The organism is Aestuariimicrobium sp. T2.26MG-19.2B (assembly GCF_950101875.1).
GTDB classification, from domain to species: Bacteria; Actinomycetota; Actinomycetes; order Propionibacteriales; family Propionibacteriaceae; genus Aestuariimicrobium; species Aestuariimicrobium kwangyangense.
Genome location: NZ_CATNLW010000002.1, coordinates 393,219 through 450,889, shown reverse-complemented (window position 1 = coordinate 450,889; position 57,671 = coordinate 393,219). Strand labels below are relative to the sequence as shown.

Below are 57,671 nucleotides of genomic sequence, written 5' to 3'. Positions count from 1 at the left end.
CCTCGTCGGCGATCACCGTGACGTCGGCGTGGGCGCCGCGGCCGTAGCCGGCCAGCAGCAGTTCGCTGGCGCGTCCCTGCAGGGTGACGGTGTGGGTGCCGGGGCGGACCCGCAGCGACTCGCCGGGGGTGCCGTCGGCGCCGACGCGTTCGAGCACCAGCCCGGCGTCCACCTTGCGGAAGATGGCGCGGGCCAGCAACTTCAGCCGCTTCCAGCAGAACTCCTCGACCTCCTCGGGCAGTTCACGCGGCGGCAGTGGCGGTGTCTGGGCCCGACGGACGTCCTCGCAGTGGATGAAGAACTCCATGGCGTTGGCGCCCTCATCGACCCCGGGCACCCGGAACGGGCTCCATTGCCCGGGCCCACGCCGCAGCCTCTCCACCACCTGCGTCCACGGTTCGGCCGCCAGCACCTCGGTCATCCGACGTTCGGTGTGCGCGGCCAGCGGTTTGAGCACGATCCCGCCCGCTGCGATGGGGTCGTTCTCGCGGACGATCAGGTGCGCGGCCAGGTCGCCGGTCGTCCAGCCCTCGCACAGCGTCGGCTGGTCGGGGCCCAACTGGTCGAACAGGTCACAGATCAGGGAACGTTCCTCGGAGGCGATGGTCACCTGCCCCACCTTAGGCCCGGGCGAGCAAGCCGGGCCATAATGGGCGCCATGCCTTCTGCCGACCCCCGGTCCGGACTGGACCCCGCCCTCGCTGGCCGCCTCAAGCGCAACGAGGCAGGACTGGTGGCCGTGGTCACCCAGGACGCGACCTCCGGCGAGGTGCTGATGCAGGCCTGGATGAACGACGAGGCCCTGGCGGCGACGCTCGCCACCCGCCGGGCGACGTACTGGTCGCGCTCGCGCGACGAGCTGTGGGTCAAGGGACTGACCAGTGGTCACACCCAAGTCGTGCGCGAGGTGCGACTCGACTGCGACGGCGACACGGTGCTGCTGAAGGTCGACCAGACCGGCGTAGCCTGCCACACCGGCGACCGCACCTGCTTCGACTCCGATCTGCTGCTGGCCGACCCCTCGCCCGCCACCCACGTGCACCACCTGTCCGATCAGCAAGCCATGGAGCGCCCGTGACCATCACCCCCTCGCTGCACGAGTTCCGGCGGCTGGCCAGCCAGCGCCGGGTGATCAGCGTGCACCGACGCGTCCTGGTCGACGACCTGACGCCCATCGGCATCCACCAGACCCTGTGCGGTGACCGCGTCAACACCTTCCTGCTGGAATCAGCCGATGCCGGGGTCTGGTCGCGGTGGTCGTTCATCGGGGTGAACTGTTCGACCACCCTCACCGAGACCGACGGACAGGCCGTCTGGCTGGGTCGTCCCATCGCGGGGTTGCCGACCGAAGGTGACGTGCTCGAGGTGCTGGGCGCCACCATCGACGCGCTGCACACCGAACCTGCTCCCGACCTGCCCCCGTTCACCTCGGGTCTGGTGGGTTACCTCGGCTACGACTGCGTGCGCCATCTCGAGAAGCTGCCCGAGACGACGGTGGACGACCTGGGGATCCCCGAGCTGATGATGCTGGTGACCACCGACCTCGCCGCCTATGACCACCACACCGGTGAGTTGTGGCTGATCGCCAACGCCATCAACTTCGACGACTCGGATGCCGGCGTCGACGAGGCCTGGCGTGACGCGGTCAGCCGGGTCGACGCCATGGCCGACGTTCTCGCGCGTCCCCGTGGACGACGCCTGCGCGAACGCTCCAGCCAGCCCGACCTGCCGATCCACTGGCAGCGTGGCGCGGGGGAGTACCAGCAGATGGTGCGCGACGCGGTCGAGGAGATCCGGGCTGGTGAGGCCTTCCAGGTCGTGCCTTCCCAGAGGTTCGAGTTGGCCACCAACGTTCCCGGCATCGACGTGTACCGCGAGCTGCGGCTGATGAACCCCAGTCCCTACATGTACCTGCTGACGTTGCCCGGTTTCGAGATCGTTGGCGCCTCACCGGAGGCCCTGGTCACCGTGGTCGACGGGCGGGCCGCCACCAACCCGATCGCGGGCACCCGCCCGCGTGGCGCGACCATGGCCGACGACCAGCGCAACGAGGAGGAGTTGCTCGCCGACCCCAAGGAGCGCGCCGAGCACATCATGCTGGTCGACCTGGGTCGCAATGACCTGGGCCGGGTCTGCAGCCCCGGCACCGTCGAGGTCACCGAGTTCATGAAGGTGGCCCGCTACTCCCACGTCATGCACCTGGAGGCACGGGTCGAGGGAGAGGTGGCCGAGGGGCGCAACGCACTCGACGTCACCCTGGCCTGTTTCCCCGCCGGCACCCTGTCGGGTGCACCCAAGGTGCGCGCCATGGAGATCATCGACCGGCTCGAACTGACCAGGCGCGGCGTGTACGGGGGCGTGGTGGGCTACTTCGACTTCGCCGGCAATGCCGACACCGCCATCGGCATCCGCACCGCACTGTTGAAGGACGGGCGGGCCTATGTGCAGGCCGGTGCCGGGATCGTGGCCGACTCCGTGCCCGACACCGAGAACGACGAGACCCAGCACAAGGCCCGGTCGGTGGTGAACGCGGTGCGCCGCGCTGCCGGGGTGAGCCGGTGAGGCGCTGGTACGCCGCCGTGTCGTGGGCCGTCGCCGCGGGGCTCTCGGCCGTCGCGGGTCAGCGCACCTGGGCCCATGACGGGGTGCTGTCGGTGTCGGGTGCCGACGCCACCGGGGGCCTGGTGACCACCCTGGCTTGGGCCAGCGCCGCACTGGCCCTGTTGCTGCTCGTGGTGCGACGACGGGGTAGCAGGGTGGTGGGCGCGCTCGCCCTGGTGCTGGGCATCGGCGCGCTGCTGTCGGGACTGACCGCCTCCTTCCCCGCCCAGGACCTGCCCGCCGCCGTCGCCGCCCAGGCCAACCGGGATCCGTGGCGCTTCGCGTTCGCGGGGGCCGGGCTGCTGTTGGCACTCGGTGGCGTGGTCGCCCTGGTCACCGCGGGGCAGGCGGGTCGTCGTCCCGATCGGTACAGCCGACGCGCCGAGGCGACCGATGCCGACCTGTGGAAGGCCATGGACGCGGGACACGACCCCACCGAGGACCCGCGATAGGCTGCGCTCACGCTCACATCCCAGGGGCACGACCACGAGAGGACGACCATGGCTGACACCACCGAGGCCATCACCACCGCCACCGCGGGTCGCCGCAGCAAGCCGGTGCGTCACTACCACCATGGCCGCAGCCCGGCTGCCTGGACCGGCGTCGTGCTGGCCAGCGTCGGATTCCTGCTGGCGGCCATCGCCGCCGTCACCGGACCCAACTGGGTGCTGGCCATCGTCGGTGGGGTGCTGATCGTGCTGAGCCTGGTCATCAGCGGCATCCTGAAGGCCGCTGGCTTCGGCAACGGCTGATGAGTGTCCTCGACAGCATCGTCGCCGGTGTGCGGGAAGACCTGGCCGTTCGTGAGCAGCTGACCCCCCGGCGCGACCTCGAGGCCCTGCTCGACCGGGCGTCTGCCCCCCGGGACCCACGACCCGCGTTCCGACGGGCGGGTGTCCAGGTGATCGCAGAGGTGAAGAGGTCGAGCCCCTCGAAGGGCGCCCTCGCCGACATCCCCGATCCCGCCAGCCTCGCCGCCCTGTACGAGGCAGGCGGCGCCGCCGCCATCAGCGTGCTCACCGAGAAGCGGCGCTTCGGTGGCAGCCTCGCCGACCTCGACGCCGTCCGTGACCGGGTCGACCTGCCGGTGTTGCGCAAGGACTTCATGGTCACCGAGTACCAGCTGGTCGAGGCGCGGGTGCACGGTGCCGACCTGGCGCTGCTGATCGTCGCCTCGCTGGACGACGCCGAACTGCGTCGCCTGCACCGGCTCGCCCTCGACCTGGGACTCACCCCCCTGGTCGAGGTGCACACCCCGGACGAGGCGAAGCGGGCAGCCGACCTGGTGTCCGAGGACCCGGCCGGGGCCGTGATCGGCGTCAACAACCGCAACCTGGTCACCCTCGAGGTCGACATCTTCCAGTTCGGCTCCTTGGTCGCCGAACTCCCGGCCACTGCCATCAAGGTCGCCGAGAGCGGCCTGACCGGGCCACAGGACGTCGCCCTGGTCGCCCAGCAGGGGGCCGACGTCGTCCTGGTGGGAGAGGCGCTCGTGCGCCATCACGATCCCGCCCACGCCATCGAGGCGATGCTCGCCACGTCAACCCCCACCACGGGAGGAAACCTGTGACCGAACCGCGCGCCACCCATCCGTCCGGAGCCCCGCTGCCCGACACGGGCGGCCACTTCGAGGAGTTCGGGGGCAAGTTCGTCCCCGAGGCCCTCTATGCCGCCCTGGCCCAGCTCGAGGATGCCTTCGACGCCGCCCAGCAGGACCCCGACTTCGCGGCCGAACTGAGCCGTCTCCAGCGTGACTACGCCGGCCGTCCCACCCCCATCACCGAGGCCACCCGGTTCTCGGAACACTGCGGTGGTGCGCGCATGCTGCTCAAGCGCGAGGACCTCAACCACACCGGCAGCCACAAGATCAACAATGTGCTGGGCCAGGCCCTGCTCACCCGCCGGATGGGCAAGCGCAGGGTGATCGCCGAGACCGGCGCCGGGCAGCATGGCGTGGCCAGCGCCACCGCCGCGGCGCTGCTCGGGCTCGAGTGCCGCGTATACATGGGCAAGGTCGACACCGACCGGCAGGCCCTCAACGTGGCCCGCATGCAGATGCTCGGCGCCGAGGTGGTGGCGGTCAAGGCCGGTTCGCAGACCCTCAAGGATGCGATGAACGAGGCCATGCGCGACTGGGTCACCCATGTCGACGACACCCACTACCTGATCGGCACCGTCGGTGGCCCGCACCCGTTCCCGAGGATCGTGCGCGAGTTCCAGCGGATCATCTCGACCGAGTCGAGGGCGCAGGTGCTGGAGAAGTACGGACAACTGCCCGACGCCGTCTGCGCCTGCATCGGTGGGGGTTCCAACGCCATGGGCATCTTCGCCGACTTCATCCCCGACGAGGGTGTGGGCCTGTACGGCTTCGAGGCCGGGGGAGACGGGGTCGACACCGGACGCCACGCCGCCAGCATCACCGCGGGTTCGCTCGGCGTGCTGCACGGGGCCCGCACCTACGTGCTGCAGGACGAGGACGGGCAGACCGTCGAGTCGCACTCCATCTCGGCCGGGCTCGACTACCCGGGGGTGGGTCCCGAGCATGCCTGGCTGGCCCGTACCGGACGGGCCACCTACCGTCCCATCACCGACACCGAGGCCATGGACGCCCTGATGCTGCTCACCCGGACCGAGGGCATCCTGCCGGCGATCGAGTCCGCCCACGCCGTCGCGGGTGCCCAGAAGTTGGCGTTGGAGTTGGTCGAGCGTCCCGAGTTCAGGACGAAGCCACCGACCATCCTGGTCAACATCTCCGGACGCGGTGACAAGGACGTGTCAACCGCGCTCGAGTGGTTCGGCATCGACGGTTCCGTCGACCGAGAGACCGAGGAGGTCAGGTGAGCAGCAGTGCCCAGGCGCTCCTCACCGCCCGGACGCAGAACCGGGCGGCGCTGGTGGGCTACCTCCCCGTCGGGTACCCCGACGTGGCCGGGTCCATCGATGCGCTGCGCGCGATCACCGAGGGATCCGACGGTACCGGCGTCGACCTCGTCGAGATCGGCGCACCGTACTCCGACCCGGTGATGGACGGACTGGCGATCCAGCACGCCGCCACCCGGGCTCTCGAGCGTGGGGTGAGGACCGCGGACGTCTTCCGCGCCGTCGAGGCCGTCACCGCCACCGGTACGCCGGCCGTCGTGATGACCTACTGGAACCTGGTGGAGCACTACGGGGTCGAGCGCTACGCCCGCGACCTCGCCTCGGCCGGGGGATCGGGACTGATCACCCCCGACCTCACCCCCGACGATGCCGAGCCGTGGATCGCTGCCAGCGAGCAGCACGACCTCGACCGCATCTTCCTGATCGCACCGTCGTCGACCGACGAGCGGATCGCGCTCACCACCCGCGCCTGCCGGGGATGGGTCTACGCCACCGCCGTCATGGGTGTCACCGGTGCCCGGCAGCAGACGTCCACGGCCGCTCCCGACCTGGTGTCGCGCATCCGAGCCCAGTCCGACCTCCCCGTCGGAGTGGGACTGGGGGTCTCCAACGGTGACCAGGCCGCCGAGATCGGGGCCTATGCCGATGCCGTGATCGTCGGTTCGGCGCTGGTGAAGGAACTGATCGACAACGAGCGCACCGGATCGTCCGACCTGTCTGGTCTGCGCGCGGTGGTGGACGACCTGGCCGCCGGCGTGCGCCGCGCGCGATGAAGCTCTCCAGACGCGCGCTGCTGGGTTCGGTGACCGCTGCCGGGGCTGCCGTGGCCGTGTCGGGTTGCTCGTCATCGGCGCCAGCCACCACCGGTGGTCGTCCGGGCGGTTATGCGGCCGGTACCGAGATCACCTCGACGGGCTGGAAGCTGCCCACGGCCGAGCTCACCGACACCACGGGTGCGGTGGCACCCCTGAACTCACACCACGGGTCGGCGGCCACCCTGGTCTTCTTCGGCTACACGAACTGCCCCGACGTCTGCCCCGGCATCATGGCCGACCTGGCCAGCGCCCTGCAGCGGGTCGACGCGCGGGTGCGTGAGCAGGTCAAGGTCGTGATCGTGACCACCGACCCGGCCCGGGACACCCCAGCGGTGCTGAAGGCCTACCTCGACCGGATCGATCCCGGTTTCGTGGGCCTGACCGGGAAGCTGTCGGTGATCGTCAAGGCGGCCTCCCAGATCGGTCTCAGCATCGATGACGCCAGGAAACTGCCCTCGGGCGGTTACGAGGTCACCCACTCCACCCAGGTGATCGGATTCGGCAGGGACGAGACCGCGGCCGTGCTGTGGTCGACCGGTACCAGCGTCGCCGACTACGTCACCGACATCACCCGTCTCGTCAACCAACAGAAGTGAGCCACCCGATGCCCGAACTGGTCTGGCTGTCGATCCCGAGCCCTTCCTGGAACGGCTTCAACCTGGGGCCGCTGCGGGTGCACGCCTACGCCCTGTGCATCCTGGCGGGGGTGGTGGTCGCCTGGCTGCTGGTCCGGCACCGCTACCGCGTCCGGGGAGGAAATCCCGAACAGGTCGAGTCGCTCACCCTGTGGGCGGTGCTGGCAGGCATCATCGGCGCGCGGATCTACCACGTCATCACCGACCCGGAACTCTACTTCGGGCCGGGCCGGGACTGGTACCGAGCCTTCTTCATCTGGGAGGGGGGGCTCGGCATCTGGGGTGGTGTCGCCGCGGGTGCCCTGGTGGTGTGGTGGCTCTGTCGCCGCTGGCAGGTCAACTTCGGTGCCGTCGCCGACGTGATGGCACCAGCCCTGCTGATCGCCCAGGCCATCGGACGACTGGGGAACTGGTTCAACCAGGAACTCTTCGGAGGGCCGACCACCCTGCCCTGGGGACTCGAGATCGCCCCCCAGTACCGTCCCGTCGGATATGAGCAGTTCGCGACCTTCCACCCCACCTTCCTCTACGAACTGCTGTGGTGCCTGCTCGGTGCCGCGCTGTTGCTGGTGCTGGAGAGGCCGTTGCGGCTGGGTCGAGGCAAACTGATGACCGGCTACGTCATCTGGTACACCCTGGGTCGCTTCTTCATCGAGGGCGTGCGGATCGACAAGGCCAATCAGTTCGGGGGACTGCGCGTCAACGAGTACGTCTCGCTGGTGGTCTTCCTGGCGGCGGTCGCACTGCTGGTCGTCCAGTTCGTGAGGTACCCCGGGCGCGACCCGCAGCCCTTCGTCCAGATCCCGGACGAGGCAGAGGCAGCCAGTCCTGCTGTGTGAGATTGAACCGCTTGCCACCCGGGCACGCGTGAGCCGATTGGAGTCAACGATGGTCTTTGGCCACCACCCCAAGCAGGGTCTCTACCGTCCGGATTTCGAGCACGACGCCTGTGGTGTCGCCTTCGTGGCGCAGCTGAACGGTGTGCCCAGCCACGCCATCGTCGAGCAGGGACTCGAGGCCCTGCGCAACCTTGACCACCGTGGTGCCACCGGCGCCGACGAGGCAGCAGGGGACGGTGCCGGCATCCTGGTGCAGGTTCCCGATGCCTTCCTGCGCGCCGCGGTCGACTTCGACCTGCCGGCCGCCGGCGCCTACGCCGTCGGCATGGCCCACCTTCCCGTGGACGAGGCCGAACTCGCGAACGCCCGCACCTCGATCGAGCGGATCGCCGCCGACGAGAACCTGACCGTGCTGGGCTGGCGAGAGGTGCCGGTGGTCACTGACTCCTTGAGCCCCGTGTCGCTCGCCGTGATGCCGCACTTCGCGCAGTTGTTCGTCAGCGCACCCCCGCCCAAGTCGGGCGAGCCGGTGACCGGACTCGCCCTCGACCGGCTCGTCTACGGCCTGCGTCGCCGTGCCCAGCACGAGGTCGACGTCTACTTCTCGTCGCTGTCGTCACGCACGCTGGTCTACAAGGGCATGCTCACCACCGACCAGCTGGAGCAGGTGTACCCCGAGCTGCACGAGGAGTCGTTCACCTCGGCGCTCGCGCTGGTGCACTCCCGCTTCTCGACGAACACCTTCCCCGCCTGGGAGCTGGCCCACCCGTACCGGTTGATGGCCCACAACGGCGAGATCAACACCGTGCGCGGCAACCGCAACTGGATGCGTGCGCGTGAGGCCCTGCTGACCAGCGACCTGCTGCCCGGCGACCTCGAGCGGCTGTTCCCGATCTGCACCCCCGAGGCCTCCGACTCGGCCAGCTTCGACGAGGTGCTCGAACTGCTGCACCTGGGCGGTCGCAGCCTGCCGCACGCGGTGCTGATGATGATCCCGGAGGCGTGGGAGAACCACACCGAGATGGATCCCGCCCGTCGCGCCTTCTACGAGTTCCACTCCTCGATGATGGAGCCCTGGGACGGCCCCGCCTGCGTCACCTTCACCGACGGCACCGTGATCGGCGGGGTGCTCGACCGCAACGGGCTTCGTCCGGCGCGCTACTGGGTGACCACCGACGGACGGGTGATCTTCGCATCCGAGGCTGGTGTGCTGCCCGTCGAGCCCGACCAGGTGGTGCAGAAGGGACGCCTGCAGCCGGGCCGTATGTTCCTGGTCGACCTCGACCAGCACCGCATCATCGGCGACGACGAGGTGAAGTCGGCGCTGGCCGCCGAACACCCCTACCAGGAGTGGTTGCAGAACAAGCTCCGCTTCGACGACCTGCCCGAGCGCACCCACATCGTGCACTCCCACGCCTCGGTCACCCGGCGCCAGCAGTTGTTCGGCTACACCCACGAGGAACTGCGTCACCTGATCGCGCCGATGGCCAACGACGGTGCCGAGGCGATCGGCTCGATGGGTACCGACACCCCCATCGCCGTGCTGTCGGAGCGGCCACGGCTGATCTTCGACTACTTCGCGCAACTGTTCGCGCAGGTGACGAACCCGCCGCTCGACGCCATCCGTGAGGAACTGGTCACGTCGCTGGCCAGCACCATCGGGCCCGAGGGCAACCTGCTCAGCCCCAGCGAGGAGTCCTGTCGACAACTGGTGATCCCCTTCCCGATCCTCGACTCCGAGCAGTTGTCGAAGCTCATCCACATCTCCGACGGCGGGGTGCACCCCCACCTGGCGGCCCATGTCGTGCGGGGCCTCTACTCGGTCGACGGGGGCGGCGACGCGCTGCGCGCCCGGCTGGACGAGATCCGCGCCGAGGTCAGCACCGCCATCGCCGGGGGAGCCCGGGTGATCGTGCTCTCCGACCGCCACTCCACCCGCGAGTTGGCCCCCATCCCCTCCCTCCTGCTCACCTCCGCCATCCACCACCACCTGGTCAGCGAGAAGACCCGCACCCAGGTGGGCCTGATCGTCGAGGCCGGTGACGTGCGCGAGGTGCACCACGTCGCGCTGCTGATCGGCTACGGCGCGGCAGCCGTCAACCCCTACCTCGTGCTCGAGTCGGCCGAGGACATGGCCCGCAACGAGCTCTACGTGGGCGTCGACCCGCAGAAGGCGATCAAGAACGTCTACAAGGCCCTCGGCAAGGGCGTGCTCAAGGTGATGAGCAAGATGGGCGTCTCGACCCTGGCCAGCTACACCGGTGCCCAGATCTTCGAGGCCGTCGGACTGCGCAGCGACTTCGTGGACGAGTTCTTCACCGGCACCACCAGCCGGATCGAGGGGATCGGTCTCGACGAGATCGCCGAGGAGGTCAACCTTCGCCACCAGCAGGCCTACCCCCTGTCGGGGGTGCCGAACGCCCACCGCACGCTGCCCGTCGGCGGCGAGTACCAGTGGCGTCGCGAGGGCGAACAGCACCTGTTCGACCCCGAGTCGGTGTTCCGGCTGCAGCACTCCACCCAGACCGGCCGCTACGACATCTTCAAGCGGTACACCAAGCTGGTCGACGACAACTCGGCGCGGCTGATGACGCTGCGCTCGTTGCTGACCTTCAACTCCGACCGCGAACCGATCGACATCGACGAGGTGGAACCCGTCTCGGAGATCGTCAAGCGGTTCTCGACGGGAGCCATGAGCTACGGCTCCATCTCGATGGAGGCCCACCAGACCTTGGCCATCGCCATGAACCGGTTGGGTGGCAAGTCGAACACGGGCGAGGGCGGTGAGGACGCCGACCGACTGCACGACCCGGAGCGTCGCTCCGCGATCAAGCAGGTCGCCTCGGGACGGTTCGGGGTCACCTCCGACTACCTGACCAATGCCACCGACATCCAGATCAAGATGGCCCAGGGCGCCAAGCCCGGCGAGGGCGGGCAGCTGCCGGGGGCCAAGGTGTACCCGTGGGTCGCGAAGACCCGCCACTCCACCCCAGGAGTCGGTCTGATCTCGCCACCGCCGCACCACGACATCTACTCGATCGAAGACCTCAAGCAGCTGATCCACGACCTCAAGTGCGCCAACCCCTCGGCGCGGGTGCACGTCAAGCTCGTCGCCGAGATCGGCGTGGGCACGGTGGCCGCGGGTGTCTCGAAGGCCAAGGCCGACGTGGTGCTGATCTCCGGACATGACGGTGGCACCGGGGCGGCACCTCTGACCTCGCTCAAGCACGCCGGCGGCCCCTGGGAGCTGGGGCTCGCCGAGACCCAGCAGACCCTGCTGATCAACGGTCTGCGTGACCGGATCGTCGTGCAGTGCGACGGGCAGCTCAAGACGGGACGCGACGTCATCATCGCCGCCCTGCTGGGTGCCGAGGAGTTCGGTTTCGCCACGGCGCCGCTGGTGGTCTCGGGATGCATCATGATGCGCGTCTGCCACAAGGACACCTGCCCGGTCGGCATCGCCACGCAGAACCCGGAACTGCGCGAGCACTACCACGGCAAGGCCGAGCACGTCGTCAACTTCTTCACCTTCATCGCCGAGGAGGTGCGCGAGTACCTGGCCCAGCTGGGCTTCCGGTCGATCGAGGAAGCCGTGGGCCACGTCGAGGCGCTCGACTCGTCCTCGGCCGTCGACCACTGGAAGGCACGGGGGCTCGACCTGTCGCCGGTGCTGCACCAGGTCGGGCTCGCCGCCGGCTCGTCCCTCCACCACACCACCGGTCAGGACCACGGCCTCGACACCAAGCTCGACGTGCAGTTGATCGAGGCCGCCCGTCCCGCCCTCGACCGGGGGGAGCGGGTCGAGGCCAGCTTCGGCATCCGCAACATCGACCGCACCGTCGGGACGGTGCTGGGCCACGAGGTCACCAAGGCGACCGAGGGTCGCGGGCTGCCCGAGGGCACCATCTCGCTGACCTTCACCGGCACGGCCGGGCAGAGCTTCGGCGCCTTCCTCCCCGCGGGGGTCGATCTCACCCTGATCGGTGACTCCAACGACTACGTCGGCAAGGGACTGTCGGGTGGCACCGTGGTGGTGACCCCGGCCGACGAGGTCAGTTTCGATCCGCACGACCAGATCGTCGCCGGCAACGTGATCGGCTACGGCGCCACCTCGGGCAAGCTGTTCCTGCGCGGAGTGGTGGGGGAGCGGTTCTGCGTGCGCAACTCCGGGGCCTCGGCGGTCGTCGAGGGTGTGGGCGACCACGGTTGTGAGTACATGACCGGGGGTGAGGTGCTGATCATCGGTCCCACCGGGCGCAACTTCGCCGCCGGGATGTCGGGTGGCCACGCCTGGGTGCTCGACCTCAACCGTGACCGGCTCAACACCGAACTGGTCGACGCGGTCGAACTCACCGCGGACGATCTCGACCGCGTGACCGAGTTGCTGACCGAACACCGCGACCGCACCGGCTCGACCAAGGCCGCGGAACTGCTCGAGGCCGGTCGCGACCACCTCGCGCAGGTGTTCACGAAGGTGGAGCCGCGCGATTTCGCCAAGGTGATGCGTGCTCGCGCCGAGGCCATGCAGAAGGGCCTCGACGAGGCCGCCACGACCGCACTGATGATGGAGGCCGCTCATGGCTGATCCCAAGGGATTCATGACCACCGACCGTGAGGTTGCACCCCGCCGGCCCGTGCAGGAGCGCCTGCACGACTGGAAGGAGGTCTACCCCGGCGGACCGGGGCGGGCGCTGCTGCCGATCATCACCCAGCAGGCCGGCCGATGCATGGACTGCGGTATCCCGTTCTGCCACACCGGTTGTCCCCTGGGGAACCTCATCCCCGAATGGAACGACCTGGTCTGGCGCGACGAATGGGTGAACGCGCTGGAGCGGCTGCACGCCACCAACAACTTCCCCGAGTTCACAGGCCGGCTGTGCCCGGCACCGTGTGAGACCGCCTGCGTGGTGGGCATCACCCGTGAGCCGGTGACCATCAAGAACGTCGAGGTCGCCATCATCGACAAGGCGTGGGACGACCTCCGGGTCACCCCCCAGCAGCCCGAGTGGCACTCGTTGAAGACCGTCGCCGTGGTCGGGTCGGGTCCCGCCGGTCTGGCGGTCGCCCAGCAGTTGACCCGCACCGGCCACACCGTGGTCGTCTACGAGCGTGCCGACGCCATCGGCGGGCTGCTGCGCTACGGCATCCCTGAGTTCAAGATGGAGAAGGCGGTGCTCGACCGCCGACTCAAGCAGATGAAGCTCGAGGGCACCGTCTTCAAGCCCGACACCAACGTCGGCGTCGACATCACCGGCGAGCAGTTGCTCGAACGGTTCGATGCCGTGGTGCTGGCCACGGGTGCCACCAAGGCCCGTGACCTGCCCGTCCCCGGGCGCGAACTCGCGGGGATCCACCAGGCCATGGAGTTCCTTCCCCAGGCCAACCGCGTCGCGTTGGGTCAGACCGTCGACAACCAGATCACGGCCACCGGCAAGCACGTGGTCATCATCGGTGGCGGCGACACCGGGGCCGACTGCCTGGGTACGTCGCTGCGCCAAGGGGCTGCCTCGGTCACCCAGCTCGAGATCATGCCGATGCCTCCGGAGGCCCGTCCGGCCCATCAGCCGTGGCCCACCTACCCGATGATCTTCCGGGTGAGTTCGGCCCACGAGGAGGGCGGTGACCGCGTCTACGCCAGCTCGACCTCGCAGTTCCTCGGCGATGACGAGGGCAACCTGCGGGCCCTGCAGCTGTCGGAGGTCGAGTTCGTCGACGGCAGGTTCCAGCCCGTGCCCGGCACCGAGCGCGAGATCGAGGCCGACCTGGTGCTGTTGGCGATGGGCTTCACCGGTCCCGAGACCGACACCGTGGTCAGCCAGTTGGGCTGCGAGATCGACGAGCGCGGCAACATCAAGCGCGACGAGTCGTACCAGACCACCGTGCCGGGCGTGTTCGCCTGTGGGGACGCCGGACGTGGCCAGTCACTGATCGTGTGGGCCATCGCCGAGGGTCGTTCGGCTGCCCAGGGTGTCGACTCGTTCCTGTCGGGCACCGCATCGGCGCTCCCGCGGCCGATCGGGCCGCAGGTGCGCCAGATGCTGGCCTGAGTCCACACCAGGGTGGTGTGGGGCTGGCTTAGCCGCCCCACACCATCCGGGCCCCGGAGTCCCCGGTGAGCACGATGGTCACGAGTACCGCCAGCCCACCGAGCACCATCAGCACGTGACCCAACAGGGCCACCCAGCCCGGCTTCAACCGCGGGCCGAAGCCGGTACCCGGGCGGGTGAGCAGCGCCAGCAGGATGCCGAGTCCGAAGACGGAGCCGGCGGCCACCAGCAGACTGGAGTACTGCTCGTGCACCGCCACCTGGGCGGCCTCGCCGGGGAACCTCTGGGCCAGGTCCTCGCCGGTCGTCCGGGCGACCAGGGTGGCGAGGAAGGCCACCAGGGCAGCGACAGCGGTCGGCCACAGCAGGTGACCACGCCAGCGCTTGACCACCACGTGGACGATGCCGGCGATCGCGGCGAGCGGGAAGAGGACGACCGGCAGGTGGACGAACAGCGGGTGCAGCGGAAGGTTCATGGGCGAAAGCATGTCAGGTGATCACCAGGAATGACCGGCCATCCACCAACCCAGGTGTCGATCATCGGGGGAGCGCCGGCGTCGATAATGTGCTGACGGTGTCCGAACCCACGCCCGTCGCCCGGCTGCCCTACCACGCCCTGATCTGGCTCGCGGTGGCCGGATTCTCCACCGGCATCGACGGGTACGTGCTCGCGGGGCTGTTGCCCACCATCTCGACCGACCTCGGCGTCAGCAACGCCCTCGCCGGGCAACTCGTCAGCGTGTTCGCGCTCACCTCCGCCTTCGCCGGACCCCTGCTCGGCACCTTCACCAGCGGATGGGAGCGACGGCGCACCATCACGGTCGCGTTGGCGGTGTTCGTGGTCGGCAATGTCATCGTGGCGCTCGCGCCCGATTTCTCGGTGGCGCTGGCCGGCCGGGTGGTGTCGGCCCTGGGTGGCAGCCTGCTCAGCGCCGCCATCACCAGCTACGTCATCCACCTCGCCCCGCCCGACCAGCGCGGCCGGGCGCTGTCGTTCGTGCTCGGGGGCTGGATGACGGCAACCGCCCTCGGGGTGCCCGTGGGACTGCTGCTGGGTCAGTCGAACTGGCGGTTCCCGCTGGTGATGGTGGCCGCTGTGGGAACCGTCGCCCTGCTGGGGATTCTGGCCCGACTACCCCACCTGCACCTGCCCAGCACCACCCTGGCCGAGCGCCTCGCCCCGCTCCGGCAGCCGCGCCTGGTGGTGGCGCTCCTGGTCACCATCGGGATCCTGTCGTCCAGCTACGCGTGCTTCACCTTCGCCGCGCTGATCCTTCGTCCGTACTTCCCGTTGGGCTGGGCGATCATCCTGATCATGTTCGGCTACGGCGCGGCCAGCATGCTGGGCAACGCCTTCACCGGACGTCTGGCCGACCGTCACACCCCGGTGCGGGTGCTGACGGTGGTGCTCACCGGTCTGCTCGTGAACGCGGTGTTCGGTTCGGTGGTGTTCCTGCTGGGAGCCCGGCTGGGGGCGGGACTGGGGTTGGGGGTGCTGGGGTTGGTCTGGTTCTTCGTGTGCGGCATCGGCAATGGGGGAGCCGCGGTTCCCCAGCAGGCCAGGCTGGCGGCGATGGCGCCCCAGTCGGCCCCCATCGTGATGGCCCTCAATGCCAGCGCCATCTCGCTCGGCAACGCCCTGGGAGGGGGTCTCGGAGGCCTCACCCTGGCGGCCGGGGCCGGACCCGAGCACCTCCCGGTCGTGTCCGCGGTGATCCTGGTCGGGGCGTTGGTCGTCCATCGGGTTGTCAGCGGTCGGCACTACAGTGGGTCTCTCACCCTTCGCCGCCCCTCTGACCGGAAGGCCGCCATCGATGGCTGACAACTTCGTCCACCTGCACGTGCACACAGAGTACTCGACGCTCGACGGGCTGGCGAAGAACAAGCAGCTGTTCGCCGAGGTCGAACGACTCGGGATGCCTGCGGTCGCGATGAGCGACCACGGCAACATGTTCGGCGCCTACGAGTTCTTCCAGACCTCGAAGAACCATGCGGTCAAGCCGATCATCGGCATCGAGGCCTACGTGGCACCCTCGTCCCGCTTCTCCCGGGTGCAGGAGTACTGGGCCGACGGCGGACGCCGCGATCCCTCCGATCCTGACGCCGAGGGCGGCAAGGACGTCTCCGGTGGCGGCCGCTACACCCACATGACGATGTGGGCGAAGAACGCCTCTGGGCTGCACAACCTGTTCCGGTTGTCGTCCTTGGCCAGCTTCGAGGGCTACTACATGAAGCCCCGCATGGACCGGGAACTGATCGACACCCACCACGAGGGCATCATCGCCACCACCGGCTGTCCCTCCGGTGAGGTGCAGACCAGACTCCGGCTGGGTCAGTACGACAAGGCCCGCCAGGCCGCCGCCGACTACCGCGACATCTTCGGCGCCGAGAACTACTTCATAGAACTGATGGAGCACGGGGTCCCGATCGAGCGCGAGGTGCGCGAAGACCTGATGCGCCTGCACCGCGACCTCGGCATCCCGTTGTTGCTCACCAACGACTCCCACTACGTCACCGAGGAGCAGGCCAACGCCCACGACGACCTGCTGTGCGTGGGGGTGGGCCGCAACAAGGACGACGAGAAGCGCTTCCGCTTCAACGGTTCGGGCTACTACATCAAGTCCTCCCAGCAGATGCGCGACCTCTTCCGGGAACTGCCCGAGGCCGCCGACAACACCCTGCTGGTCGCCGAGATGATCGAGCCCTACGACGAGGTCTTCGCCCACGTCGACCGCATGCCCCAGTTCAAGGTTCCCGAGGGCGAGACCCAGAACTCGTGGCTGCGCAAGAAGGTCGACGAGGGTGTGAAGCTGAGGTTCGGCGACAACCCGTCACCCGAGGTGCTGGAGCGCATCGAGACCGAGTTGGCCGTGATCGAGCCGCTCGGCTTCTCGGCCTACTTCCTGGTGGTCTCCGACATCTGTCAGGCCGCCCGTGACATGGGCGTGGCGGTGGGCCCCGGACGAGGGTCCGCGACCGGTTCGATGATCGCCTACCTGACCCGCATCACCGAACTCGACCCGATCGAGCACGCCCTGCTGTTCGAACGCTTCCTCAACCCCGAACGCATCAACCCCCCCGACGTCGACCTCGACTTCGACGACCGCCAGCGCGACAAGATCATCGACTACGTCACCACCAAGTACGGCGCCGAGTTCACCAGCCAGGTCAACACCTTCTCGACCATCAAGGCCAAGGCAGCCATCAAGGACGCCAACCGCATCCTGGGCCACCCGTTCTCGCTGGGCGAGAAGATCACCAAGGCCATGCCGCCCGCGGTGATGGGCAAGGACGTGCCCCTGAAGGACCTGTTCAACGAGAAGCACGAGCGCTACGCCGAGGGTGCGGAGTTCAGGGCCCTGTTCGACACCGACCCCGACGTGCGGCAGGTGGTCGAGACCGGGCTGGGGCTCGAGGGCGCCATGCGCGGCACCGGCGTGCACGCCTGCGCGTTCATCCTCTCGTCGGCGCCGCTGCTCGACCTGATCCCGCTGCACCGCCGCGACAAGGACGGCACCATCATCGCGGGCTTCGCCTATCCCCAGCTCGAGGAGATGGGGCTGATGAAGATGGACTTCCTCGGCCTGCGCAACCTCGGCATCATCGACCACGCCCTGTCGATCATCCGCGCCAACCGGGGCATCGACCTCGCCTGCGAGAACATCCCGCTGGAGGACGAGAAGACCTTCGAACTGCTGGCCCGCGGTGACACCCTCGGAGTCTTCCAGCTCGACGGTGGGCCCATGCGCAGCCTGTTGCGGCTGATGGCGCCCACCCGATTCGAGGACATTGCCGCCGTGTTGGCGCTGTACCGGCCGGGTCCGATGGCCGCCAACGCACACATCAACTACGCGGCCCGCAAGAACGGGCGCCAACCGATCACTCCGATCCACCCGGAGTTGAAGGATGCGCTGGAGCCCATCCTGGGCACGACCTACCACCTGATGGTCTACCAGGAGCAGATCATGGCCGTGGCCCGTGACCTCGCCGGGTACACCCTCGGCGGCGCCGACCTGCTGCGGCGGGCGATGGGCAAGAAGAAGCCCGAGATCCTCGCCAAGGAATTCGACAACTTCAAGGCCGGGATGAGCGCCAACGGATGGTCGCCCGCCGCCACCCAGGCCCTCTGGGACGTGATGCTTCCCTTCTCGGGCTACGCGTTCAACAAGTCGCACACCGCCGGTTACGGGCTGGTCTCGTACTGGACCGCCTACCTGAAGGCCAACTACCCGGCCGAGTTCGGCGCCGCTCTGTTGACCAGCGTCGGCGACGACAAGGACAAGATGGCCATCTACCTGGCCGACACCCGTTCGATGGGCATCAAGGTGTTGCCGCCCGACGTGAACAGCTCCGAGGCCGAGTTCTCCGCCGTCGGCGACGACATCCGCTTCGGGCTGGCCGCCATCCGCAACGTGGGTGAGAACGTGGTCGCCTCCATCGTCGAGGCCCGGACCGAGCACGGTGAACCGTCCGACTTCAACGCCTTCCTCGACCAGGTGCCGCTCAGTGTCTGCAACAAGCGCACCGTCGAGTCCCTGATCAAGGCGGGTGCCTTCGACTCGATGGGCCACCCGCGACGCGCCCTGATGGAGATCTTCGAGGGTGCGATCGACGAGGTCACCGACCTCAAGCGCAACGAGGCCAACGGCCAGGACTCCTTCGACTTCGGCTTCGGGCTGGACGAGGCGACCGACACCCCCAGCGGGTTCTCGGGACGTGCCATCCCCGAGGTCGAGGACTGGGACAAGCGCACCAAACTGGCGTTCGAGCGCGAGATGTTGGGCCTCTACGTCTCCGACCACCCGCTGCAGGGCCTCGAGCACGTGCTGGCCGCGAACCGGGACACCACCATCGCCAGGGCGCTGGACGAGGACGGTCCCGCAGACGGCTCGACCCTCACCGTCTGCGGACTGGTCACCTCCGTGACCCGACGGCAGAACAAGCGCGGCGAACTGTGGGCGGCGGTCACCCTCGAGGACCTGGAGTCGGGACTCGAGGTGCTGGTGTTCAACAAGGCCTTCCAGCAGTACGCCCTGCTGCTGGCACCCGACACCGTGCTGCGGGTCAAGGGACGCATCCGTCGCGGTGAGGATCGTGTCTCGTTGTCGGCCATCGAGATCTCGGCTCCCGACGTCGACCAGCAGGCCCACAACGGACCCCTGACCGTGCAACTGCCCACCGTGCGCTGCACTCCCGAGGTGGTGGGCCGTCTGCGTGAGGTGCTGGGTCGCCACCCGGGCATGTCGGAGGTGCGGCTGCGGCTGGTCTCCCGCGAGAAGGTCACCACCTTCAGGCTGGACGAACGACTGCGCGTGCATGCCTCGCCGCCCCTGGTGGCCGACCTGAAGGCCCTGCTCGGTCCTTCGTGCGTGGCCTAGGGTGACCGGTGTGAGCGAGTCCGACCTGCCCCCGCGCAGCCTGCTGACCGAGCAGGCCGAGGCGCCGCGAGCCTTCGTCGACCCGCAGGGCCAAGTCTCGCGGGTGGCCCGCGGGTTGGGACTGTTCGCACTGGTCTGCCTGGTGGGCGGGTTGCTGGCCGGGTTCGTCTGGAATGTGGTGGTGGTCCGACCCGTCTACGTGATGGGCAACGACTCGGTGGCCACCACCACCGAACGGGGGCTCGCGCAGTTCTTCGGCGCCGACGCCTGGTTCTCGGTGATCGGTCTGGTCGGTGGTGCCCTGATCGGCTGGTTGGCCTGGATCCGACACGGACGACAGGGCTGGCCGGTCGTGCCCCTGGCCGTGGTGGGGTCCTGTCTGGCCGGCCTGTTGGCGTGGGGGTTCGGGATCTTCCTCGACTCCGGTGACTTCGCCTCGCGGATCGCCGCCGCCAAGGCCGGCGACCAGATCCCGATCGAGTTGGCCCTGAGGGCCAAGGCTGCGCTGGCCGTGTGGCCCTTCGGCGCGGTGCTGCCGGTGCTGGCTGCGTCCTCGCTGACCGATGACGAGTCCGGGCCGGGACCGCTCACCCGACTCCGCCTGCGCCGGGCCCACCGGCGGATGACGGAGGCGCTGATCGTCCAGCAGCAACGGGCGAACCAACGACGCCAGGTCGAGGCCCCCGGTTCAGAGCAGGCGCGCGAGGCTGAACAGCAGCGGCGCCATCACCAGGCCGGGGGTCAGGTCGGCAACCCGTACCTGCCGGATGTCGAGCAGCCGTAGCCCAAGTCCCAGCAGGATGACCCCTCCGGCGATCGACAGGGAGTCGATCTGCGCGGCATCCAGCAGACGACCCAGCCACCATCCGCCAGCAGTGAGCAGTCCCTGCACGACGAGCACCCCCGCGGCCGAGAGGTACACCCCGGCACCCATCGCCGAGGCCAGCGCGATGGAGGCGACACCGTCCATCAGCGCCTTGGTGAGCAGGACCTGCTGACCCGTGCCCAGCCCGTCCGACAGGGAACCCAGCACGGTCATCGGGCCGACGCAGAACAGCAGGGTCGAGGTCAGGAAGGCCTGCACGAACCGGTGCCGCTCGACCACGTCCTGGTCCCCGGCGGCGCCACCGCGCGCCAGCAGCCCGCGAGCCCACACGCCCAGTTGCTCGATCCGCTCCTCGATGCCGACCAGCGATCCGATCACGGCACCGACCGCAAGCCCGATCAGGACGACGATCAGGGCGAGTTGACCCGGCACCGCCCGCGAGAACCGGTCCCCGGCGGCCGGCAGCAGGGAGAGCACGGCGGTCATCAACGTGAACAGGCCCAGCAGGTCGATCAGCGTCGACCGCGTGCGCTCGTCCAGCCGATGTCCGATGACCAGGCCCACCGTCGTGCCCAGCATGATCGTGCCCACATTGGCGACCGTCCCGAAGCCCACGAACGCTTGCAGGGGCACGGGCACGAAGGAGTCCAGCACGCCGCCCACCGTAGTGGTGCCGACGGAGTCCGTCCTAGACTCGTGGCTGTGATGAGAACCCTTGACCTGCGTGATCGACCGGCCGACCTGACTGCGGTGCTGCCCCGCGCCGAGTTCGACGTCGAGCATGCCGTCGAGCAGGTCCGTCCGATCATCGATGCCGTGCGCGACGAGGGCCGGACGGCCCTGATCCGCTTCTCGGAGCAGTTCGACGGCATCCGGCCGCCCTCCCTGCGGGTACCTGCCGAGGTCCTGGAGCGGTGCGCCGCCGAACTGGACGACGACCTGCGCGCCGCCTTCGACGAGTCCATCGCTCGCCGCCGGGCCGTCTGCGAACTGGGGGAGCGGGAGCGCTCGTCCGAGACCGTGGAGGTCGCCCCCGGCGCCAAGGTGACCCAGCGGATCATCCCCGTCGACCGGGTCGGGCTCTACGTCCCGGGCGGACTGGCTCCACTGGCCTCGTCGGTGATCATGAACGTGGTCCCCGCCCAGGTGGCCAAGGTGCGCTCGATCGCCGTGGCCTCACCGCCCCAGAAGGACTTCGGCGGACTCCCGCACCCCAACATCCTGGGACTGTGCCACCTGCTGGGCGTCGACGAGGTCTACGCGGTCGGCGGCGCGCAGGCCATCGCCATGTTCGCGCTGGGGGTGGAGGGTCTGTGTGACCGCGTCGACATGGTGACGGGCCCCGGCAACATCTACGTCGCGGCAGCCAAGCGACTGCTGCGCGGGGCGGTGGGCATCGACGCCGAGGCCGGCCCCACCGAGATCGCCATCCTCGCCGACCACACGGCCAACCCGGTGCACGTCGCAGCCGACCTGATCAGCCAGGCCGAGCACGACCCGATGGCGGCCTCGGTGCTGGTCACCGACTCGGAAGACCTGGCCCGGGCCGTCGAGGCCGAGACCACCCGCCAGGTGGCGCTCACCCCGCAACGGGAGCGGGTGACGACAGCCCTGACGGGACAGCAGTCGGCCATCGTGCTGGTCGCCGACCTCGACCAGGGTCTCGACGTGGTCAACGCCTACGCCGCCGAGCACCTCGAGATCCAGACCGAGGCTCCCGAGTCCTGGTCCGCCCGGGTGCGCAACGCCGGGGCCATCTTCGTCGGCGCGTGGTCGCCGGTCTCACTGGGCGACTACTCGGCGGGCTCGACCCACGTGCTGCCCACTGCCGGGTGTGCCTGCCACTCCTCGGGACTGGGGGTCCGCAGTTTCATGAAGGCCGTGCAGGTCATCCAGTACAACGCCCAGGCGTTGGCCGACGTCGCCGACCGGGTCGAGACCTTCGCCCGCGCTGAGAACCTGCACGCCCACGCCGCTGCCATCACCGTGCGCCGGGAGCAGACCCGATGAGCCCCGACTCGGACTTCGGTCTGGCCGCGCTGCCACTGCGCCCCGAACTGGTGGGGGAGGAGCCCTACGGCGCCCCCCAGCTCGACGTACCCGTGCGGCTCAACGTCAACGAGAACCCCTACCCGCCCTCGGACGACGTGGTGCACGAGATGGGCCGGGTCGTCCAGCGGCTGGCCCGCGAGGTCAACCGCTACCCCGACCGGGAGGCGACCGAGCTGCGCACCGCGCTGGCCGGTTACCTCGGCTTCGGGCTGACGGCGGCCAACATCTGGGTCGCCAACGGCTCCAACGAGGTGATGACCCACCTGATGGGTGCGTTCGGTGGTCCCGGGCGCAGGGTGCTGTCGTTCTCACCCACCTACTCGATGTACCCCGAGTACGCCCGCAACACCCACACCGACTACGTCACCCGTCCCCGGGACGCCGACTTCAGGGTCAGCACCGCCCTGGTGCTCGAAGCGATCGCCGAGACCGAGGCCGACGTGGTGGTGATCACCACCCCCAACAACCCGACCGGCACCACCACCCCCGTGCAGGTGATCGACGAGATCTGTGCCGCCACCCGGGCCATCGTCGTGGTCGATGAGGCCTACCAGGAGTTCACGGCCGTGCCCGAGGACTCGGCCATCGCGCTGCTGCCGAAGTACCCGCGCCTCGTGGTCACCCGCACCATGAGCAAGGCCTTCGCCTTCGCGGGTGGACGTCTCGGTTACCTGGTCGCCAACCCGGCTGTGGTCGACGCCTGTCGGATCGTCCGGTTGCCGTACCACCTGTCGGCGCAGTCCCAGGCGTTGGCCCTGGTGGCGCTGCGGCACTCGACCCAGATGCTGGCCCGCGTGGAGTCGCTGCGGGACGGGTTGCAGCGCCTGCAACACGACCTGCGCCGCCGTGGCTACGAGGTGGTGCCCAGTGATGCGAACTTCTGCCTGTTCGGACGCTTCGCAGACCGCCACGCCGTCTTCTCCGCACTGCTGGACCGTGGCGTCCTCGTCCGCGAGACTGGCCCCGCAGGGTTCCTGCGGGTCTCGGCTGGAACCCCTGACGAGCTGGCTGCCTTCCTGACTGCCCTCGACGACGTCCGTCCCCCCATCCAGGAGCTGCCCACATGAGTGAGTCCAGTACGCCCTCGTCCAGAACCGCCTCCGTCACCCGCGTGACCAGTGAGTCCGAGGTGCGGGTCAGCCTGGACCTCGACGGCACGGGTGCCTCGTCCATCTCGACGGGGGTCGGCTTCTACGACCACATGCTGACCGCGCTGTCGAAGCACTCGCTGATCGATCTCGAGGTGGCCACCACCGGCGACCTGCACATCGACGGCCACCACAGCATCGAGGACACCGCCATCGCCATCGGCCAGGCCCTCGGCCAGGCCCTCGGCGACAAGCGGGGCATCACCCGGTACGGCGATGCCATGGTGCCGCTGGACGAAGCGCTCGCCCAGTGTGTGGTCGATGTCGCCGGCCGGCCCTGGGTCTCGTGCTCGGGTGAGCCCGAGGGGCAGGTCTACGCGCTGATCGGCGGATCCGGGGTTCCCTACGCCGGGTCGATGACCCGTCACGTCGTCGAGTCCCTGGCCATGAACGCCGGGCTGTGCGTCCACCTGCGCCTGCTTGCCGGGCGTGACCCGCACCACATCGTCGAGGCACAGTTCAAGGCCCTGGCCCGGGCCCTGCGCACCGCTGTCTCGCGGGACCCCCGCGTGCAGGGAGTGCCCAGCACCAAGGGCTCGCTATAGGGTCATGGCGTGACTGATCTTGTACTGCTGCCCGCCGTCGACGTCCAGGGCGGCCAGGCCGTGCAGCTCGTGCAGGGCGTGGCCGGCTCGGAGAAGACGTTCGGGGACCCACTGGCTGCTGCCCTGCGCTGGCAGCGGGCCGGCGCCGAATGGCTGCACCTGGTCGACCTCGACGCGGCCTTCGGACGAGGCTCCAATGCCGAGGTGACCAGCCGGATCGTCGGTGAGCTCGGCATCAAGGTCGAGCTGTCCGGCGGCATCCGCGATGACGCCTCGCTCGAGCGTGCCTTGGCGGCCGGGGCCCGCCGGGTCAACATCGGCACGGCCGCGCTGGAGAATCCGCAGTGGTGCGAGCGGATCATCGGGGAGCACGGCGACCGGGTCGCGATCGGCCTCGACGTGCGTGGTACCCGGCTCGCGGCTCGCGGATGGACCGAGGAGGGCGGCGACCTGCACGAGACGATCGACCGCCTCAACGCCGCGGGGTGTCAGCGCTACGTCGTCACCGATGTCGCCTCGGACGGCATGCTGACCGGCCCCAACCTCGACCTGCTGCGCGACGTCTGTTCGCGCACGGACGCGGCCGTCATCGCCTCCGGCGGGGTGGCCCGACTGAGCGACCTGGCCGGTCTGCGAACCCTGGTCGACGAAGGCGTCGAGGGCGCCATCATCGGCACCGCCCTGTACGTGGGCAACTTCACCCTCGAGGACGCGCTGCGGGTAGCCCGCGGAGAGGAGACTCACCCGTGAGCACCCGACCTGTACGACGCCAGGGCCCCGCCGCGACCTTCGGCGAGTACCACGCGGCCCACCTGCCGCCGCTGCTGGAGGGCCGGTTGCGCGACCTGCTGGCGGGGCAGAAGATCCTGCTCACCGGTGTCACCGGCTTCATCGGCGAGCAGTTGCTCTGGAAGATCCTGACCGAACTGCCCGACACCAAGGTGGCGGTGCTGGTGCGGCGCAAGGGCTCTGTCACCGCTCATGAGCGGGTCGTCAGCCTCGCCCGCAAGAAGATCTTCAAGCCCCTGGTCGAGGCGGCCGGCGGCCCCGAACAACTGGTCGATGATCGCATCGAGGTGATCGAGGGCGACCTGCCGCACGTGCCCGACCTTCCCTGCGACCTCGACGTGCTGATCCACTGCGCTGGGGACGTGTCGTTCGACCCGCCCATCGACGAGGCCTTCAAGACCAACGTGCTGGGCACCCAGGCCCTGATCGGCAAGCTGATCGAGGCCTGCACCGACGAGGACGGCACCCTGCACCGCATTCCGCACTACGTGCACATCTCGACGGCCTACACCGCCGGCCGGCGTCGCGGCGCCATCCCCGAGGAGGCCCACGCCCACGGCGTCGACTACGAGGCGGAGACCAGGCACGCCCTCTCCCTCAAGGAGCACATCGAGACCCAGTCGCGCACCTCGGAGCAGTTGACGGCCCTGCGCAAGCAGGCCGAACGGCAGCACCAGCAGGCGGGCTACCTCACCACGGCCGCCGACACCGAACGTCGTCGAGCCGAATGGGTGAAGCGCAAGCTGGTCGAGGCCGGCACCGAACGGGCCAGGTCATTGGGCTGGACCGACGTCTACACCTTCGCCAAGGCGATGGGCGAACGAGTGGTGGCCGACCTGACGAGCACCATCAAGGTCTCGATCGTTCGTCCCGCCATCGTCGAGTCCTCCTTGGTCGACCCCTTCCCCGGGTGGATCGAGGGATTCAAGATGGCCGATCCGATCATCCTCGCCTACGCCCGCGGCGAACTGCCCGAGTTCCCCGCCTCGCCCGATGCCGTCATCGACATCGTCCCCTGCGACCACGTGGTCAACGCGATCGTCGCCGTCGCTGCGACCGAACCCGAGATCGGACGACCCGAGTACTACCACTCGAACTCCGGCGCCAGGAACCCGCTCACCTTCCGGGGGGTGCACGACATCTGCCGCGCCTACTTCACGGCGCACCCGTTCATCCGCAACGGTGAACCCGTCCCGGCCGTCACCTGGAAGTTCCCCGGAGCCGCACCCATCGAGAAGTACCTGGCGCTGGCCGAACGCGCCCATGCGGTGGGGGAGCGGTTGCTCAGCTTCGCACCCCGCAGCGTGCGCACCCGGGAGGCGGCCATCGCCCTCGACAAGCAGGCCGAGCAGTTGGCCTTCTTCCGCAAGTACTTCAGCCTGTACGGGGAGTACCTGCAGTCGGAACTGCACTTCGTCGACGACAGCACCCTCGCCCTGCACCAGTCGCTGCACCCCGACGACGTCGAGCACTTCAGCTTCGACACCGGACAGATCGACTGGGACCACTACCTGGGCGAGGTGCACATCCCCGCCATCATCAACCCGGTACAGCGACTCGAACTGGCCCGCACCAGACGAGGTGAGCGGTCGAGCACCTACAAGGCGCTCAAGCCCTCCCCGACCCCGGTGCTGGCCGTGTTCGACCTCGACGGCACCGTGATGGCCACCAACGTGGTCGAGACCTACTTGTGGGCCACGCTGCCCGACCTGCCGCTGACCGACCAGGTCAAGGAGGTCGCAAAGGTGGCCTCGCACCTGCCCGCCTACCTTGCCTCGCTGCGGCGCGACCGCGGCAACTTCCTCCGGCAGGTCTACCGGCGCTACGCCGGCATGCCGCTGGACGAACTGAACGCCATCGTCGACACCCGCATGCGGCCCTTCATCATGGATCGACTGGCCCATGACGCACTCACCCGCATCCAGGAGCACCGTGAGGTGGGGCACACCACGGTGCTGCTGACCGGCGCCGTTCGCCCGTTCACCCGGCCCATCGCCGACCTGTTCGACGTGGTGGTGGCGGCCGAACTGTCGACCGACGACCAGGGGGTGTGCACCGGCTTCCTCGACGGCCCCCCGATGGTCGGTGAGACCCGGTCGGCCTGGCTTCGCCAGTACGCCACCCTGCACGGCTACGACCTGGCCAAGAGCTACGCCTATGCCGACTCCCACGTCGACCTGCCGATGCTCACCGCGGTCGGCAATCCCGTCGTGGTCAGCCCCGACGTGGGCCTGTTGAGGGCGGCCCGACAGAACGGCTGGTCGGTCGTGGACTGGCCGGTCAGCGCGGAGCGGCGCCGGTTCCTGCCCCAGAGATGAGCGCCCCCCGGTGAACGCCATCAGTGACCTCATGGTCGAGCCGATGCTGGAGTGGTCACCGCTCACCCTCACCGACGTCGACGAACTCGCCGAGTTGGCCGAGGCCTGCGCCTGGCTCGACGACCCGGTCGACCGTCCCAGCGGCGACCAGTTGCGCGAGGACCTCAGCGACCCCCGCTCCGAGCCGGAACGCAACGGGGTGGTGGGTCGGGACCGTTCGGGGGCGATGCTGGCGGCCGGCTGGCTGCTGGTGCGTCGTGACGACGCCGACCACCCACGCATCTGGCTCAACTGGCTGATTCACCCCCAGGCGCGCCACCGCCAGATCGGCCACCACCTGGTGCGCTGGCTGACCGAACGTGGTTGTGAGTGGGGTCTCGAGGCCGGTGTCGAGTCGCTGTGGCTCGGCTCCTACGTCGACACGAAGCTCACCCTGCGTCGGGACAGCCTCATCGCGGCCGGGTTCACCCCGGAGCGATGGTTCGCCGACATGCACCTGTCCTTCGACGAGGTCGACCCCCACGCCCTGCCCGACGAACTCTGCGACGGCGTCACCATCGTCGGCTTCGACCCCGAGCGCCACACCGAGCAGGTGCGGATCGCGCACAACCTCGCCTTCGCCGACCTGCCCGGCGCCAAGTCGGTGGGTCGCCTCGACTGGGAGAGGTCGCTCAGCGGACCCAGTTCCCGGCCCGAGTGGTCCTTCGTGGCGCTCGAGGACGACCGGGTGGTGGGCTACGCGCTCTCATCGGCCTACCAGCAGGACTGGGACGCCCAGGGGTGGAGCGAGGGCTGGACCGACCGGATCGGGGTCCTGCCCAGTCACCGAGGACGCCGGCTGGGGCAGGCACTGCTCCGGCGGGTGTTGATCAGCTTCGCCGATGCCGGGCTCGAGGGGGCCGGTCTGGGGGTCGACACCGGTGGCGCCGACTCGGCCGAACAGGGCAGTGCGGCAGTGTCGTTGTTCGCCCGTCTGGGCTACCAGGAGGCCGACTCCGTGGTGCTGTACAGCCAACGGTGTGAGTACCATGACGGGGTACTGCGACGCGTAGAAGGGGTCCAATGAGCGGGCATTCCAAGTGGGCGACCACCAAGCACAAGAAGGCTGCGATCGACGCCAAGCGAGGCAAGCTCTTCGCCAAGCTGATCAAGAACGTCGAGGTGGCGGCCCGCATCGGTGGTGGTGACCCCGCTGGCAACCCCACGCTCTACGACGCGATCCAGAAGGCCAAGAAGACCTCCGTCCCCAACGACAACATCGACCGCGCCGTCAAGCGCGGGTCGGGTGCAGACGGTGGCGGCGCGAACTACGACACGATCATGTACGAGGCCTACGGGCCTGCCGGTGTCGCGATCCTGATCGAGTGCCTCACCGACAACCGCAACCGCGCCATCTCGGACGTTCGGGTGGCCGTCACCCGCAACGGCGGCTCGATGGCCGATGGCGGCTCCGTGCAGCGCATCTTCGCCCGAAAGGGTGTCGTGGCCGTGCTGAAGAAGCAGTCCGACCGTGAGGTCGGCGAGGACGACCTGCTCGAGGCGACACTGGACGCCGAGCCCGAGGACGTCGTCGACGAGGGCGAGGCCTTCGAGGTGATCTCCGACCCGTCGGTGATGGTCGAGGTGCGCAAGGCGGTCGAGGCCGCCGGACTCGACTACGAATCGGCCGAGGTCGAGTTCAAGCCCGAGTTCACCCAGACGGTGACCCTGGACGAGGCCCAGAAACTGTTCCGCATCATCGATGCGCTCGAGGACTCCGACGACGTGCAGAACGTCTACTCCAATGTCGAGGTGCCCGAGGATGTCGCGGTAGCCCTCGAGGAGGAATGAGCTAGCGTATCGAACATGTGTTCGGCAATCCGCGTGCTCGGGGTCGACCCCGGTCTGACCCGTTGTGGCGTGGGAGTGGTCGAGGGCGTGGTCGGACGACCGCCCAGCCTGGTCGCCGTGGGAGTGGTGCGCACCCCGGCCGATCTTGACCTCGCCAAGCGGTTGTTGCAGATCGAGCAGGGGATCGAGGAATGGGTCACCACCCATCGTCCCGACGCGGTGGCGGTCGAACGCGTGTTCGCCCAGCACAACCTCAGTTCTGTCACCGGAACCGCCCAGGCCGCCGGCGTGGCGATGTTGGTCGCCGCCCGACACGGCATCCCCGTGGTGCTGCACACACCCAGCGAGGTGAAGGCCGCCATCACCGGTTCCGGCCGGGCGGACAAGACCCAGGTCGGTGTGATGGTCGCGCGGGTGTTGAGACTGACCGAGGCCCCCAAGCCCGCTGATGCCGCCGACGCAGTCGCGCTGGCCATCACCCACCTGTGGCGGGGCAGCGCCACCAACCGGTACGCGGCGCTGGTCGCCGAACACAGCGCCAGGACCACCGCCACCCACCGGAGCAGGACACCGAACAGGAGCAGGTCATGATCAACCAAGTGCGGGGCACCTGCCTCGAGGCGGGCGCCACCTGGGTGGTGGTCGACCTGGGTGGATTCGGGGTGAAGGCCCTGTGCACCCCGGCCACCTCGGCGGCCGCCCGACCGGGACACTCCCTGCACCTGCACACCTCGCTCGTGGTCCGTGAGGACTCGCTCACCCTCTACGGCTTTGCCGAGGCCATGGAACGTGACGCCTTCGAGCTGGTGCAGACCGCCTCGGGGGTGGGTCCGAAGCTCGCGCTGGCCGTCGTCTCGGTGGTGGCCCCGGCCGACTTCGTCCGCGCCGTGCAGCAGGGCGACCTGGCCAGGCTGACCTCGGTGCCCGGGATCGGCGCCAAGGGAGCCCAGAAGATGGTGATCGAACTCAAGGACAAGGTCGCCCAGTTGGGTCTCACCCCCGGTCCCCAGCCGGATCGGGCCCCCAGCGGGGACGAGGCCTGGCGCGACCAGGTCTCGAGCGGTCTGCAAGGTCTGGGCTGGAGCAGCAAGGACGCCGACGCGGCATGCGAGAAGGTTGCCCCGCTGGTCTCGGACGACCCGACGATCGGTGTCGGCCAGCTGATGAGGGCCGCCCTGCGGAGCCTTGCCCGATGAGCGCCGTCGATCCCCTGGTCGATCCGGCGGAACTGGCATCGGAGGCTGCCCTCCGTCCGACGACGTTGGCGGAGTTCGGCGGCCAGCCCCGGGTGAGTGACCAGTTGGGGCTGGTGCTCGACGCCGCCAAGCACCGCGGCACCGTGCCCGACCACGTGCTGCTGTCCGGGCCTCCCGGGCTGGGCAAGACCACCCTCGCCATGATCATCGCCGCAGAGATGGCGACGCCCATCCGCATCTCGTCGGGCCCGGCCATCCAGCACGCGGGTGACCTCGCCGCCATCCTGTCTGGGCTGGTCGAGGGCGAGGTGCTCTTCCTCGACGAGATCCACCGGCTGGCGCGGCCCGCCGAGGAGATGCTCTACCTGGCCATGGAGGACTTCCGCGTCGACGTGGTCGTGGGCAAGGGACCCGGCGCGACCGCCATCCCCATCGACATCCCACCGTTCACCCTGGTGGGGGCCACCACCCGTGCGGGGATGCTGCCGGGGCCGCTCCGCGACCGGTTCGGGTTCACCGCGAGCCTCGACTTCTACGACACCGATGCTCTGGCCGTGATCGTCGCCCGCTCCGCGGCCATGCTCGGGCTCCGGCTCGACGACGCGTCGGCCGCCGAGATCGCCGGACGGTCCCGGGGCACCCCCCGCATCGCGAACCGCCTGCTGCGGCGGGTGAGGGACTTCTCCCAGGTACGCCACGCCGGCCGGATCACCCATCAGACCGTCGACCTGGCCCTGCGGCTCTACGAGGTCGACGAGATCGGTCTGGACCGGCTCGACCGGGCGGTGCTGCAGGCCATCTGCGGCAAGTTCAACGGCGGCCCGGTCGGCCTGTCGACACTCGCCATCAGCGTCGGTGAGGAGACCGAGACCGTCGAGGACGTGGCCGAGCCCTACCTCGTGCGCCAGGGCTTCCTGATGCGCACACCCCGGGGGCGGGTCGCCACCCCTGCGGCGTGGGAACACCTGGGGCTCACCCCTCCCCAGAACCCGACACGGCAGGTCGAACCCGACCTGTTCGGAGCCTGACAGGACTGCCGGTAGGCTTGCCGGGTCATCGTTCCCGGACGAAAGAAATCATCGTGCAACCGCTGCTCGCCGGCCAAGGCCTGTCCACCATCATCATGCTGGTTGGCCTGGTCGCCGTCTTCTACCTCCTGTTGATCCGCCCCATGCGCAAGCAGGCCGCCGAGCATGCGAAGAAGCAGCAGGCGCTGCGCGACTCGCTGGCCCCGGGCGTCCGCGTCCAGCTGGCCGGCGGACTCTTCGGCACCATCAAGCACCTCGGTGAGAAGCAGGCCGTCGTCGAACTGGCACCCGGTGTCGAGGTGACCGCCATGAAGGACGCGATCATCAAGGCCGTCGACGCCAGCGAGGAGGAGTTCGAGTACGACGACGACTCCCACCCCGACGACGAGGGCGAGCTGGACGACCAGACAGAACTGGCCGGCGAGGCCGAGCAGACGGGCGACGAGCAGCACCTCGACGAGCTCGATCCGCCGGCCCAGCCGGGAGAGCAGCGGGTCTGACCCGATGGCGACCACGAGTCCTCATCGTCCGCATCCCGCGCGGACACTCGCCATCTTCCTGCTGGTCTGCTGTGGCCTGGTCGGCCTGATGGCCGTCGCCAAGCAGTGGACGCCGCGTCTGGGTCTCGACCTGCGCGGTGGCACCACCATCACCCTGACGGCCCGCAACTCCACGGGATCCGGCTCGGTGTCCGCCGACAGCCTCGAGCAGGCCCGCACGATCATCCAGCAGCGGGTCGACTCCCTGGGCGTGGGGGAGTCCGAGGTGACCACCGAGGGTGGCACCAACATCGTGGTCAGCGTGCCCAACGCCAACCGCGACGAACTCGTCTCACTCGTGGGCCAGACGGCCCAGCTGAGTTTCCGCATGGTCAACGAGGTCGGCCAGTCCACCCCGGCCGACCCGGCCACCGCATCGCCGTCGGCGAGCCCCAGCGGATCGTCCAGTGCCTCCGCCTCCGCCAAGCCGTCGGCTCCCGGGATGCCGACCCCGGCGGCGACGCCCACGCCGGTCGCTCCTGGACTGCCCACCGCTCCCGCGCCCGAGCCGACCCCTCGCCCCACGGCCCCGGGCAAGCAGACGCGGACGGTCGAGCAGTTGCTGGCGTGGCAGCCCAGCGCCCAGGACACCACCGAGTTCCAGACCTGGCAGTGCGGTGACCCGTTCCCCGACGTCGCCGACCAGCCTCTGTTCGCCTGCGACGCCTACGGGCAGAAGTACCTGCTCGGCCCGGTCGTGATCCCCGGCACCCAGGTCAACGACGCGGCCTCCGGCATCCCGCAGCAGGGGGTCGGCTACGTGGTCACCCTCGATTTCAACGGTGCCGGCACCAGCGCCTTCACCAAGTCGACGACCTACCTCGCCCAGCAGGCCTCACCCAAGAACCAGTTCGCCATCGTGCTCGACCAGCGGGTCATCTCGGCCCCCAGCGTCTCGTCGCCGATCCCCGGTGGGAAGGCCGAGATCTCGGGTCAGTTCACCGCGGCATCCTCGGCGGAGTTGGCCAACGTGCTCAAGTACGGCGCCCTGCCGCTGGCCTTCGACATCTCGTCGGTGGAGAACATCTCCGCGACCCTGGGTGGTGACCAGTTGCACGCCGGACTGATCGCCGGTGCGATCGGCCTGGCGCTGGTGCTGGTCTACTCGATGATCTACTACCGGGCCCTCAGCATCGTGGTCGTCGGCACCCTGGTCGTGGCCGGTGGCCTGACCTACACCTGCATGGTGCTGCTGGGCGCCGGACTCGGGCTGGCCCTCAACCTGCCCGGCATCGCGGGCGCCATCGTCGCCATCGGGGTGACCGCCGACTCGTTCATCATCTACTTCGAACGCATCCGCGACGAGGTGCGTGACGGACGAGCCCTGCGATCGGCGATCGAGTCGGGCTGGACGAAGGCCCGCGGCACCGTCGTGATCGCCGACATCGTCTCGTTGTTGAGCGCCACCGTGCTGTTCGTGCTCGCGATCGGGTCGGTGAAGGGCTTCGCGTTCACCCTGGGGCTGACCACGCTGATCGACCTGGCCATCGTGTTCTTCTTCACCAAGCCCCTGATGACCCTGCTCGGACGAACCAGGTACTTCGGTCAGGGCGGCCGTTTCTCCGGCCTGGACCCCAACCACATGGGGGTCACCCGGGAATCACTGCTGGGTCGGCGCACCCGACGCATTCGCAAGGAGGCCTGACATGGCAGACGCGGAACACAAGCACCACTCCTTCGCCCACAAGCTCTACACCGGCGAGATCAGCTATGACTTCGTCGGCAAGCGCAAGGTGTTCTACGCCATCTCGGCCGCGCTGGTGATCATCTCTCTGCTGGGGCTCGGCATCCGCGGTCTCAACCTCGGCATCGAGTTCACCGGTGGGTCCAGCTTCCAGGTTCCGACGGCTCAGGCGGCCAGCAAGATCGACCGCGCCCGCGAAGTGGTGCAGAACTCGGGCGTCCCCGACCTCGACTCCGTGACGACGGTTGCCGTCGGCGACTCCCAGGTGCGCGTGCAGATGCGCAGCCTCGAGACCGCCGAGGTGACCACGGTGCGGCAGGCCCTCGCCAGTGAGTTCAAGGTCAAGGAGGTCGACATCGCCTACTCCCTGATCGGCAAGTCCTGGGGCAAGCAGATCACCCAGAAGGGCATCATCGCCCTGGTCGTGTTCGTCGGACTGGTCATGCTGCTGATCTGGGGCTACTTCCGCGACTGGAAGATGTCGGTGGCCGCCATCGTCGCGCTCGGCCACGACCTCGTCCTCACCGTCGGCGCCTACGCCCTGTTGGGCTTCGCGGTGACCCCGGCGACCCTGATCGGCGTGCTGACCATCCTCGGTTACTCGTTGTACGACACCGTCGTGGTCTTCGACAAGGTGCGCGAGAACGTCAGGGGGCTGCGGTCCGGTGACCGCACCTACGCCGAGGCGGCGAACCACGCCGTCAACCAGGTGCTCGTCCGTTCCGTGAACACGACCATCATCGGTGTTCTGCCCGTGGCGGCGCTGTTGGTGGGCGGCTTGTTCTTCCTGGGCACCGGACCGCTGCTCGACCTGGGCCTCGCCCTGTTCGTCGGCATGGTGGCCGGCGCCTACTCGTCCATCTTCATCGCGGCCCCGTTGCTGGCGCAGATGCGGGAGGCCGAGCCCGAGATGGCCGAGCACCGCGCCTCCCTCGTGCGGCGCCGGCAGCGCCATCGGGAGCAGGCCGATCGGCCCGAGACCACGGCGGCTGCCGCCCTCGCAACGACCCCGAACGCGGGTGGTGGGGTGCGTGTCCAGCCGTCCCGCAGCACCCGCAGCCACCGCAAGCGCTGACAAGGAACTCCGATGGCAGATGTTGAGCTGATCTCGTCGCTGGTGCGTGACGTACCCGACTTCCCGAACCCCGGCGTGATGTTCAAGGACATCACCCCGCTGATCGCCTCACCCCGCGGGTTCTGCGAGGCGGTCAAGGCGATGGTCGAGTCCTCTCCCCGCGACATCGACGTGGTGGTGGGCATGGAGGCGCGGGGGTTCATCTTCGCCGCCCCCGTCGCCCTCGCCCTGGGTGTGGGGTTCGTGCCCGTCCGCAAGCCGGGCAAGCTCCCGGGCAAGACGTTCACCGAGACCTTCGCCCTCGAGTACGGCCAGGACTCGCTGGCGGTGCACCAGGACGCCATCCCGCACGGTGGGCGAGCCCTCGTGATCGACGACGTGTTGGCCACCGGGGGGACGATCTCCGCGACCGCCGGCCTGCTCAAGCAGTTGGGGGCAGAGTTGGTGCACGTGACAGTGTTGATGGAACTGGGCTTCCTCGACGGGCGCGCCAGGCTGATGTCGGAGGGCATCGACTCCTGCGCCGCCGTGCTGCAGGCCTGAGTCGGTGGCGGCCATGGCGACGTTGCGGGCGGGTGGCAAGGGCTGGCGCGACCAGATCATGGTCAGCCTGCCCCGGCCCACCTCGAGCAGCCCCTGGGTCGAACTGGGCAAGCGGCTCGGGGCGGCCTTGCTGCTGCTGATGGCCTCGACCCTGATCGTCTGGTTCGACCGCGGCTCCTACGTCGACAACACCGGTGGTGACGGGATCAGCCTGATCGACGCCATCTACTACTCGACGGTCACCATCACCACCACCGGTTACGGTGACATCACCCCGCTCGCCACCCACGCCCGCCTCATCAACGCCCTCGTGGTCACCCCGCTGCGCATCGGCTTCCTCGTGTTGTTGGTCGGCACCACCCTGCAGGTGCTCGCCAACGAGGGCCGCCGCGGCATGCTCGACAGTTCGTGGAGGAAACGCATGCGCAACCACACCGTGGTCATCGGTTACGGCACCAAGGGACGCAGCGCCATCAACGCGTTGCGCCGCAATGACGTGCCCCTTGACCGGATCGTGGTCATCGACGCGGACGAGACCGCCGTCAACGACGCCAACCTCGATGGGCTGGCCGCGTTCACCGGCGACGCCAGCCGCCGTTCGTTGCTGCGCCGTGCCGAGATCTCGAAGGCCCGCGAGGTGATCATCACCCTCAACCGTGACGATGCCGCCATCCTCACGACCCTGACCGTGCGCCAGCTGAACCCTCGCGCACACATCGTGGTCTCGGTGCGCGAACACGAGAACGTGCCGCTGCTGCGCCAGTCCGGCGCCGACATGGTCGTCACCAGTTCCGATGCCGTCGGACGCCTGATGGGCCTGTCGTCGGTCAACCCCTACGTCGGCAACATCATCGAGGACCTGCTCTCCCACGGTGAGGGCCTCGAGGTGGTGCAACGGCCCGTCAAGCAGGACGAGGTGGGCCTCAGCCCCCGCCAGGTCAGCGACGACCGGGTGCTGGGGGTCGTCCGCAACCGCACCCTGCGACGGTTCTACGACTCCACCGTCGACCGGCTGCAACTCGGCGACGAACTCATCGTCGTCCGCAAGTCGGAGGGCGGTGCCGTGCTGGCGCCGAGCGAGGCTGACGACTAGCCGGGTACAGTTGGCCTGCGACCGCGGAAGGAGGCTGTGATGGCTGAATCTCCTGCCGCCCTGCGGCCAGTACCCGAACCCGAACCCGAGTCCCCGGCAACGGCGCGATTCACGTCCGGCCCCGAACAGCCACGGCTGCGGATGCGCCAACGCCTGGCCCGTCTCGGTGCGGTCAAGAGTCCGCAGTCGGCAGTGCTCGACCCCCTGTTCAAGGTCGTGCGGGCCAACCACCCCAAGGCCGACCTGCAACTGCTCGAGCGGGCCTACCACACCGCCGAGCACTACCACCGGGGCCAGTTGCGCAAGTCGGGCGACGCCTACATCACCCATCCACTGGCGGTCACCTCGATCCTGGCCGAACTGGGCATGACCGAACCCACCCTCGTGGCAGCGTTGCTGCACGACACGGTCGAGGACACCAGCTACACCATGGAGCAGCTCACCGCCGACTTCGGCGAGGAGGTGGCCGGGCTGGTCGACGGTGTGACCAAGCTCGACAAGGTGCAGTACGGCGACTCGGCCAAGGCCGAGACGCTGCGCAAGATGGTGATCGCGATGAGCCGCGACATCAGGGTGCTGGTGATCAAGCTCGCCGACCGTCTGCACAACATGCGCACCCTGGGCTTCCTTCGCCCCGACAAGCAGAACCGGATCGCCAAGGAGACCCTCGAGATCTTCGCCCCACTGGCACACCGACTCGGCATGAACGCCGTCAAGTGGGAGCTGGAGGACCTGGCCTTCTCGACCATGCAACCCAAGGTCTACGACGAGATCGTCCGCCTCGTGGCCGAGAGTGCACCCCAACGCGATCGCGCCCTGCGCGAGGTGATCGCCACGGTCGAGGACGACCTGGCTGCGGCAGGCATCAAGGCCAGCGTCTACGGTCGTCCGAAGCACTACTACTCGATCTACCAGAAGATGGTGGTGCGCGGTCGCGAGTTCTCCGAGATCTACGACCTGATCGGGCTGCGCATCCTGGTCGACAGCAACCGCGACTGCTACTCCGCCCTCGGCGTGATGCACGTGCGCTGGAACCCGCTGCCCGGCCGGTTCAAGGACTACATCGCGATGCCGAAGTACAACATGTACCAGTCCCTCCACACGACGGTGCTGGGCCCCGGCGGCAAGCCCGTGGAGCTGCAGATCCGCACCCACGAGATGCACCGGCGGGCCGAGCTGGGTGTGGCCGCCCACTGGAAGTACAAGCAGGGCAGCAACGACTCGGCCGAGGCCACCGACCTGGCCTGGGTGCACTCGCTCAACCAGTGGAGCCACGAGGCCGACGACCCCGGCGAGTTCCTCGACTCGCTGAGGTTCGAGATCCAGTCGAGCGAGGTCTATGTCTTCACGCCCAAGGGTGACGTGGTGGCACTGCCCACCGACTCCACCCCCGTCGACTTCGCCTACTCGGTGCACACCGAGGTGGGCAACCGATGCATCGGTGCTCGGGTCAACCAGCGACTGGTGCCGCTGGACACCAAGCTGGCCAATGGTGACGTGGTGGAGGTGCTCACCTCGAAGAACGAGCACGCCGGTCCCTCGCGCGACTGGCTCGCCTTCGTCGCCAGCCCGAGGGCTCGCCAGAAGATCAAGCAGCACTTCACCCGTGAGCGCCGCGAGGAGTCGGCCGACAAGGGCAAGGACCTGCTCGCCAAGCAACTGCGCAAGTCGGGGGTGCCGCTGCAGCGGCTGCTCACCCTCGAACACCTGACGGCCGTGGCCGACGACCTGCGGCTGTCGGACGTCAACGCCCTCTACACCGCCATCGGTGACGGTTCGGTGGGCACCCAGCACGTGGTCGAGCTGTTGCTGCGCACCGAGGGTGGGGTCGAGAACGCCCGCGAGGAGTCCTTCGAGGACCGGCCGTTGCCGATCAACCTCTCGCGCCGGACCTCCGAGTCGGGGGTGATCGTCGCCGGCGACCCCGACGTCTACGTCAAGCTGGCCAAGTGCTGCCTGCCGCTACCGGGCGACGACATCATCGGGTTCGTCACCCGCGGCGACGGGGTGTCGGTGCACCGGCGGGACTGCACCAACGCCGACAACCTGCTGAACACCCCCGAGCGCATCCTCGACGTCACCTGGGCACAGAACGCCCAGCAGGGCTACCTGGTGGCCATCCAGATCGAGGGGCTCGACCGGGCGGGTCTGCTCTCGGACGTCAGCCGCACCCTGGCCGAGCAGCACGTCAACATCTTGTCGATCAACATGAACCAGACCAAGGACCGGCTGTTCAAGTTCCGCATGACCTTCGAGTCGGCAGACCCCCGGCACCTCGACCACCTGTTGAAGGCGATCCGGCGGGTACCGGGGGTCTACGACACGTTCCGGGTCAGGCAGTGAGCCTCCGGTGGTTGGGCCTCAGGCGGTGAACTCGTCCAGCGCCTTCTGGGCCTGTTCGCGCCACGAGGTGTAGGTGGCGATGGAGGCGTCCGCCTCCTTCGCGGCCTTGCTGTTGCCCGACTGCTCGGCGCTGTCGCGCTGGGCGGTCAGCTTGTCGATCTGCGCGGTGAACATGTCGACCGTGTCCTGCGCGCGCTGACGGGCCTCGGGATCGGTGCGACGCCACTGTTCCGCCTCCGCGTTCCTGACGGCCTGGTCGAGCTTGCGCACCCGGTCGTCGAGGGTGCGGATGGCATCACGCGGCACCTTGCCCAGTTCGTTGAACTTGGCGAGGAAGTCGCGGTAGGCGGCCTTGCCGGCCTCCGCATCGGTCACCGGCAGGATGCTGGCCTCGGCCTGGTCGAGCAGGGCCTCCTTGGCCTTCTGGTTCTCGGTGAACTCGGCGTTCTGCTCGTCCAGCACCGCGTTGCGGCGCCCGAAGAACTCGTCCTGGATGGCCCGGAACCGGGCCCACAACTTGTCGTCGACGCCCCGGGGGGCCGAACCGGCCGCCTTCCACCGGTTCATCAGGTCGCGGAACCCGGCCGCGCCAACACCGAAGTCCTCGGTCTTGGCCAGCTCCTCCGACTCGGCGATGATCTGTTCCTTGGCCTGCTGGGCCGTGGAGCGGGCCGCGTTGCGCTCGGCGAACTGGGCCTTGCGGCGGCGGGTGTAGGTGGTGCGGGCCGACGAGAAGCGGTGCCACAGGTCGTCGTCGGTGGCCTTGTCGATGCGGGGGAGCGCCTTCCACTCCTCGAGCAGGGTGCGGAAGCGATTGACCCCGTCTCGCCAGTCATTGCCGGCCGCGAGCTTCTCGGCCTCGGTGACCATGCCCTCCTTGGCCTGCTTCGTGCGGGCGTGCGCCTCGGCCCGTTCCGCGCGCTTGGCCTCCTGCTTGGCGGCGAGCGTCGGCGCCAGAGCCTGCAGGCGGGCCAGCAGACCGTCGAGGTCGCCGACCGCATTGGCCTCACCGATCTGCGTGGTCAACGCGTCCACCTTCTTGCGTGCCTCGTCGCCGCCCAGCGCTCCGGAACCTATGCGCGCCTCGGCCAGGCTCACCTCGGTCTCGAGCGCCAGGAAGCGACGCACGAAGAACTCCAGGGCTTCGGCGGGCGGAACATCGGGCACCTGGCCGACTCGTCGCTCGCCTGCGGACGTGGTGACGAAGACCGTGCCATCTTCTTCGACTCGGCCGAAGCTGGCAGGACCTGTGGATTCGCTCATGGGTCCATCTTGCCCGATAGGCTGGTCGGCGCGCTCACCCCTTCCGCCCCCCACCCCTTCCGCCCTGAGGAAAGATCACGCTGTGGCTCGTCCCCAACCGCTCTCCGGATTCCCCGAGTACCTGCCGGCACAGTCGGCCGTCGAGCAACAGCTGATCACGCTCCTGCGGGAGACCTTCGAGTTGCACGGGTTCGGCCGGATCGAGACCCGGGCGGTCGAGCCGCTGGAGCAGTTGAACCGCAAGGGTGAGATCACCAAGGAGGTGTACACGGTCAAGCGGCTGCACGCGGCCGCCGACGACACCGCGGAACTGGGTCTGCACTTCGACCTGACCGTACCCTTCGCGCGCTACGTGCTCGAGAACGCTGGCCACCTGGTCTTCCCCTTCCGCCGCCACCAGATCCAGAAGGTGTGGCGGGGGGAACGACCGCAGGAGGGTCGCTACCGCGAGTTCTGCCAGGCCGACATCGACGTCGTCGGCCAGGACACCCTCGCCGCCCACCACGACTCCGAGGTGGTGCTGGTCGCGCTCGAGGCCTTCGAGAAGATGCACACCCAGTTGAACCTGCCCCCGGTGCTGATGAGGGTGAACAACCGCAAGCTCGCCCAGGGGTTCTACGACGGGCTGGGAGTGGTCGACGCGCTGGCCGTCATCCAGCGGGTCGACAAGATCCACAAGATCGGACGCGACGGGGTCGCCACCCTGCTGGCCGACGAGTGTGGGCTCACCCCCGACCAGATCGAACCGGTGCTGGCCCTGGCCGCCATCCGTTCGGAGGACTCCTCGTTCGTCGACCGCGTGCTCTCGCTGGTGGCCGACCACCCCGAACTCGACAACGACCTGCTGCGCACCGGGCTGGACGAGCTCTCCGCACTGATCGCGCTGGTCGCCCGTCACTTCCCGGGACGAGCGGTGGCCGACCTGTCCATCGCCCGCGGCCTCGACTACTACACCGGTGCCGTCTTCGAGATCGAACTGGTCGGCTACGAGTCGCTGGGCACCATCTCGGCCGGCGGCCGTTACGACGCGCTCGCCAGTGACGGCAAGCGCACCTTCCCGGGTGTCGGCATCTCGGTGGGGGTGACCCGCATCCTGGCGCCGCTGCTGGGCCGGGGTGTGCTGACGGCGAACCGTTCGGTGCCCAGTTGCGTCCTGGTCGCTGTCGACAGCGAGGACGACCGAACCGTCGCCGTCGAGGTCGCCACCGCGCTACGGTCCCGCGGCATCCCCTGTGAGGTGGCACCCAAGGCTGACAAGTTCGGGCGCCAGATCAGGCATGCAGACCGACGGGGGATCCCCTATGTCTGGTTCGGTGGTGCGAACGGTCAGGTGAAGGACATCCGTTCGGGCGACCAGGTCGACGCCTCCGCCGCGGAATGGCAGCCACCGAGCGAGGATCTTTTCCCGCGCGTCATCCACCCTGCCTGACCTAGGCTTGGCCCGGGCCTCCAGCCACACACGCGGGCGCACTGTCGATGCGCACGCAACAACGGAAAAGGACAACCATGCTCAGAACCCATGAAGCAGGCACGCTCCGCGCGGAACACGCCGGACGGACCGTCACCCTCACCGGGTGGGTGGCCAAGCGCCGCGACCACGGTGGGGTCGCCTTCATCGACCTGCGCGACGCCTCCGGCATCGCCCAGGTCGTCGTCCGTGACGAGATCCTCGAGTCGTCGGGGGCCCACGACCTGCGCAACGAGTTCTGCATCAAGGTGACCGGTGTGGTCGAGGCCCGGCCCGAGGGCAACGCCAACCCCGACCTGCCCACCGGTGAGATCGAGGTCGCGATCACCGACCTCGAGGTGCTCAACGCTGCCGCGCCGCTGCCCTTCCAGATCGACCAGCGGGTCACCGTGGGTGAGGACGCCCGCCTGAAGTACCGCTACCTCGACCTGCGTCGGCCGCGGCAGGCCGAGGCGATCCGGTTGCGCTCCAAGGTGACCCGGGCCATCCGGGAGGTGCTCGACGAGCGGGAGTTCGTCGACGTCGAGACCCCCACCCTGACCCGTTCGACCCCCGAGGGCGCTCGTGACTTCCTCGTGCCGGCCCGGCTGCACCCCGGCAGTTGGTACGCGCTGCCGCAGAGCCCCCAACTGTTCAAGCAGTTGTTGATGGTCGCGGGCCTCGAGCGCTACTACCAGATCGCGCGTTGCTACCGCGACGAGGACTTCCGCGCCGACCGCCAGCCCGAGTTCACCCAACTCGACATCGAGATGAGCTTCGTCGACCAGGACGATGTCATGGAACTGGCCGAATCGGTGATGGCCAACTGCTGGAAGCTGATCGGTGTCGACCTGCCCTCGCCGTTGCCGCGGATCACCTGGCACGAGGCGATGGACTCCTACGGCTCCGACAAGCCCGACCTGCGCTTCGACCTGAAACTGACCGAGGTCACCGACTTCTTCTCCGACACCCCGTTCCGCGTGTTCCAGGCCCCCTACGTCGGTGCCGTGGTGATGCCCGGCGGCGCCGACCAGCCCCGCCGGCAGTTCGATGCCTGGCAGGAGTGGGCCAAGCAGCGCGGTGCCCGCGGCCTCGCCTACATCACCATCTCGTCCGAGGGTGAGTTGGGTGGCCCGGTCTCGAAGAACATCTCCGAGGCCGAGCGGGCAGGCATCGCCGAGCGGGTGGGGGCGAAGCCCGGTGACTGCATCTTCTTCGGCGCGGGGGCCCGCGAGACCACCCAGGAACTGCTGGGTGCGGCCCGTCTCGAGATCGGACGCCGCTGCGGCCTGATCGACGAGAGCGCCTGGAGCTTCCTGTGGGTGGTCGACGCCCCGCTGTTCAAGTCGACCTCCGACGCCGTCGCCTCGGGTGACGTCGCCCTCGGTCGTGGCTCCTGGACGGCCGTGCACCACGCCTTCACCTCGCCTCGTCCGGAGTCCATGGAGACCTTCGACACCGATCCGGGTTCGGCGTTGAGCTACGGCTACGACTTCGTCTGCAACGGCAACGAGGTCGGTGGCGGGTCGATCCGTATCCATCGCCGCGACGTGCAGGAGCGCGTCTTCAAGGTGATGGGCCTCTCGCCCGAGGAGTCACAGGAGAAGTTCGGCTTCCTGCTCGACGCCTTCCAGTTCGGCGCGCCCCCGCACGGCGGCATCGCATTCGGCCTCGACCGGCTGGTCATGCTGCTGGGCGGTTTCGACACCATCCGCGACGTGATCGCCTTCCCGAAGTCCGGTGGCGGTTTCGACCCGCTCACCCAGGCACCTGCGCCGATCACGGCCCAGCAGCGCAAGGAGGCGGGCGTCGACGCCCGACCGGAGAAGAAGGATGCGCCGGAGAAGAAGGTCGAGAAGCTCGATGCCTGAGGCCACCGTCCCGATCGAACTGGTGGAGTCACCCGAGGGGTCGGGTGCGGCCATCGTGTTGGTGCACGAGATCTTCGGACGCTCGCAGTACATGCGCACTCGCGCCCGTGACCTGGCGGCCCTCGGCTACACCGTCGCCCTGCCGCAGCTGTACTGGCGCATCGGCGCTGACGCAGTCGACGAGAACGGCGACGACTCGCTGGAGCGCGGTGTCGCCCTGATGCAGCAGGTCGACTGGCAGCAGGCGGTCGACGACGTGCGGCTGGTCATCGCCTCCCTGCGCCGTGAACCTCGCACCGGCGGCCGGGTGGCCCTGGTCGGCTTCTGCTTCGGTGGTGGCCTGGCCTACGCAGCCCTGCAGGGGGCGGCCGACGGTGAGCGAGCCGACGCCCTGGTGAGCTACTACGGGTCTGCGCTGCCGAACCTGGTCGACGGCGAAGCGGTGACAGTACCGAGCCTGCACCACTTCGGCGACGCCGACGCCTACCTGACCACCGACGCGGTGGAGAACATCTGCGAGGTGGTGCAGCACAACGGCGCCGAGGTGAAGCTGTGGCAGGGCGCCGGTCACGCCTTTGACAACCCCGCCCCGCAGTTCCACCACGCCCAGGCCTCCGACGCTGCCTGGGAGGCAACCGTGGAGTGGTTGCGCACCCACTACCCGGCCTGACCCGCGACTGACACTGAGCCATGACTGACCTGTTCGGCAACCCCGACCCCGGCACCGCACCGACAGCCGGTGGATCGTTGGGCGGCGCCCGGCAGGGCGGTCAGCCGTTGGCGGTGAGGCTTCGTCCGCGCAGCATCGACGAGATCGTCGGCCAGCAGCACCTGCTCGGCCCCGGTTCACCGCTGCGTCGGCTGGCCGACGGCAGCCAGGCGATGTCTGTCTTCCTCTGGGGACCGCCCGGGGTGGGCAAGACCACCATCGCCTCGGTGGTCTCGCACTCCACGAACCGCAGGTTCGTCGAGATCTCTGCCGTGACGGCCGGGGTGAAGCAGGTGCGCGAGGAACTCGACACCGCCTCGCGTGAGCTGGCTCGCGGACGCGGAACCGTGCTGTTCATCGACGAGGTCCACCGGTTCTCCAAGGCCCAGCAGGACGTACTCCTGCCCGCGGTCGAGAACCGGCTCGTGACGCTGATCGCGGCCACCACCGAGAACCCGAGCTTCTCGGTGATCTCTCCGCTGCTGTCACGTTCGCTGCTGCTCACCCTGAAGCCGCTGACCGACGACGACATCGGCACCCTGGTCGACCGGGGGCTCACCGACGAGCGCGGTGTCCGTAGCGCCTCGGGTGAACCGTTCACGCTCGATCCGGAGGCGAGGGCCACCATCGTCCGGCTGGCCCAGGGTGACGCCCGGCGGTCGCTGACCTATCTCGAGGAGGCCGCGGCGGGAGCCGAGGCGCTGGGGGAGACCCGGATCACTCCCGAGATCGTGGCCAAGGCCGTCGACCGCGCCACGGTTCGCTACGACAAGGACGGCGACCAGCACTACGACGTGATCAGCGCCTTCATCAAGAGTGTGCGAGGCTCCGACGTCGACGCGTCGCTGCACTACCTGGCCCGCATGCTCGAGGCGGGGGAGGACCCCCGCTTCATCGCCCGCCGACTCATGATCCTGGCCTCGGAGGACATCGGCATGGCGGCACCGTCGGTGTTGCAGACGGCGGTCGCCGCCGCTCAGACGGTCCAGTTGATCGGTATGCCGGAGGCGCAACTCACCCTCGCCCACGCCACCATCGCCGCCGCCGTGGCCCCCAAGTCGAACGCGGTCACCACCGCCATCGCAGCCGCCCGCGCCGACGTGCAGGCGGGGAAGGTGGGTCTGGTCCCCGCCCACCTGCGTGACTCCCACTACGCGGGGGCGAAGACCTACGGCCACGGTCAGGGCTACGTGTACCCGCACGACCTCGACCCCGGGGTGGCCCGGCAGCAGTACCTGCCCGACGAACTCGAGGGCACCCACTACTACCAGCCGACCGACCACGGCAACGAGGCAGCGATCGGCAGCCAACTCGAGGCCATCCGGCGGCTCCTCGGTCACTGAGCAGTTGCCGGTAGGCTTGGCTCGCCCCGCGGGCGCTGACACCGGCCGCACCACGACCGCAGGAAACAAGACAACCCGAGGATCACCGATGAAGACCGCAGAAGTTGGCCGCCGCTACGTCGAGTTCTTCCGACGACGCGGCCACGCCGTCGTCCCCAGCGTCTCGCTGGTGCACAACGACCCCAATCTGCTGTTCGTGGTCGCCGGCATGGTGCCGATGGTGCCCTACTTCACCGGCGAGGTGCCGGCGCCGTGGAGCCGGGCCGTCTCGGTCCAGAAGTGCATCCGCACCCTCGACATCGACGAGGTCGGCAAGACCACCCGTCACGGCACCTTCTTCCAGATGCTGGGCAACTTCTCCTTCGGCGACTACTTCAAGGCCGAGGTGATCCCGTGGACCTGGGAGTTCCTCACCGGGTCCGTCGAGGACGGCAACCTCGGTTTCGACCCCGACCGCATCTCCGTCTCGGTGCTCGGCCCGGGCTTCCACCCCGCCTATCCCGAGGGGGACGTCGAGGCACTCGAGATCTGGCGCTCCATCGGCATGCCCGACGAACGCATCTGGCGGCGTGACCTCAAGGAGAACTACTGGCACATGGGGGTTCCCGGGCCCGGTGGACCCGACTCCGAGGTCTTCTTCGACCGCGGCCCCGAGTTCGGCCCCGACGGGGGTCCGGACGTCAACGACGAGCGGTACCTCGAGATCTGGAACAACGTCTTCCAGCAGGAGGAACTGTCGGCGGTCCGCGCCAAGGACGACTTCGACGTCGCCCGGCCACTGCCCACCAAGAACATCGACACGGGTGCCGGGCTGGAACGGATGGCGACCCTGCTGCAGGGCAAGCACAACCTCTACGAGATCGACCAGGTCTCGCCGGTGATCGAGCGCGCCGCCGAGCTCTCGGGCAAGGTCTACGGCGCCGATCCCGAGGACGACGTGCGCCTGCGGGTGATCGCCGACCACGTGCGGTCAGGGCTGATGTTGATGAGTGACGGTGTCCGCCCCGGGAACGAGGCCCGTGGCTACGTGTTGCGCCGCCTGTTGCGCCGATCCGTGCGGTCGATGCGTCTGCTCGGCTACCAGGGCACCTCGCTGGTCGACCTGCTCGACGTGTCCCGGCAGGCGATGAGCGAGTCCTACCCCGAGGTGGAACAGGCCTGGCAGCAGACCGCGGCCGCGGCCGAGGCCGAGGAGGCGACCTTCTCGCGCACCCTGACCAGTGGCACCCAGTTGTTCGAGACCGCGGCCAACCAGGTGCGCGCCGACCAGGGCACCACGCTGTCGGGCGAGAAGGCCTTCCAGTTGCACGACACCTACGGGTTCCCGATCGACCTCACCCTCGAGATGGCTGCCGAGCAGGGGCTCGACGTCGACCGCGGTGCGTTCACCCGGTTGATGACCGAACAGCGCAACCGCGCCAAGGCCGATGCCAGGGCCAAGAAGACCGGCGGTGTCTCCGTCGACGTCTACCGCGGCCTCCGCGAACACGGTGAGACCCCGTTCCTGGGCTACACCGACCTCGTCGTGCCCACCCGCGTGCGCGGCATCATCAGCGACGGCAGCGTCGTCGACCACGCCGCCGCCGGTTCCGTCGTCGAGGTGGTGCTCGCCGAGACCCCCTTCTACGCCGAGTCAGGCGGTCAGGACGCCGACGCCGGGGTGATCAAGGCGGGCGGTTTCGACCTCGAGGTGCTCGACGTCCAACGCCCCGTCCCGGGGCTCGTCGTGCACAAGGTCGCCGTGAACGGGGACCTCGCCGTGGGTGACCAGGTGGAGGCCGCCGTCGACGGTGTCAATCGCCTCGGGGCCTGCCAGGCCCACACCGCCACCCACGTGCTGCACGCCGCGCTGCGCGAACTGGTCGGCTCCGGAGCCACCCAGGCCGGCTCCTACAACAAGCCGGGCTACCTGCGCTTCGACTACTCGGCCCAGGCGGGACTCTCCGACGCGCTGCGCGCCGAGATCGAGGAACGCTGCAACGTCGCGATCAAGGACAACCTGACGATCACCGACACGCAGATGCCGCTGGAGCAGGCCAAGTCGATGGGGGCCATGGCGATGTTCGGGGAGAAGTACCCCGCCATCGTCCGCATGGTCGAGATGGGTGGACCCTGGTCGCGTGAGCTCTGCGGTGGCACGCACGTGCAGACCTCGTCGCAGATCGGGCTGATGGCATTGCTGGGCGAGCAGTCCATCGGGTCGGGCGCCCGTCGTGTCGAGGCGTTGGTCTCGACCGATGCCTTCTCCCACCTGGCGGCCGAGCGTGCCCTCGTGCACGGACTGACCGACGTGCTCAAGGTGCAGCCCGAGCAACTGACCGATCGGGTGCAGAAGCTCGTCGCCGACCTCAAGCAGGCCGAGAAGCAGATCGCCGAACTGCGGGCCGCCCAGTTGCAGGCACAGGCCGGGCAGATGCTCGACCAGGTACGCACCGTCGGCCGCTACCACCTGCTCGCCCTCGAGGTGCCCGGTGTCGGCGGCAACGACCTGCGCGGTCTGGTCACCGACCTGCGAGGCCGGCTGTCCGAGCAGGCCGCTGTCGTGGCCGCCGTGGGTGGTACCAGCGACAAGCCCGCACTGGTGGTGGCGACCACCCAGGCGGCCCGTGAGCTGGGCGCCAAGGCCGGACAACTGGTGTCGGTCGGCACCGTCCCGCTCAGCGGGCGCGGTGGCGGCAAGGACGATCTGGCCCAGGGCGGCGGCACCAACGGCGCCGGCGCCGCCGACGCACTGGCGGCCATCGCCCAAGCACTGGTCTGACCGCGTGCCCACCGACGTGCCCGACGACCTGCCCCCCGTGCTGGACGCCCTCGGCGACCAGCGGGGTGTCCGGTTGTGCTTCGACTGGGGCAAGGCCCGGGTGGGAGTCGCCTACAGCGACCGGGACGGTCTGATGGCCCACCCCGTCGAGACCATCCCGGCACGCGACCAGCCGTTCCGGCGGGTCGCGGTGCTGGTCGCCGAGTACGAACCCGTCGAGGTGGTGCTGGGCTGGCCGCGGAACCTCGCCGGGCAGGAGGGCCCCGCTGTGGAGTACATGCGCGGGGTGCTGGCCGAACTGCGGACGACCGTGGCGCCGGTGCCCGTGGTGCTGGTCGATGAGCGGATGAGCACGGCGGAGGCGTCACGTAGACTCATGCAGGCTGGCAAGAACGCTCGTCAGCGGCGCGGGATCATCGATCAGGCTGCCGCAGTGGGCATCCTTGAGCAGGCGTTGGAGACCCGGCGCCGGGTCTGACCGGCCGACTTGGAAGGGGCACTGCGTGAGCGGTCTGTTCGTCGACAACGAGGGCAAGTACAACTGGAAGAAGGTGCTCTACCACACGCGTAGTGCCTTCGCCGTGCTGCTCTCGCTCGCGGTGCTCGTCGGGGGTGGCTGGGCCACCTACCACTACGCGAACAAGGCCTACATCGCCTACCGGACCACCGACGACTACCTGGGTTCGGCGGGTGTCCAGGACGTGATGGTGACCGTGCCCCGCGGTGCCGGGATGAACCAGATCGGGTTCATCCTGCTCGACGCCGGCGTGATCAAGTCGATGAAGCCGTGGCGCAAGGTGACCGCCGCCGAGGCGGGCTCGAAGGACATCCAGGCCGGACGCTACAAACTGCGCACCCAGATCTCGGCCGAGGCTGCCTTCAACTACCTGGCCGATCCCAAGAACATCGAGCGCACCCGCGTCACCCTGCCCGAGGGCCTGCGGCTCACCGAACAGTGGCCGATCATCGAGAAGGCCACCAAGATCAAACCAGCCGACATGAAGGCAGCGGAGCAGAACACCAAGGCGCTGGGCGCCCCCGCGTGGGTTCCGGCCAAGAACGCCGAGGGGATCATGTTCCCCGAGACCTACGAGGTCGACGACAGCCCCACCGCCGCCGAACTGGGCAGCGCACAGGTCAGGCAGTTCAACACCGTGATCACCGACCTGAACTTCGCCGACCGGGCCAAGGCGATCGGGGTCACCCCCTACAACGCGCTGATCGTGGCCAGCATCGCCGAGAAGGAGGTGCGCGGCGAGAAGGACCTCGGCCTGGTGGCCGGCATCTTCTACAACCGACTCAAGGCCGGCATGCCGCTGCAGTCGGACGCCACGGTCGTCTACGCCAACAACATCAAGGGACGACTGACCACCACCAACAAGGAGCGGGCGGTCAAGTCCCCGTACAACACCTATGTCAACAAGGGTCTGCCGCCCGGCCCGGTGAGCAACCCGGGCAAGTTGGCGCTGACGGCCGCCGTCAACCCGACCAAGACCGACTTCCTGTACTTCGTGGTGGTCAATCCCGACACCGGTGAGACGGCCTTCGCCAAGACGCTGGCCGACCACAACAAGAACGTCAAGAAGTTCCAGGCTTGGTGCCAGAGCAACCCGGGCAAGTGCTGACCCGGTGTGCGGTGATCGGGCACCCGGTCTCCCACTCCCTCTCCCCGGCCATCCACCGCGCGGCCTATGCGGCGCTCGGCCTCGACTGGGACTACTCCGCCGTCGACGTGCCCCCGGGTGGGGTGGCCGCCTTCGTCGACTCGTTGGACGACTCCTGGCGCGGCCTGAGCGTCACCGCCCCCCACAAGGATGACTTGGTCAGCCTCGGCGAGCCGGACGAGACGGTGCTGCTCACCGGTGCGGCCAACACCTGGGTGCGGGACCCGCGCGCGGTGGGCGGTGCGATCGTCCGCAACACCGACGTGCCCGGGTACGGGGTGGCGTTCGGCGCCGCCGGCGTGACCGGATTCGCCACCGCGACCATCGTCGGGAACGGGGCCACGGCCCGGTCGGCCCTGGTCGGGCTCGCCCAGTTGGGCGTGCGCGAGGCGGTCGTGGTGGCCCGTGAACCGGCCCGTGCCGCTGGTCTGGTGGCTCTGGGGGAGCGGCTGGGGGTGGGTGTCTCGCCGATCCGGCTGGGGGGAGCGGTGCCCTCGTCCGACGTGATCGTCTCGACCGTTCCCGCCGCGGGTGCCACCCCCCATGCCGATCGCCTCGCCGCCTCGGCGTCTGTGGTCTTCGACTCGGTCTACGACCCGTGGCCCACCCCGTTGGCGACGGCCGCGGCACGGCTCGGTTCGGTCGTGCTCAACGGACTCGACCTGCTCGCCGGCCAGGCCGTCGAGCAGATCCGGTGGCACACGGGACGTGAGGTCGGCTTCGACCTGCTGCGAGCCGCCGCGCAAGACGCAGCGACGGCGCGAATCCAAACCTGAGAGACTGATCGGCATGTTGCGTTACCTGACTGCGGGGGAATCCCACGGCCAAGCCCTGGTCGCCACCATGGAGGGCATCCCGGCCCACGTGCGGGTCTCGACCGAGGAGATCGGACGAGACCTGTCCCGCCGCCGGCTGGGAGTCGGCCGGGGCGCACGCATGAAGTTCGAGGCCGACGCACTCACCCTCCTCGGGGGATTCCGCCACGGCGAGACCCTGGGTTCGCCGATCGCGCTCACCATCGGCAACACCGAGTGGCCCAAGTGGGAAGAGGCGATGAGCCCCGGCGCGGTCCCCGCCGAGGTGCTCGCGGAGCAGGCCCGCAACGCGCCCCTGACCCGGCCCCGTCCCGGTCACGCCGACCTGGCCGGCATGCAGAAGTACGACTTCGACGAGGCCCGCCCCATCCTGGAGCGTGCCTCGGCCCGCGAGACGGCGGCCCGGGTTGCCCTGGGCGCCATCGCCAAGGCCTTCCTGCAGCAGGCGCTGGGCATCACCGTGCTCTCCCACGTCGTCGAACTGGGCCCCGTGCAGGCGGCCAAGGGGCTGTTCCCCACGCTGAGCGATCTCGAGGCCATCGACGCCGATCCGGTGCGCTGCTTCGACCCCGAGGCCTCTGCGGCCATGCTCGAGGAGGTGGAGGCCTGTCACCGGGAGGGCGACACCCTCGGTGGCGTGGTCGAGGTGCTGGCCTGGGGCCTGCCCCCGGGCCTGGGTTCCCACTCCCAGGGCGATCGCAAGCTGGACGCCAAACTGGCCTACGCCCTGATGGGCATCCAGGCCATCAAGGGTGTGGAACTGGGTGACGGGTTCGGACTGGCCCGCGTGCGCGGATCCCTCGCCCACGACGAGATCGAACCGGGTGCTGACGGCATCCACCGGCTCAGCCAGCACTCGGGCGGTACCGAGGGCGGCATGAGCACCGGTGAACTGCTGCGGGTGCGAGCGGCCATGAAGCCCATCGCGACCGTGCCCCGCGCGCTGCGGACCCTCGACGTGTCGACCGGTGAGCCGGCCAAGGCCCACCACCAGCGTTCCGACGTCTGCGCGGTACCGGCTGCGGGGGTGGTGGCCGAGGCCATGGTCGCCCTGGTGCTGGCCGAGGTGGCGCTCGAGAAGTTCGGCGGCGACTCGGTCGCCGAGACCCGACGCAACGCCGAGGCCTACCTGGCCGACGTGCGGGCACGGGGGCTCGGGTGACCATCGTCTTCGTCGGCCCACCGGCCTCGGGCAAGACCACCCTCGGACGTGCTCTGGCCGCGCGACTGGGGTTGGAGTTCGTCGACGTCGACCAGGTGATCGAGGACCGGGCCGCCAAGACCATCGCCGAGATCTTCGTGGACGAGGGGGAGGCCCACTTCCGCGGACTGGAGCGGGACACCACGCTCGAGCTCCTGGGACCGCCCGACGAGCCCGCCAAGCGGGTGCTGTCGTTGGGTGGAGGGGCCGTGATGGACGACCAGATCCGCGACGCCCTGGCCGGTCACGACGTCATCTGGCTGCAGGTGTCGGTGACCCACGCCACCCGGCGGGTGGGCATGAACGTGATGCGACCGCTGGTGCTGGGTGACGTTCGGGCCAATCTGGAGCGATTGCAGGCCGAGCGCGAACCCCTCTACCGGGAGGTCGCCCGCCATGAGATCGACACCACCGACCGTCGGCCCGAGGCACTGGTCGACGCGATCCTCGAGCTGCTGGGCGGGTCCCGGTGACCCGGAGCCTCGAGGTCAATGCCGAGCGGCCCTACCGGGTCGAGATCGGCCCTGGTGTCTCGGCTCGTCTGGCCGAACTCGTCGGATCGGCGGCTCGGGTGGCCATCGTCCACCCCGAATCACTGACGACACGTGCCGCAACGCTGACCCGTGACCTGGAAGCCGGCGGGAGGCGCGTCCTGCCGCTGCTGGTCCCCACCGGCGAACAGGCCAAGTTCGCCGATGTCCTGGTCTCGTGCTGGGAACAGCTGGCCGAGGCCGGGTTCACCCGCAGCGATGTCGTGGTCGGTCTGGGTGGGGGAGCGACAACCGATCTGGCAGGTTTCGTCGCCGCCAGTTGGCTGCGTGGGGTGGGCTACGTCGCCATGCCCACCTCGGTGCTCGGGATGGTGGACGCCGCCGTCGGCGGGAAGACCGGTATCAATCTGCCCGCCGGCAAGAACCTGGTCGGTGCCTTCTGGGAGCCGCTCGGGGTGATCTGCGACCTCGACACCCTGGTCGACCTGCCGCCGGCCGAGGTGGTCAACGGGCTCGCCGAGGTGATCAAGTGCGGGTTCATCGCCGACCCCGGCATCCTCGACCTGGTCGAGGCCGATCCCCGCGAAGCGCTCGACCCCACCTCGGAGGTGCTGGCCGAGCTGATCACCCGCGGGATCGCGGTGAAGGCGCGCACCGTGTCGTCCGACCTGCGTGAGCAGACCTCCGTCGGTGCCAGCGTCGGGCGGGAGGCGCTCAACTACGGCCACACCCTGGGACATGCCATCGAGAAGGCCGAACACTTCGGCTGGCGACATGGCGAGGCGATCAGTGTGGGCATGGTCTTCGCTGCCGAACTGTCGGCCCGCACCCTCGGGTTGGACGAATCCACCCTCGCCCGACACCGGGCAGTGCTGGCCTCGGTGGGGCTGCCGATCGGCTACACCGGTGCCGACTGGGCGGAGCTCCGGGCTGCCATGAGCCTGGACAAGAAGACCCGAGGCTCGGCCCTGCGCTTCGTCGGCCTGCCCGAGGTCGGTCGGGTGCAGATCATCGACGCCCCCGACGAGGCCCTGCTGGCAGAGTGCTTCGGCCACCTGCTGACGAGCGGGGTCAATCCTCGGGATTGAGCAGGATTCCCAGCTCGGCGGCCAATTGGTGGCTCAACTCGACGATGTCGAGCGGGTCGATGGCCATGCCTCGTAGACCAGAGATCGTCTTCGCACCGGCGAGTTGACTGGCGCGGATGCGACCCCTGGTGGTGCGCAGACCATGGAACTGCACCTCGGAGAGGTCGCAGCCCTCGAAGCTGACATCGGTCAGTTGCGCGGACGAGAGGTCGGCACCCCGAAGTCGGCAGTCGACGAGACGCACCCGGGAGAGCTTGGCGAAGCGGAGGTTCGCCAGGTCGAGCAGACACCCGGTGAACAGTGCGTCCTGCACCACGGCCTGGGACAGGTCGAACCCGGTCATGCGGCAGTCGGTGAAGACGACGCGTCGCAACCCCGCCTCGGTGAGTCGGGCGTTGGCGAGGTCGGCGTTGGCCACCGTCAGGTCGTACCAGCTTGGTTTGAACCACTCGGAGTTGGCGGCGGTGCCACCGTCCACCGTGCTCGTACCCCACTCGACGAATTCGCAGGCGTGCCATTCGAGGGCCAGTGCCTGCACGGCCAGGCCTTCGACGAGGGAGTCGTCGGCCAAGTCGGAGCCGGAGAGTTCGGCCCGCCCGGTGAGGTTGTCGTGGCGAGGGGGGAAGGGTGCCCGAGGCGCGGTGGAGGCCATGGCTTCAGCCGAGCCGGTAGACCCGGCAGGCGGTTGCGTGCCACAGGTCGTCCTGCTGGGCGGACGAGAGCGTGCCGGCCCAGCCCCTGATCGCCTCCAGGTGGGGTGCGTATCCGCCGTCGAAGCGGGTGGTCATCGGCCAGTCGCTGCCGTACATCAGCCGGTTCGAGCCGAACAGTTCCAAGGCAGTGTCGAGCACCGGGGTGAGGTCATCGGTGGTGAGCGGGGCACGGGTGCCCGGGCTGGCGCCGGCAGCCTGCAGGCCCGACACCTTGGCCACCACATTGGGCAGGGCCGCGGCCGTGGCGAGTAATTCCTGCCACGACGCCATCGCGTGGTTGGTGTCGGCCACCGACCGCGGCGGCTTGGCGAGGTGGTCGACCACCACCGTCAGCGCGGGCAGGTCGCTGGCCAGACGGGTGAGCTGGTCGAGGTGCCGGGGCCAGGCATCGGGCACGTCCAAGGGGAGACCCGCCGCGGCCACCAGCGACAACGACGCGCGGACCTGGTCGTGGTCGAGGAACTCGGCGTCGGGGTCGTCGTGCACCAGATGGCGCACGCCCACCAGGGGGCGGTGGGCGAGTCGGGCCAGTTCCTCCGCAGTGGCGGCCGGGTCGAGCAGGGGCAGCCAGCCGACCACCCCCACGATCCACGGGTGCTGGTCGGCCCACTCGAGCAACAGGTCGGTCTCCGCCGTGGAGTCCTCCGCCTGCACCAGCACCACCTGGTCGACACCGGCCGCGTCGAGCACGGTGCGTGCCTCGTCCGGCAGGTGGTCGCGGTGCAGGTCAGCCCAGTCGGGGGTGAGCCAGGGGTAGGCGTGTGGGTCGGTCGTCCGACGTCCGAGGTCCCACAGGTGCAGGTGACTGTCGACGACCCTCATGCCCCGACGGCCCGCCAGAACTCGTCGGGGATGGGCGCACGGAGTTGGTCGAGGTTCCGCGCGATGTGGTCGACGCTGGCACCACCGACGACGAGTCGGACGACCGCAGGGTGGCGCAGTGGGAACTGCAGCGCCGCGGCCGCCAACTCCACCCCGTACTCCCGGCAGGCAGCTTCGAGTGCCTGCACCCGGTCCTTCTTCTCGGCAGTGATCGGCACGTAGTCGAACAGGTCGTCACCACGCAGACCGGTCGCCAGCACCCCGCCGTTGAGCACGGCCGCAGCCGCCACCGCGATGCCCTGGGCGAGGGCCCGGTCGAGGATGCGGGTGCCATCGGTGGCCAGCGTGTGGGCGCCGGCGACCATCAGTTCGTCCCAGCCTCCGCGATCGGCCGCCTCGTACAGCGCCGTGGCGTCCATCGACGCGAACCCGATGGCCCCGACCAACCCCTCGTCCTTGAGGGCGAGCAGTCCCTCCTGGGCCGTGGTCAGGCCGGCCTCCAGGTCGTAGCGCTCGGCATCGTGCACGTAGGCGACGTCGACCCGCTCGAGCCCGAGCCGGTCGAGGGACGACAGCAGGCTGGCGCGCACGCCCGCTGCGCTGAAGTCGGGTTGGCGTCGGTGGTCGGCAGGCACCAGGAAGTCCTCGTCGTCCAGCCTGCCGCCGGCCTCCTGGCGCACCAGTAGGCGGCCCACCTTGGTCGTGACCAGCACCTGGTCGCGGGGCACCTCGGTGAGCAGGTCGGCCAGGAATCGCCCGAGCCTGCGCTCGGACAGGCCCAGGCCGTAGTGGGGGGCCGTGTCGAAGCCGCGCAGTCCCAGCCGCCAGGCGCCGGTGAGCACCTCGGCGGCCTGGTCGTCGGTGAAGGAACGCAGGTGGTTGCCGATGGTCGAGCAGCCCAGCGCCAGCATCGGTTCAGACATGGCGATACCTCTCGATCGAGGTGGCCAGCATCTCGGCGCCGGCCCCGGGGGCGGTGGGGGCGTGATAGCGGCCGCCGGCGACGACGACCGGGGTGACGAAGTGTTCGTGCAGGTGGTCCACGTACTCGATCATGCGCCCCTGCATGGTTCCCGAGAGCGCGACGAAGTCGAACATGGCCAGGTGCTGCACGGCCTCGCACAGCCCGACCCCGCCGGCGTGGGGGCAGACGGGCACCCCGAATTCGGCGGCCAACAACAGCATGGCGATGTTCTCGTTGACGCCCGCAACCCGACTGGCGTCGATCTGCAACACGTCGAGGGCCTCGGCCTGCAGGAACTGCTTGGCCAGCACCCGGTTCATCATGTGCTCGCCCGTGGCCACCGGGGTGGGGGAGACCCCGCGGCGGATGGCCGCATGACCCAACACGTCGTCGGGACTGGTGGGTTCCTCGATCCAGGCGATCTCGGTGACCTCGGCCAATCGGTTCACCCAGGCGATGGCCTCAGCCACGTCCCAGTGCTGGTTGGCGTCGATGGCGATCGGGATGTCGGGCCCCACGGCCTCGCGGGCCAGCCGCAGTCGGCGCAGGTCGTCGTCCAGCGAGGCCCCCACCTTGAGCTTGATCTGGCAGAACCCGTCGGCGACCGCCTCCCGGGCCAGCCGGACGAGCTTCTCGTCCGAGTAGCCCAGCCATCCCGGGGTGGTGGTGTAGGCGGGGTAGCCGGAGGCGAGCAGTTCGGCCTCGCGTGCGGCCCGGCCGGGTTCGGCTTCGCGCAACAGTTCCAGCGCTCGCTCAGGGGTGAGCGCATCGGTGAGGTAACGGAAGTCGACGAGGTCGACGAGTTCCTCGGGGCTCATCCGTGCCAGCACCTGCCACAGGGGCAGTCGGGCGCGCTTGGCCTTGAGGTCCCACAGGGCGTTGATGACGGCCCCGAGGGCCATGTGCATCACGCCCTTCTCGGGGCCGAGCCAGCGCAGTTGGGAGTCCCCGTTGAGTTCTCGCCAGACCCCGCCGAGGTCGTCGAGCAGGCTGACGTCGCGGCCGATCAGGTGCTGGGCGACCAGTGCGTTCGCGGCTGCCTGCACGTCATTGCCTCGTCCGATGGTGAACACGAAACCGTGGCCCGAACCACCGTCGGAGGTGTCGAGACGTAGATAGGCTGCGGAGTAGTCCGGATCGGGGTTCATGGCATCGGAGCCGTCCAGGAATTGCGAGGTCGGGAACCGCACGTCCTCCGCATGACATCCGATGATTGTTGCCGCGCCCACGCTTGTCTCCCTTGACCGATTGCCTGCTGGCCACGCTAGACATCGGATGTCTTCACCGTCAAGATGGTGCCCATGACGGAATTCGACGGACTGGTGGCCATCGTCACCGGAGGCGCCAGCGGCATCGGGCTGGCGGTCGTGGAGCAATTGCTGGCCAAGGGCGCGCGGGTGGCAGCCTTCGACGTCAGCTCGGTAGGGCTACCCGAGGGGGTGCTCGCCGTGCGTGCCGACGTCACCGATGACGCCTCGGTCGTCGCGGGCGTGGATCAGGTCGTGTCGCAGTTCGGTGGTGTCGACATCGTCGTCAACAACGCCGGTATCGGCTCGCAGGGCGATGTGGCGGCCAATGACGACGCCGAGTGGGCGCGCGGGTTCGACGTCAACGTGATCGGGATGGCGCGGGTGACCCGGGCGGCGTTGCCGCACCTGCGGGCCAGCCGTCATGCCGCCGTGGTCAACACCGGCTCCATCGCCGGAGACGCCGGCCTGCCGCAGCGCGCGGTGTACAGCGCCACCAAGGGTGCCGTGCACGCGCTCACCCGGGCGATGGCGGCCGACCACGTGCGGGAGGGCATCCGGGTCAACGCCGTCGCCCCGGGCACGGCCGACACGCCCTGGGTGAAGCGCCTGCTCGCCAAGGCGGACGACCCCGCCGCCGAGCGGGCCGCGCTGGAGGCCAGGCAGCCGCACGGACGCCTGGTCAGTGCCGACGAGGTCGCCCATGCCATCGTCCATCTGGCGAGCCCGCTGTCGGGTTCGACGACGGGCACCGTGTTCGCGGTCGACGGAGGCATGGCCGCGCTGAGGTTGCGCCCGGTGCAGGACTGAGGTGGCCGTCACCGACGATGCCATCGAGGCGATCAAGCAGATGATCGCCGCTGGCTCGCTCAGGCCCGGCGACCGCCTGCCGAGGGAGGCCGACCTGGCCGCCACGCTGGGGCTGTCGCGTAGTTCCCTGCGGGAGGCGGTCAAGGCCTTGGCGCTGATCAGGGTGCTCGACGTCAGGCAGGGCGACGGCACCTACGTGGCCAGTCTCAGCCCGTCCTCGCTGGTCGACGTGATGGGGTTCGTCGCCGAGTTGGCCCAG

At 69.0% G+C, this 57,671-nt stretch carries 51 protein-coding genes (2 of these 51 cut by a window edge); 43 read left to right on the top strand and 8 right to left on the bottom strand.

Annotation, left to right across the window (positions count from 1 at the left end):
- A protein-coding gene (locus QQZ11_RS11930) for a TIGR03085 family metal-binding protein (protein ID WP_284550567.1) crosses the window boundary here: on the bottom strand, positions 1 to 610 show its 5' portion. It extends 41 nt beyond the left edge of the window; 610 of the gene's 651 nt are visible here — the first part of the coding sequence; the start codon lies at positions 608 to 610; the stop codon falls past the left edge of the window.
- Positions 611 to 658: 48 nt separating this feature from the next.
- Here QQZ11_RS11930 and hisI point away from each other — a divergent pair, with 48 nt between their 5' ends.
- From hisI to QQZ11_RS11875, 11 genes are read left to right on the top strand one after another with little or no spacing between them, the layout of a single operon-like run.
- Positions 659 to 1,078, top strand: coding sequence for a phosphoribosyl-AMP cyclohydrolase (gene hisI, locus QQZ11_RS11925; RefSeq protein WP_446698853.1), 420 nt, complete (start codon positions 659 to 661; stop codon positions 1,076 to 1,078).
- Complete coding sequence (locus QQZ11_RS11920; protein ID WP_022910332.1) at positions 1,075 to 2,562, top strand: anthranilate synthase component I; 1,488 nt, start codon at positions 1,075 to 1,077, stop codon at positions 2,560 to 2,562. Before hisI ends, QQZ11_RS11920 begins: the two co-directional genes overlap by 4 nt.
- Complete coding sequence (locus tag QQZ11_RS11915) at positions 2,559 to 3,053, top strand: Trp biosynthesis-associated membrane protein (protein WP_022910331.1); 495 nt, start codon at positions 2,559 to 2,561, stop codon at positions 3,051 to 3,053. The genes QQZ11_RS11920 and QQZ11_RS11915 overlap by 4 nt, the downstream gene beginning before the upstream one ends.
- A gap of 48 nt (positions 3,054 to 3,101) precedes the next feature.
- On the top strand, positions 3,102 to 3,353 hold the full coding sequence (locus QQZ11_RS11910) for an HGxxPAAW family protein (protein ID WP_022910330.1): 252 nt from the start codon (positions 3,102 to 3,104) through the stop codon (positions 3,351 to 3,353).
- Positions 3,353 to 4,171 (top strand): indole-3-glycerol phosphate synthase TrpC, encoded by an 819-nt coding sequence (gene trpC, locus QQZ11_RS11905; RefSeq protein ID WP_284550565.1) that lies wholly within the window; start codon positions 3,353 to 3,355, stop codon positions 4,169 to 4,171. Before QQZ11_RS11910 ends, trpC begins: the two co-directional genes overlap by 1 nt.
- Entirely contained in the window at positions 4,168 to 5,442 is a 1,275-nt protein-coding gene (trpB, locus tag QQZ11_RS11900) for a tryptophan synthase subunit beta (RefSeq protein ID WP_284550564.1), read from the top strand. The genes trpC and trpB overlap by 4 nt, the downstream gene beginning before the upstream one ends.
- Positions 5,439 to 6,254 carry a tryptophan synthase subunit alpha gene (gene trpA / locus QQZ11_RS11895; RefSeq protein ID WP_284550563.1) on the top strand — a complete coding sequence of 272 codons (816 nt, stop codon included), beginning with the start codon at positions 5,439 to 5,441 and terminating at the stop codon, positions 6,252 to 6,254. Before trpB ends, trpA begins: the two co-directional genes overlap by 4 nt.
- On the top strand, positions 6,251 to 6,892 hold the full coding sequence (locus tag QQZ11_RS11890; RefSeq protein WP_284550562.1) for an SCO family protein: 642 nt from the start codon (positions 6,251 to 6,253) through the stop codon (positions 6,890 to 6,892). The genes trpA and QQZ11_RS11890 overlap by 4 nt, the downstream gene beginning before the upstream one ends.
- A gap of 17 nt (positions 6,893 to 6,909) precedes the next feature.
- Entirely contained in the window at positions 6,910 to 7,770 is an 861-nt protein-coding gene (gene lgt / locus QQZ11_RS11885) for a prolipoprotein diacylglyceryl transferase (protein WP_446698865.1), read from the top strand.
- A gap of 49 nt (positions 7,771 to 7,819) precedes the next feature.
- Positions 7,820 to 12,355, top strand: coding sequence for a glutamate synthase large subunit (gene gltB / locus QQZ11_RS11880; RefSeq protein WP_284550560.1), 4,536 nt, complete (start codon positions 7,820 to 7,822; stop codon positions 12,353 to 12,355).
- A complete protein-coding gene (locus tag QQZ11_RS11875; protein WP_284550559.1) occupies positions 12,348 to 13,817 on the top strand; it encodes a glutamate synthase subunit beta in 1,470 nt (489 codons plus the stop codon). The genes gltB and QQZ11_RS11875 overlap by 8 nt, the downstream gene beginning before the upstream one ends.
- Positions 13,818 to 13,845: 28 nt before the next feature.
- Here QQZ11_RS11875 and QQZ11_RS11870 read toward each other — a convergent pair whose 3' ends face one another.
- Complete coding sequence (locus tag QQZ11_RS11870) at positions 13,846 to 14,292, bottom strand: DUF2231 domain-containing protein (RefSeq protein WP_284550558.1); 447 nt, start codon at positions 14,290 to 14,292, stop codon at positions 13,846 to 13,848.
- A gap of 98 nt (positions 14,293 to 14,390) precedes the next feature.
- On the opposite strand from QQZ11_RS11870, the gene QQZ11_RS11865 reads away from it, so the two are divergent.
- The 3 genes from QQZ11_RS11865 to QQZ11_RS11855 are packed head-to-tail and all read left to right on the top strand — an operon-like array spanning position 14,391 to position 19,978.
- A complete protein-coding gene (locus tag QQZ11_RS11865; RefSeq protein ID WP_284550557.1) occupies positions 14,391 to 15,638 on the top strand; it encodes an MFS transporter in 1,248 nt (415 codons plus the stop codon).
- A complete protein-coding gene (gene dnaE, locus QQZ11_RS11860; protein ID WP_284550556.1) occupies positions 15,631 to 19,194 on the top strand; it encodes a DNA polymerase III subunit alpha in 3,564 nt (1,187 codons plus the stop codon). The genes QQZ11_RS11865 and dnaE overlap by 8 nt, the downstream gene beginning before the upstream one ends.
- A gap of 10 nt (positions 19,195 to 19,204) precedes the next feature.
- Positions 19,205 to 19,978, top strand: coding sequence for a hypothetical protein (locus QQZ11_RS11855; RefSeq protein ID WP_284550555.1), 774 nt, complete (start codon positions 19,205 to 19,207; stop codon positions 19,976 to 19,978).
- Here the strand turns inward: QQZ11_RS11855 and QQZ11_RS11850 are convergent.
- Entirely contained in the window at positions 19,883 to 20,674 is a 792-nt protein-coding gene (locus QQZ11_RS11850) for a DUF554 domain-containing protein (RefSeq protein WP_284550554.1), read from the bottom strand. The two genes, QQZ11_RS11855 and QQZ11_RS11850, sit on opposite strands and share 96 nt — an antisense overlap.
- Positions 20,675 to 20,722: 48 nt before the next feature.
- Here QQZ11_RS11850 and hisD point away from each other — a divergent pair, with 48 nt between their 5' ends.
- Genes hisD through QQZ11_RS11770 form a run of 16 tightly spaced genes read left to right on the top strand, consistent with a single transcriptional unit; the run spans position 20,723 to position 38,203 of the window.
- Positions 20,723 to 22,030, top strand: a complete 1,308-nt coding sequence (gene hisD, locus QQZ11_RS11845) for a histidinol dehydrogenase (protein ID WP_446698852.1) — start codon at positions 20,723 to 20,725, stop codon at positions 22,028 to 22,030.
- Positions 22,027 to 23,139: a histidinol-phosphate transaminase gene (locus QQZ11_RS11840; protein WP_284550552.1), complete on the top strand. Its 1,113-nt coding sequence runs from the start codon at positions 22,027 to 22,029 to the stop codon at positions 23,137 to 23,139. Before hisD ends, QQZ11_RS11840 begins: the two co-directional genes overlap by 4 nt.
- Positions 23,136 to 23,765, top strand: a complete 630-nt coding sequence (gene hisB / locus QQZ11_RS11835) for an imidazoleglycerol-phosphate dehydratase HisB (protein WP_284550551.1) — start codon at positions 23,136 to 23,138, stop codon at positions 23,763 to 23,765. The genes QQZ11_RS11840 and hisB overlap by 4 nt, the downstream gene beginning before the upstream one ends.
- Positions 23,766 to 23,774: 9 nt before the next feature.
- On the top strand, positions 23,775 to 24,515 hold the full coding sequence (priA, locus tag QQZ11_RS11830; RefSeq protein WP_284550550.1) for a bifunctional 1-(5-phosphoribosyl)-5-((5-phosphoribosylamino)methylideneamino)imidazole-4-carboxamide isomerase/phosphoribosylanthranilate isomerase PriA: 741 nt from the start codon (positions 23,775 to 23,777) through the stop codon (positions 24,513 to 24,515).
- A complete protein-coding gene (locus tag QQZ11_RS11825) occupies positions 24,512 to 26,872 on the top strand; it encodes an HAD-IB family hydrolase (RefSeq protein WP_284550549.1) in 2,361 nt (786 codons plus the stop codon). Before priA ends, QQZ11_RS11825 begins: the two co-directional genes overlap by 4 nt.
- Positions 26,873 to 26,882: 10 nt before the next feature.
- On the top strand, positions 26,883 to 27,938 hold the full coding sequence (locus QQZ11_RS11820; protein ID WP_284550548.1) for a GNAT family N-acetyltransferase: 1,056 nt from the start codon (positions 26,883 to 26,885) through the stop codon (positions 27,936 to 27,938).
- Positions 27,935 to 28,702 (top strand): YebC/PmpR family DNA-binding transcriptional regulator, encoded by a 768-nt coding sequence (locus QQZ11_RS11815; protein ID WP_022910311.1) that lies wholly within the window; start codon positions 27,935 to 27,937, stop codon positions 28,700 to 28,702. The genes QQZ11_RS11820 and QQZ11_RS11815 overlap by 4 nt, the downstream gene beginning before the upstream one ends.
- Before the next feature lie 15 nt (positions 28,703 to 28,717).
- Complete coding sequence (ruvC, locus tag QQZ11_RS11810; protein ID WP_284550547.1) at positions 28,718 to 29,293, top strand: crossover junction endodeoxyribonuclease RuvC; 576 nt, start codon at positions 28,718 to 28,720, stop codon at positions 29,291 to 29,293.
- Complete coding sequence (gene ruvA / locus QQZ11_RS11805) at positions 29,290 to 29,898, top strand: Holliday junction branch migration protein RuvA (RefSeq protein ID WP_022910309.1); 609 nt, start codon at positions 29,290 to 29,292, stop codon at positions 29,896 to 29,898. The genes ruvC and ruvA overlap by 4 nt, the downstream gene beginning before the upstream one ends.
- A complete protein-coding gene (gene ruvB, locus QQZ11_RS11800) occupies positions 29,895 to 30,926 on the top strand; it encodes a Holliday junction branch migration DNA helicase RuvB (protein ID WP_022910308.1) in 1,032 nt (343 codons plus the stop codon). The genes ruvA and ruvB overlap by 4 nt, the downstream gene beginning before the upstream one ends.
- A gap of 53 nt (positions 30,927 to 30,979) precedes the next feature.
- The gene (yajC, locus tag QQZ11_RS11795; protein WP_022910307.1) at positions 30,980 to 31,426 is read left to right on the top strand and encodes a preprotein translocase subunit YajC; all 447 of its coding nucleotides are present in this window, start codon (positions 30,980 to 30,982) and stop codon (positions 31,424 to 31,426) included.
- Between the two features lie 4 nt (positions 31,427 to 31,430).
- A complete protein-coding gene (gene secD / locus QQZ11_RS11790; RefSeq protein WP_284550546.1) occupies positions 31,431 to 33,110 on the top strand; it encodes a protein translocase subunit SecD in 1,680 nt (559 codons plus the stop codon).
- Between the two features lies 1 nt (position 33,111).
- A complete protein-coding gene (secF, locus tag QQZ11_RS11785) occupies positions 33,112 to 34,224 on the top strand; it encodes a protein translocase subunit SecF (protein ID WP_022910305.1) in 1,113 nt (370 codons plus the stop codon).
- A gap of 12 nt (positions 34,225 to 34,236) precedes the next feature.
- Positions 34,237 to 34,767, top strand: coding sequence for an adenine phosphoribosyltransferase (locus tag QQZ11_RS11780; RefSeq protein WP_022910304.1), 531 nt, complete (start codon positions 34,237 to 34,239; stop codon positions 34,765 to 34,767).
- A gap of 58 nt (positions 34,768 to 34,825) precedes the next feature.
- On the top strand, positions 34,826 to 35,860 hold the full coding sequence (locus QQZ11_RS11775; RefSeq protein ID WP_425393310.1) for a potassium channel family protein: 1,035 nt from the start codon (positions 34,826 to 34,828) through the stop codon (positions 35,858 to 35,860).
- Positions 35,861 to 35,899: 39 nt separating this feature from the next.
- On the top strand, positions 35,900 to 38,203 hold the full coding sequence (locus QQZ11_RS11770) for a RelA/SpoT family protein (RefSeq protein WP_026377993.1): 2,304 nt from the start codon (positions 35,900 to 35,902) through the stop codon (positions 38,201 to 38,203).
- A gap of 18 nt (positions 38,204 to 38,221) precedes the next feature.
- On the opposite strand, the gene QQZ11_RS11765 is transcribed toward QQZ11_RS11770, so the two are convergent.
- Complete coding sequence (locus QQZ11_RS11765; protein WP_284550545.1) at positions 38,222 to 39,466, bottom strand: DUF349 domain-containing protein; 1,245 nt, start codon at positions 39,464 to 39,466, stop codon at positions 38,222 to 38,224.
- An 82-nt stretch (positions 39,467 to 39,548) separates the two neighbouring features.
- Between QQZ11_RS11765 and hisS the strand changes: the two genes are divergently transcribed.
- The 11 genes from hisS (at position 39,549) to aroB (ending at position 52,856) form a co-directional block, all read left to right on the top strand.
- A complete protein-coding gene (gene hisS / locus QQZ11_RS11760; protein ID WP_022910300.1) occupies positions 39,549 to 40,895 on the top strand; it encodes a histidine--tRNA ligase in 1,347 nt (448 codons plus the stop codon).
- Between the two features lie 77 nt (positions 40,896 to 40,972).
- Positions 40,973 to 42,784, top strand: a complete 1,812-nt coding sequence (gene aspS, locus QQZ11_RS11755; RefSeq protein WP_284550544.1) for an aspartate--tRNA ligase — start codon at positions 40,973 to 40,975, stop codon at positions 42,782 to 42,784.
- The gene (locus QQZ11_RS11750) at positions 42,777 to 43,454 is read left to right on the top strand and encodes a dienelactone hydrolase family protein (RefSeq protein ID WP_284550543.1); all 678 of its coding nucleotides are present in this window, start codon (positions 42,777 to 42,779) and stop codon (positions 43,452 to 43,454) included. The genes aspS and QQZ11_RS11750 overlap by 8 nt, the downstream gene beginning before the upstream one ends.
- Positions 43,455 to 43,474: 20 nt before the next feature.
- Complete coding sequence (locus QQZ11_RS11745) at positions 43,475 to 44,836, top strand: replication-associated recombination protein A (RefSeq protein WP_284550542.1); 1,362 nt, start codon at positions 43,475 to 43,477, stop codon at positions 44,834 to 44,836.
- 88 nt (positions 44,837 to 44,924) lie between these two features.
- The gene (gene alaS / locus QQZ11_RS11740) at positions 44,925 to 47,597 is read left to right on the top strand and encodes an alanine--tRNA ligase (RefSeq protein WP_026377991.1); all 2,673 of its coding nucleotides are present in this window, start codon (positions 44,925 to 44,927) and stop codon (positions 47,595 to 47,597) included.
- Positions 47,598 to 47,637: 40 nt separating this feature from the next.
- Positions 47,638 to 48,075 (top strand): Holliday junction resolvase RuvX, encoded by a 438-nt coding sequence (gene ruvX / locus QQZ11_RS11735; RefSeq protein ID WP_284550767.1) that lies wholly within the window; start codon positions 47,638 to 47,640, stop codon positions 48,073 to 48,075.
- Between the two features lie 34 nt (positions 48,076 to 48,109).
- Complete coding sequence (mltG, locus tag QQZ11_RS11730) at positions 48,110 to 49,222, top strand: endolytic transglycosylase MltG (RefSeq protein WP_342395086.1); 1,113 nt, start codon at positions 48,110 to 48,112, stop codon at positions 49,220 to 49,222.
- Complete coding sequence (locus QQZ11_RS11725; RefSeq protein ID WP_284550540.1) at positions 49,195 to 50,037, top strand: shikimate dehydrogenase family protein; 843 nt, start codon at positions 49,195 to 49,197, stop codon at positions 50,035 to 50,037. Before mltG ends, QQZ11_RS11725 begins: the two co-directional genes overlap by 28 nt.
- A 13-nt stretch (positions 50,038 to 50,050) precedes the next feature.
- Positions 50,051 to 51,238 (top strand): chorismate synthase, encoded by a 1,188-nt coding sequence (gene aroC / locus QQZ11_RS11720; RefSeq protein WP_284550539.1) that lies wholly within the window; start codon positions 50,051 to 50,053, stop codon positions 51,236 to 51,238.
- Positions 51,235 to 51,750 (top strand): shikimate kinase, encoded by a 516-nt coding sequence (locus QQZ11_RS11715; RefSeq protein ID WP_284550538.1) that lies wholly within the window; start codon positions 51,235 to 51,237, stop codon positions 51,748 to 51,750. The genes aroC and QQZ11_RS11715 overlap by 4 nt, the downstream gene beginning before the upstream one ends.
- Positions 51,747 to 52,856 carry a 3-dehydroquinate synthase gene (gene aroB / locus QQZ11_RS11710; RefSeq protein ID WP_284550537.1) on the top strand — a complete coding sequence of 370 codons (1,110 nt, stop codon included), beginning with the start codon at positions 51,747 to 51,749 and terminating at the stop codon, positions 52,854 to 52,856. Before QQZ11_RS11715 ends, aroB begins: the two co-directional genes overlap by 4 nt.
- Here aroB and QQZ11_RS11705 read toward each other — a convergent pair.
- Genes QQZ11_RS11705 through QQZ11_RS11690 form a run of 4 tightly spaced genes read right to left on the bottom strand, consistent with a single transcriptional unit; the run spans position 52,840 to position 56,584 of the window.
- Positions 52,840 to 53,508 (bottom strand): pentapeptide repeat-containing protein, encoded by a 669-nt coding sequence (locus QQZ11_RS11705; protein WP_284550536.1) that lies wholly within the window; start codon positions 53,506 to 53,508, stop codon positions 52,840 to 52,842. The genes aroB and QQZ11_RS11705 overlap by 17 nt on opposite strands.
- A 4-nt stretch (positions 53,509 to 53,512) precedes the next feature.
- The gene (locus tag QQZ11_RS11700; protein ID WP_284550535.1) at positions 53,513 to 54,391 is read right to left on the bottom strand and encodes an amidohydrolase family protein; all 879 of its coding nucleotides are present in this window, start codon (positions 54,389 to 54,391) and stop codon (positions 53,513 to 53,515) included.
- Positions 54,388 to 55,314: an aldo/keto reductase gene (locus tag QQZ11_RS11695; RefSeq protein ID WP_026377988.1), complete on the bottom strand. Its 927-nt coding sequence runs from the start codon at positions 55,312 to 55,314 to the stop codon at positions 54,388 to 54,390. The genes QQZ11_RS11700 and QQZ11_RS11695 overlap by 4 nt, the downstream gene beginning before the upstream one ends.
- A complete protein-coding gene (locus QQZ11_RS11690) occupies positions 55,307 to 56,584 on the bottom strand; it encodes an enolase C-terminal domain-like protein (RefSeq protein WP_284550534.1) in 1,278 nt (425 codons plus the stop codon). The genes QQZ11_RS11695 and QQZ11_RS11690 overlap by 8 nt, the downstream gene beginning before the upstream one ends.
- A 72-nt stretch (positions 56,585 to 56,656) precedes the next feature.
- On the opposite strand from QQZ11_RS11690, the gene QQZ11_RS11685 reads away from it, so the two are divergent.
- Positions 56,657 to 57,412 (top strand): SDR family NAD(P)-dependent oxidoreductase, encoded by a 756-nt coding sequence (locus QQZ11_RS11685; protein WP_284550533.1) that lies wholly within the window; start codon positions 56,657 to 56,659, stop codon positions 57,410 to 57,412.
- Between the two features lies 1 nt (position 57,413).
- Positions 57,414 to 57,671 carry the 5' end (the start) of a FadR/GntR family transcriptional regulator gene (locus QQZ11_RS11680; protein ID WP_284550532.1) on the top strand. The gene runs 444 nt beyond the window's last position, so the window shows 258 of its 702 coding nt (coding positions 1-258); its start codon is at positions 57,414 to 57,416; its stop codon lies beyond the right edge, outside the window.

Excerpts from the sequence above, each read along its gene's own strand:
- hisI (WP_446698853.1), top strand. The coding sequence starts at position 659 with ATGCCTTCTGCCGACCCCCGGTCCGGACTGGACCCCGCCCTCGCTGGC.
- QQZ11_RS11910 (WP_022910330.1), top strand. The coding sequence starts at position 3,102 with ATGGCTGACACCACCGAGGCCATCACCACCGCCACCGCGGGTCGCCGC.
- trpC (WP_284550565.1), top strand. The coding sequence starts at position 3,353 with ATGAGTGTCCTCGACAGCATCGTCGCCGGTGTGCGGGAAGACCTGGCC.
- QQZ11_RS11890 (WP_284550562.1), top strand. The coding sequence starts at position 6,251 with ATGAAGCTCTCCAGACGCGCGCTGCTGGGTTCGGTGACCGCTGCCGGG.
- gltB (WP_284550560.1), top strand. The coding sequence starts at position 7,820 with ATGGTCTTTGGCCACCACCCCAAGCAGGGTCTCTACCGTCCGGATTTC.
- QQZ11_RS11875 (WP_284550559.1), top strand. The coding sequence starts at position 12,348 with ATGGCTGATCCCAAGGGATTCATGACCACCGACCGTGAGGTTGCACCC.
- QQZ11_RS11870 (WP_284550558.1), bottom strand. The coding sequence starts at position 14,292 with ATGAACCTTCCGCTGCACCCGCTGTTCGTCCACCTGCCGGTCGTCCTC.
- dnaE (WP_284550556.1), top strand. The coding sequence starts at position 15,631 with ATGGCTGACAACTTCGTCCACCTGCACGTGCACACAGAGTACTCGACG.
- QQZ11_RS11840 (WP_284550552.1), top strand. The coding sequence starts at position 22,027 with ATGAGCCCCGACTCGGACTTCGGTCTGGCCGCGCTGCCACTGCGCCCC.
- hisB (WP_284550551.1), top strand. The coding sequence starts at position 23,136 with ATGAGTGAGTCCAGTACGCCCTCGTCCAGAACCGCCTCCGTCACCCGC.
- QQZ11_RS11815 (WP_022910311.1), top strand. The coding sequence starts at position 27,935 with ATGAGCGGGCATTCCAAGTGGGCGACCACCAAGCACAAGAAGGCTGCG.
- ruvC (WP_284550547.1), top strand. The coding sequence starts at position 28,718 with ATGTGTTCGGCAATCCGCGTGCTCGGGGTCGACCCCGGTCTGACCCGT.
- ruvA (WP_022910309.1), top strand. The coding sequence starts at position 29,290 with ATGATCAACCAAGTGCGGGGCACCTGCCTCGAGGCGGGCGCCACCTGG.
- ruvB (WP_022910308.1), top strand. The coding sequence starts at position 29,895 with ATGAGCGCCGTCGATCCCCTGGTCGATCCGGCGGAACTGGCATCGGAG.
- secD (WP_284550546.1), top strand. The coding sequence starts at position 31,431 with ATGGCGACCACGAGTCCTCATCGTCCGCATCCCGCGCGGACACTCGCC.
- secF (WP_022910305.1), top strand. The coding sequence starts at position 33,112 with ATGGCAGACGCGGAACACAAGCACCACTCCTTCGCCCACAAGCTCTAC.
- QQZ11_RS11780 (WP_022910304.1), top strand. The coding sequence starts at position 34,237 with ATGGCAGATGTTGAGCTGATCTCGTCGCTGGTGCGTGACGTACCCGAC.
- QQZ11_RS11775 (WP_425393310.1), top strand. The coding sequence starts at position 34,826 with ATGGTCAGCCTGCCCCGGCCCACCTCGAGCAGCCCCTGGGTCGAACTG.
- QQZ11_RS11770 (WP_026377993.1), top strand. The coding sequence starts at position 35,900 with ATGGCTGAATCTCCTGCCGCCCTGCGGCCAGTACCCGAACCCGAACCC.
- QQZ11_RS11765 (WP_284550545.1), bottom strand. The coding sequence starts at position 39,466 with ATGAGCGAATCCACAGGTCCTGCCAGCTTCGGCCGAGTCGAAGAAGAT.
- aspS (WP_284550544.1), top strand. The coding sequence starts at position 40,973 with ATGCTCAGAACCCATGAAGCAGGCACGCTCCGCGCGGAACACGCCGGA.
- QQZ11_RS11750 (WP_284550543.1), top strand. The coding sequence starts at position 42,777 with ATGCCTGAGGCCACCGTCCCGATCGAACTGGTGGAGTCACCCGAGGGG.
- QQZ11_RS11745 (WP_284550542.1), top strand. The coding sequence starts at position 43,475 with ATGACTGACCTGTTCGGCAACCCCGACCCCGGCACCGCACCGACAGCC.
- alaS (WP_026377991.1), top strand. The coding sequence starts at position 44,925 with ATGAAGACCGCAGAAGTTGGCCGCCGCTACGTCGAGTTCTTCCGACGA.
- aroC (WP_284550539.1), top strand. The coding sequence starts at position 50,051 with ATGTTGCGTTACCTGACTGCGGGGGAATCCCACGGCCAAGCCCTGGTC.
- QQZ11_RS11705 (WP_284550536.1), bottom strand. The coding sequence starts at position 53,508 with ATGGCCTCCACCGCGCCTCGGGCACCCTTCCCCCCTCGCCACGACAAC.
- QQZ11_RS11700 (WP_284550535.1), bottom strand. The coding sequence starts at position 54,391 with ATGAGGGTCGTCGACAGTCACCTGCACCTGTGGGACCTCGGACGTCGG.
- QQZ11_RS11695 (WP_026377988.1), bottom strand. The coding sequence starts at position 55,314 with ATGTCTGAACCGATGCTGGCGCTGGGCTGCTCGACCATCGGCAACCAC.
- QQZ11_RS11685 (WP_284550533.1), top strand. The coding sequence starts at position 56,657 with ATGACGGAATTCGACGGACTGGTGGCCATCGTCACCGGAGGCGCCAGC.